This is a genomic window from Pseudundibacterium arcticum (genome assembly GCF_042646465.1).
Lineage (GTDB): Bacteria > Pseudomonadota > Gammaproteobacteria > Burkholderiales > Burkholderiaceae_D > Undibacterium_A > Undibacterium_A arcticum.
In genome coordinates, this window is record NZ_JBHRTP010000008.1 from 112,023 (window position 1) to 169,693 (window position 57,671).

49 protein-coding genes (2 of these 49 cut by a window edge) are annotated in these 57,671 nt (G+C 59.4%); 17 read left to right on the forward strand and 32 right to left on the reverse strand.

Features of this window, described 5'->3' with window-relative positions:
* Positions 1-164 carry the 5' end (the start) of a MotA/TolQ/ExbB proton channel family protein gene (locus ACFOFO_RS03510; RefSeq protein ID WP_390326284.1) on the reverse strand. Its footprint begins 445 nt before the window's first position, so the window shows 164 of its 609 coding nt (coding positions 1-164); the start codon lies at positions 162-164; its stop codon lies off the left edge, out of view.
* Positions 165-1,239: 1,075 nt separating this feature from the next.
* Here ACFOFO_RS03510 and xseA point away from each other — a divergent pair.
* Both xseA and ACFOFO_RS03520 read left to right on the forward strand, forming a co-directional pair.
* Positions 1,240-2,601 (forward strand): exodeoxyribonuclease VII large subunit, encoded by a 1,362-nt coding sequence (gene xseA / locus ACFOFO_RS03515; protein ID WP_390330955.1) that lies wholly within the window; start codon positions 1,240-1,242, stop codon positions 2,599-2,601.
* A gap of 622 nt (positions 2,602-3,223) precedes the next feature.
* On the forward strand, positions 3,224-4,669 hold the full coding sequence (locus ACFOFO_RS03520) for a sialidase family protein (RefSeq protein ID WP_390326286.1): 1,446 nt from the start codon (positions 3,224-3,226) through the stop codon (positions 4,667-4,669).
* 305 nt (positions 4,670-4,974) lie between these two features.
* On the opposite strand, the gene ACFOFO_RS03525 is transcribed toward ACFOFO_RS03520, so the two are convergent.
* Positions 4,975-5,631: a LysE/ArgO family amino acid transporter gene (locus ACFOFO_RS03525; protein WP_390326287.1), complete on the reverse strand. Its 657-nt coding sequence runs from the start codon at positions 5,629-5,631 to the stop codon at positions 4,975-4,977.
* Between the two features lie 85 nt (positions 5,632-5,716).
* On the opposite strand from ACFOFO_RS03525, the gene ACFOFO_RS03530 reads away from it, so the two are divergent.
* A complete protein-coding gene (locus ACFOFO_RS03530; RefSeq protein ID WP_390326290.1) occupies positions 5,717-6,604 on the forward strand; it encodes a LysR family transcriptional regulator ArgP in 888 nt (295 codons plus the stop codon).
* A gap of 111 nt (positions 6,605-6,715) precedes the next feature.
* Here the strand turns inward: ACFOFO_RS03530 and asd are convergent, their stop codons facing one another.
* Positions 6,716-7,570: an archaetidylserine decarboxylase gene (gene asd, locus ACFOFO_RS03535; protein ID WP_390326291.1), complete on the reverse strand. Its 855-nt coding sequence runs from the start codon at positions 7,568-7,570 to the stop codon at positions 6,716-6,718.
* Positions 7,571-7,824: 254 nt separating this feature from the next.
* On the opposite strand from asd, the gene sodB reads away from it, so the two are divergent.
* Entirely contained in the window at positions 7,825-8,403 is a 579-nt protein-coding gene (gene sodB, locus ACFOFO_RS03540; protein ID WP_390326292.1) for a superoxide dismutase [Fe], read from the forward strand.
* A gap of 354 nt (positions 8,404-8,757) precedes the next feature.
* Here the strand turns inward: sodB and ACFOFO_RS03545 are convergent, their stop codons facing one another.
* Entirely contained in the window at positions 8,758-9,675 is a 918-nt protein-coding gene (locus ACFOFO_RS03545; protein ID WP_390330859.1) for a DMT family transporter, read from the reverse strand.
* A 106-nt stretch (positions 9,676-9,781) separates the two neighbouring features.
* On the opposite strand from ACFOFO_RS03545, the gene ACFOFO_RS03550 reads away from it, so the two are divergent.
* On the forward strand, positions 9,782-10,693 hold the full coding sequence (locus ACFOFO_RS03550) for a LysR family transcriptional regulator (protein WP_390330861.1): 912 nt from the start codon (positions 9,782-9,784) through the stop codon (positions 10,691-10,693).
* A gap of 187 nt (positions 10,694-10,880) precedes the next feature.
* On the opposite strand, the gene ACFOFO_RS03555 is transcribed toward ACFOFO_RS03550, so the two are convergent.
* The 3 genes from ACFOFO_RS03555 to ACFOFO_RS03565 form a co-directional block, all read right to left on the reverse strand.
* A complete protein-coding gene (locus tag ACFOFO_RS03555) occupies positions 10,881-12,239 on the reverse strand; it encodes a sigma-54-dependent transcriptional regulator (RefSeq protein ID WP_390326299.1) in 1,359 nt (452 codons plus the stop codon).
* Positions 12,239-14,053 carry a sensor histidine kinase gene (locus tag ACFOFO_RS03560; protein ID WP_390326301.1) on the reverse strand — a complete coding sequence of 605 codons (1,815 nt, stop codon included), beginning with the start codon at positions 14,051-14,053 and terminating at the stop codon, positions 12,239-12,241. The genes ACFOFO_RS03555 and ACFOFO_RS03560 overlap by 1 nt, the downstream gene beginning before the upstream one ends.
* 162 nt (positions 14,054-14,215) lie before the next feature.
* The gene (locus ACFOFO_RS03565) at positions 14,216-15,511 is read right to left on the reverse strand and encodes an MFS family transporter (protein ID WP_390330862.1); all 1,296 of its coding nucleotides are present in this window, start codon (positions 15,509-15,511) and stop codon (positions 14,216-14,218) included.
* A gap of 871 nt (positions 15,512-16,382) precedes the next feature.
* On the opposite strand from ACFOFO_RS03565, the gene ACFOFO_RS03570 reads away from it, so the two are divergent.
* Positions 16,383-16,925, forward strand: a complete 543-nt coding sequence (locus ACFOFO_RS03570; RefSeq protein WP_390326303.1) for a hypothetical protein — start codon at positions 16,383-16,385, stop codon at positions 16,923-16,925.
* A gap of 86 nt (positions 16,926-17,011) precedes the next feature.
* Here ACFOFO_RS03570 and ACFOFO_RS03575 read toward each other — a convergent pair whose 3' ends face one another.
* Complete coding sequence (locus ACFOFO_RS03575) at positions 17,012-17,479, reverse strand: YbhB/YbcL family Raf kinase inhibitor-like protein (RefSeq protein WP_390326305.1); 468 nt, start codon at positions 17,477-17,479, stop codon at positions 17,012-17,014.
* Between the two features lie 352 nt (positions 17,480-17,831).
* Here ACFOFO_RS03575 and ACFOFO_RS03580 point away from each other — a divergent pair, with 352 nt between their 5' ends.
* Positions 17,832-18,209: a hypothetical protein gene (locus tag ACFOFO_RS03580; protein WP_390326307.1), complete on the forward strand. Its 378-nt coding sequence runs from the start codon at positions 17,832-17,834 to the stop codon at positions 18,207-18,209.
* Positions 18,210-18,357: 148 nt separating this feature from the next.
* On the opposite strand, the gene ACFOFO_RS03585 is transcribed toward ACFOFO_RS03580, so the two are convergent.
* The 4 genes from ACFOFO_RS03585 to ACFOFO_RS03600 all read right to left on the reverse strand — a co-directional run bounded on the left by ACFOFO_RS03585 (position 18,358) and on the right by ACFOFO_RS03600 (position 25,212).
* Positions 18,358-18,564 carry a hypothetical protein gene (locus tag ACFOFO_RS03585; RefSeq protein ID WP_390326309.1) on the reverse strand — a complete coding sequence of 69 codons (207 nt, stop codon included), beginning with the start codon at positions 18,562-18,564 and terminating at the stop codon, positions 18,358-18,360.
* A gap of 9 nt (positions 18,565-18,573) precedes the next feature.
* On the reverse strand, positions 18,574-20,385 hold the full coding sequence (locus ACFOFO_RS03590) for an L-lactate permease (RefSeq protein WP_390330863.1): 1,812 nt from the start codon (positions 20,383-20,385) through the stop codon (positions 18,574-18,576).
* Between the two features lie 859 nt (positions 20,386-21,244).
* The gene (locus ACFOFO_RS03595; protein WP_390330864.1) at positions 21,245-24,859 is read right to left on the reverse strand and encodes an amino acid permease; all 3,615 of its coding nucleotides are present in this window, start codon (positions 24,857-24,859) and stop codon (positions 21,245-21,247) included.
* Positions 24,860-24,990: 131 nt separating this feature from the next.
* Positions 24,991-25,212 carry a hypothetical protein gene (locus ACFOFO_RS03600; RefSeq protein WP_390326314.1) on the reverse strand — a complete coding sequence of 74 codons (222 nt, stop codon included), beginning with the start codon at positions 25,210-25,212 and terminating at the stop codon, positions 24,991-24,993.
* A gap of 426 nt (positions 25,213-25,638) precedes the next feature.
* Between ACFOFO_RS03600 and ACFOFO_RS03605 the strand changes: the two genes are divergently transcribed.
* The 5 genes from ACFOFO_RS03605 (at position 25,639) to ACFOFO_RS03625 (ending at position 29,865) form a co-directional block, all read left to right on the forward strand.
* Positions 25,639-26,862, forward strand: a complete 1,224-nt coding sequence (locus tag ACFOFO_RS03605; protein WP_390326317.1) for an MFS transporter — start codon at positions 25,639-25,641, stop codon at positions 26,860-26,862.
* Between the two features lie 304 nt (positions 26,863-27,166).
* On the forward strand, positions 27,167-27,970 hold the full coding sequence (locus ACFOFO_RS03610) for an MlaE family ABC transporter permease (RefSeq protein ID WP_390330866.1): 804 nt from the start codon (positions 27,167-27,169) through the stop codon (positions 27,968-27,970).
* A 19-nt stretch (positions 27,971-27,989) separates the two neighbouring features.
* Entirely contained in the window at positions 27,990-28,922 is a 933-nt protein-coding gene (locus ACFOFO_RS03615; RefSeq protein ID WP_390326322.1) for an MlaD family protein, read from the forward strand.
* On the forward strand, positions 28,919-29,587 hold the full coding sequence (locus ACFOFO_RS03620) for a hypothetical protein (protein ID WP_390326325.1): 669 nt from the start codon (positions 28,919-28,921) through the stop codon (positions 29,585-29,587). The genes ACFOFO_RS03615 and ACFOFO_RS03620 overlap by 4 nt, the downstream gene beginning before the upstream one ends.
* A gap of 125 nt (positions 29,588-29,712) precedes the next feature.
* Positions 29,713-29,865, forward strand: coding sequence for an arylamine N-acetyltransferase (locus tag ACFOFO_RS03625; protein ID WP_390328217.1), 153 nt, complete (start codon positions 29,713-29,715; stop codon positions 29,863-29,865).
* 321 nt (positions 29,866-30,186) lie between these two features.
* Here the strand turns inward: ACFOFO_RS03625 and ACFOFO_RS03630 are convergent, their stop codons facing one another.
* The 6 genes from ACFOFO_RS03630 to ACFOFO_RS03655 form a co-directional block, all read right to left on the reverse strand.
* On the reverse strand, positions 30,187-31,605 hold the full coding sequence (locus ACFOFO_RS03630; RefSeq protein WP_390326327.1) for an efflux transporter outer membrane subunit: 1,419 nt from the start codon (positions 31,603-31,605) through the stop codon (positions 30,187-30,189).
* Positions 31,606-31,607: 2 nt separating this feature from the next.
* Positions 31,608-34,835 carry an efflux RND transporter permease subunit gene (locus tag ACFOFO_RS03635; protein WP_390330868.1) on the reverse strand — a complete coding sequence of 1,076 codons (3,228 nt, stop codon included), beginning with the start codon at positions 34,833-34,835 and terminating at the stop codon, positions 31,608-31,610.
* Positions 34,836-34,885: 50 nt separating this feature from the next.
* Positions 34,886-36,079 carry an efflux RND transporter periplasmic adaptor subunit gene (locus ACFOFO_RS03640; protein ID WP_390330870.1) on the reverse strand — a complete coding sequence of 398 codons (1,194 nt, stop codon included), beginning with the start codon at positions 36,077-36,079 and terminating at the stop codon, positions 34,886-34,888.
* A 50-nt stretch (positions 36,080-36,129) separates the two neighbouring features.
* Positions 36,130-36,942 (reverse strand): alpha/beta hydrolase, encoded by an 813-nt coding sequence (locus ACFOFO_RS03645; RefSeq protein WP_390326333.1) that lies wholly within the window; start codon positions 36,940-36,942, stop codon positions 36,130-36,132.
* A gap of 17 nt (positions 36,943-36,959) precedes the next feature.
* Positions 36,960-37,448: a hypothetical protein gene (locus ACFOFO_RS03650; RefSeq protein WP_390326336.1), complete on the reverse strand. Its 489-nt coding sequence runs from the start codon at positions 37,446-37,448 to the stop codon at positions 36,960-36,962.
* A gap of 229 nt (positions 37,449-37,677) precedes the next feature.
* Complete coding sequence (locus ACFOFO_RS03655; protein ID WP_390330872.1) at positions 37,678-38,322, reverse strand: MlaC/ttg2D family ABC transporter substrate-binding protein; 645 nt, start codon at positions 38,320-38,322, stop codon at positions 37,678-37,680.
* Positions 38,323-38,507: 185 nt separating this feature from the next.
* Here ACFOFO_RS03655 and ACFOFO_RS03660 point away from each other — a divergent pair, with 185 nt between their 5' ends.
* A complete protein-coding gene (locus tag ACFOFO_RS03660; RefSeq protein ID WP_390330873.1) occupies positions 38,508-39,434 on the forward strand; it encodes a LysR family transcriptional regulator in 927 nt (308 codons plus the stop codon).
* A gap of 124 nt (positions 39,435-39,558) precedes the next feature.
* Here the strand turns inward: ACFOFO_RS03660 and ACFOFO_RS03665 are convergent, their stop codons facing one another.
* Positions 39,559-39,852 carry an alpha/beta fold hydrolase gene (locus ACFOFO_RS03665; protein ID WP_390326341.1) on the reverse strand — a complete coding sequence of 98 codons (294 nt, stop codon included), beginning with the start codon at positions 39,850-39,852 and terminating at the stop codon, positions 39,559-39,561.
* 93 nt (positions 39,853-39,945) lie between these two features.
* On the opposite strand from ACFOFO_RS03665, the gene kdpE reads away from it, so the two are divergent.
* The 3 genes from kdpE to ACFOFO_RS03680 all read left to right on the forward strand — a co-directional run bounded on the left by kdpE (position 39,946) and on the right by ACFOFO_RS03680 (position 42,364).
* Positions 39,946-40,644 (forward strand): two-component system response regulator KdpE, encoded by a 699-nt coding sequence (gene kdpE / locus ACFOFO_RS03670; protein ID WP_390326344.1) that lies wholly within the window; start codon positions 39,946-39,948, stop codon positions 40,642-40,644.
* A gap of 47 nt (positions 40,645-40,691) precedes the next feature.
* Positions 40,692-41,234 (forward strand): hypothetical protein, encoded by a 543-nt coding sequence (locus ACFOFO_RS03675; RefSeq protein WP_390326346.1) that lies wholly within the window; start codon positions 40,692-40,694, stop codon positions 41,232-41,234.
* 338 nt (positions 41,235-41,572) lie between these two features.
* Complete coding sequence (locus ACFOFO_RS03680) at positions 41,573-42,364, forward strand: hypothetical protein (RefSeq protein WP_390330875.1); 792 nt, start codon at positions 41,573-41,575, stop codon at positions 42,362-42,364.
* A 309-nt stretch (positions 42,365-42,673) separates the two neighbouring features.
* Here the strand turns inward: ACFOFO_RS03680 and ACFOFO_RS03685 are convergent, their stop codons facing one another.
* The 6 genes from ACFOFO_RS03685 to ACFOFO_RS03710 form a co-directional block, all read right to left on the reverse strand.
* Positions 42,674-43,780, reverse strand: coding sequence for a dihydrolipoamide acetyltransferase family protein (locus tag ACFOFO_RS03685; protein ID WP_390326351.1), 1,107 nt, complete (start codon positions 43,778-43,780; stop codon positions 42,674-42,676).
* A gap of 43 nt (positions 43,781-43,823) precedes the next feature.
* Positions 43,824-44,804 (reverse strand): alpha-ketoacid dehydrogenase subunit beta, encoded by a 981-nt coding sequence (locus ACFOFO_RS03690; RefSeq protein WP_390326354.1) that lies wholly within the window; start codon positions 44,802-44,804, stop codon positions 43,824-43,826.
* A complete protein-coding gene (pdhA, locus tag ACFOFO_RS03695; RefSeq protein ID WP_390326357.1) occupies positions 44,797-45,885 on the reverse strand; it encodes a pyruvate dehydrogenase (acetyl-transferring) E1 component subunit alpha in 1,089 nt (362 codons plus the stop codon). Before pdhA ends, ACFOFO_RS03690 begins: the two co-directional genes overlap by 8 nt.
* 183 nt (positions 45,886-46,068) lie before the next feature.
* The gene (locus tag ACFOFO_RS03700) at positions 46,069-46,962 is read right to left on the reverse strand and encodes a pirin family protein (protein WP_390326360.1); all 894 of its coding nucleotides are present in this window, start codon (positions 46,960-46,962) and stop codon (positions 46,069-46,071) included.
* Between the two features lie 193 nt (positions 46,963-47,155).
* Entirely contained in the window at positions 47,156-48,013 is an 858-nt protein-coding gene (locus tag ACFOFO_RS03705; RefSeq protein WP_390326363.1) for a pirin family protein, read from the reverse strand.
* A gap of 168 nt (positions 48,014-48,181) precedes the next feature.
* Positions 48,182-48,784 carry an FMN-dependent NADH-azoreductase gene (locus ACFOFO_RS03710; RefSeq protein ID WP_390326366.1) on the reverse strand — a complete coding sequence of 201 codons (603 nt, stop codon included), beginning with the start codon at positions 48,782-48,784 and terminating at the stop codon, positions 48,182-48,184.
* Positions 48,785-48,892: 108 nt separating this feature from the next.
* On the opposite strand from ACFOFO_RS03710, the gene ACFOFO_RS03715 reads away from it, so the two are divergent.
* Positions 48,893-49,876 carry a LysR family transcriptional regulator gene (locus ACFOFO_RS03715; RefSeq protein ID WP_390330876.1) on the forward strand — a complete coding sequence of 328 codons (984 nt, stop codon included), beginning with the start codon at positions 48,893-48,895 and terminating at the stop codon, positions 49,874-49,876.
* A gap of 43 nt (positions 49,877-49,919) precedes the next feature.
* Here the strand turns inward: ACFOFO_RS03715 and ACFOFO_RS03720 are convergent, their stop codons facing one another.
* From ACFOFO_RS03720 to ACFOFO_RS03750, 7 genes are all read right to left on the reverse strand, one after another.
* On the reverse strand, positions 49,920-50,117 hold the full coding sequence (locus ACFOFO_RS03720) for a hypothetical protein (RefSeq protein WP_390330878.1): 198 nt from the start codon (positions 50,115-50,117) through the stop codon (positions 49,920-49,922).
* 497 nt (positions 50,118-50,614) lie between these two features.
* Complete coding sequence (locus ACFOFO_RS03725) at positions 50,615-51,220, reverse strand: 3'-5' exonuclease (RefSeq protein WP_390330880.1); 606 nt, start codon at positions 51,218-51,220, stop codon at positions 50,615-50,617.
* Positions 51,217-54,096: a bifunctional diguanylate cyclase/phosphodiesterase gene (locus ACFOFO_RS03730; RefSeq protein ID WP_390326370.1), complete on the reverse strand. Its 2,880-nt coding sequence runs from the start codon at positions 54,094-54,096 to the stop codon at positions 51,217-51,219. The genes ACFOFO_RS03725 and ACFOFO_RS03730 overlap by 4 nt, the downstream gene beginning before the upstream one ends.
* 149 nt (positions 54,097-54,245) lie before the next feature.
* The gene (locus tag ACFOFO_RS03735) at positions 54,246-55,988 is read right to left on the reverse strand and encodes a methyl-accepting chemotaxis protein (RefSeq protein ID WP_390326373.1); all 1,743 of its coding nucleotides are present in this window, start codon (positions 55,986-55,988) and stop codon (positions 54,246-54,248) included.
* 471 nt (positions 55,989-56,459) lie between these two features.
* Positions 56,460-56,909 carry a CBS domain-containing protein gene (locus ACFOFO_RS03740; RefSeq protein ID WP_390326375.1) on the reverse strand — a complete coding sequence of 150 codons (450 nt, stop codon included), beginning with the start codon at positions 56,907-56,909 and terminating at the stop codon, positions 56,460-56,462.
* Positions 56,910-57,068: 159 nt separating this feature from the next.
* Positions 57,069-57,413 (reverse strand): DUF3579 domain-containing protein, encoded by a 345-nt coding sequence (locus ACFOFO_RS03745; RefSeq protein WP_390326376.1) that lies wholly within the window; start codon positions 57,411-57,413, stop codon positions 57,069-57,071.
* A gap of 247 nt (positions 57,414-57,660) precedes the next feature.
* Positions 57,661-57,671 carry the 3' end of a CobD/CbiB family protein gene (locus ACFOFO_RS03750; RefSeq protein ID WP_390330882.1) on the reverse strand. Its footprint extends 958 nt past the window's final position, so 11 of the gene's 969 nt are visible here — the last part of the coding sequence; the start codon falls outside the window, past its right edge; its stop codon occupies positions 57,661-57,663.

Below are 57,671 nucleotides of genomic sequence, written 5' to 3' on the forward strand. Positions count from 1 at the left end.
TTGCCGTTGTGATAGACCCGGACCACTTCGGTCAGCAGATTACGTGGCAGCACCTTCGCGCTGCGCAGATACATGATGCGTTCGATAATGAGCGCCAGCGCGATGATGGAGGCGATCAGCAATAACCAGATCGGCCAGCCGGCTGCTTGGATGATGGAGAGCAAAACAAGCTCCTAGATAAAATTGAAAGACGGTTTGAACAACGAGATGCCGCAATGTAACTTGTTGGGCCGCTGGCGGCAAGTATTGCTGTGTCTGTGCTGTGGTCTGCGCGGTGAGCGGGCGCCGCTTTTCCGTTCCAGGCCGCGGTGGATAGTTCTCCACAGTTCTGCACATTTTCTGTGGACAACTTTGTGGGCAAACCCGGGCCAGTTGGGCAAAGTACTTGATTCATAAGGATTTTTCTTGCATGCACACAATTGTTGCAGCGCCAAACCCAATTAAAATCAAATAGTTGCACTGTCTTGTTGCAACGGTAATTGGGCTGTCACAAGTGTTGCCTGGCAACCCAGGTAGTGTGCGGTCTGCCCTGTGCGCGGACGCCGCTTTTCCGTTCGACACGCGGTGGATAGTTCTCCACAGTTCTGCACATTTTCTGTGGACAACTTTGTGGGCAAACCCGGGCCAGCTGGGCAAAGTACTTGATTCATAAGGATTTTTCTTGCATGCACACAATTGTTGCAGCGACAAATTCATTTAAAATCAAACGCTTGCATTATCTTGCTGCAAAGCTACATTGGGCTGCCGCAAGTGTTGCTCGGCGATCCATACGGTGGATAAGTCCAGATACCACGCGCAACTAATGTCACCGTTGAATGCCAACAGCGCAGCTTATGCACAGCTTTTGTGGATAAGTTTGTGCGCAAGATTTGTGACTCTGCATCAAGCCGTTGATTTATAAAGATATTTCCTTCCTGCATGCAAATACGGCAGGCCCGTCTGGAAAACGCCATCGCTCTTGGATGGCAACGTTTCGGCTACACTGGCGGGTTCTGGCGTCTGTCATCTGTTTGTCATAGTTTTTCACAACTTCTGTGGATAACTTTGTGAGTAACTGATGAAGGCCGCGGCAAAGTGCTTGATACGTAAGGGTTTTCTATAACGTGCCTGAAAATGCATCACCATATTTTGTGTTTGAAATCAAATACTTACATAAAGATAATTGATTTTTGACAATTCCCCTCATTCGCAACATGGCAGATTGTCATGCCTGTGGACAGATTTCCCTTGAAAGACCGCATGAACATTGATGCGCCCAACCAAAACACCGAATCGACGCCGCCAGTACTGACTGTTTCCGCGCTGAACCAAGCGGTGGCGCGGATGCTGGAGCGCAACTTTCCGCTGCTGTGGATTTCCGGCGAAATTTCCAATTTCACCCGCGCCGCGTCCGGCCACTGGTATTTCACGCTCAAGGATGACGCAGCCCAGGTGCGCGCGGTGATGTTTCGCGGCCGCGCCCAATTCGCCGGCTTCAGCCCGCGCGAAGGCGACAAGGTCGAGGTGCGGGCACTGGTGTCGCTGTATGCACCGCGCGGCGATTACCAGATCAATGTCGAGGCGATCCGGCGCGCCGGGGTCGGCAATCTGTACGAGGCCTTCCTGCGGCTGAAAGACAAGCTGGCGGCCGAAGGCCTGTTCGATCCGGCGCGCAAGCGGCCACTGCCGCGCTTTGCCCGAACCATCGGCATCGTCACCAGCCTGCAGGCCGCCGCGCTGCGCGACGTGCTGACCACGCTGCGGCGGCGCGCGCCGCACGTGCGCATCGTGCTCTACCCGACGCCGGTACAGGGTGAAGGCGCGGCCGAGCGGATCGCACTGGCGATCGCCACCGCGGCGCGGCGCGCCGAATGCGAACTGTTGCTGCTGTGCCGCGGCGGTGGCAGCATCGAAGATCTGTGGTCGTTCAATGAGGAAGTGGTGGCGCGCGCGATCGTGGCCTGCGCGATCCCGGTGATCGCCGGGATCGGGCATGAGACCGATGTCACGATCGCCGATTTCGCCGCCGACCTGCGCGCACCAACCCCGACCGCCGCCGCCGAACTGGCCGCGACCCCGCGCACCGACTGGCTGGCCGAACTGGCCCAACACGGCAACCACCTGCAGCGCGCGATGCGGCGGCTGCTGTCCAACCAGAGCCAAACCCTGGACTGGTATAGCCGCCGCCTGCAAAGCCCGAGCGCGGCGATCGCCGCCCGGCGGCTGCAAATCCAGAGCCGGCAACAAAGACTGAACTACGCCGCCAAAATTCCGCTGCAAACCTCGCGCGCCCTGTTCAACCACCTCAGCATCCGCCTGCGCAGCCAACTGCCCGACAGCCGTCGCGCCCGCCTGCAACTGGACGAACAACGGCGCCGCCTGAAGGCCAGTTTCCTTAACCAGAACCAGCAGCAACGCCAGCAACTGGCAGCACTCGCGAGCCAACTCGAGATGCTCAATCCGCAACGCACTTTGGAACGCGGCTACGCGATCCTGAGCGACGCAAAAGGCCAGCTGATCCGCAGCAGCCACCAGCTGAAGGCGCACAGCAATTTGCATGTGCGGCTGGCGAAAGACAGCGCGACGATCGGCATCAGTAGTGTGCAGGAGAGTTTTGAATAGCAGAGGCGCAGCAATATACTCCCCTGCTTTTATTGAAAAATGTGGCCATCCCGCACATATTCATTGCGGGACTAGATAATACTAGACCGAGTATATTTAGCCCTCTAGATTCATAAACAAAGCGCTTTTTCATAACCGGCAAATCCAAGAAATAATTAGTCCGCCATCACGTCGATTGCGGCGCACTGCACTTCACTTATTGCACGCATTAAGCGCACGACGAGGGCACCTTACCGCGGTGTCGATCCGTTGTAAAACAGTCACCGGGAAGAAATCCGCGCCGGCTCGATGCCATGCGCATCGATATTTGGACATAGGTTATTTGAGTCGCATGCGGCGCAATACGCTGCGCTATTGACGCCCTACCGAGTGCGCCTTACCGCGTTGACCTGCTCCCGTTCAACTATCCCAACGCCGATCGGAATTCAAGCCACTCATGTCGTGCGGGTGGGCTTAAGTTCGCATTTACCGTGGCCCAAGATTGACGAAAATCAAAAGTGCCGGCCGAGAAGAATCATAATCTGGCCGTCTGCATCCCCCTTTGGATCATGGCCCGCGCGCACAGGTGATCCCTGCCGCAGCAGGCTTGAGCCTTCAATCTCACAAAATGAGGAGATTCTCCATGCACGAGCGCAAACCGCTTCCCCTTCTGATCGGCATCACACTGTCCGTGTTGGCCGCGTCCAGCACATACGGCCAGTCCGGACCAGTCCTGGTCTCCGGCCCCAGCCCTTTCGCAAGCTGCACCATCGGCGGCCCCGGCACGAATTTTCCGAATAGCGAAGTCGAACCCTGGGTGGCGGTCAATCCGGCGAACCTGTCGAACCTGATCGGCGTCTGGCAGCAGGATCGCTGGAGCAATGGCGGCGCGCATGGCCTGGTGGCCGGTTCCTCGTTCGATGGCGGCAAGACCTGGGGCCGCACCGCGTTGCCGTTCAGCGCCTGCGCCGGCGGCCTGGCGTATGAGCGAGCATCCGACCCCTGGGTGTCGATCGGGCCTGACGGCACTGCGTACGCGATATCGATTTCATTCAACCAGTCCAGCAATAGCAACGCAGTCGGCGCCGCGACCTCCATAGACGGCGGCCAGACTTGGCAAAATCTGACCACGATCATTGCCAACAACGAGCCTTCCACCCAATTCTTCAACGACAAGGAATCGGTGACCGCACATCCGACCATGCCCGGCGTAGCTTACGCAGTGTGGGACCGTCTCGAGTTGCCAAACAGCAATCCGTACGCGAACCTGCATACGGCGGCATATCGCGGCCCGGCGTATTTCTCCAAGACGGTCAACGGCGGCCAGACTTGGAGCGCCCCGCAAGTCATCGTGAATACGCCTTCCCGGCAGCAGACAATTGGCAACCAGATCGTTGTCAACCCGCAGACCGGGACGCTGTACGACTTCTTCGACCTCATCACGCCGCCGTTCAAAGTGACGGCCTCCAAGCTGGCGTTTATCAAATCGACGGATGACGGCAACAGCTGGACCAAGCCCCAAATCATTGCCGACATGCGCACGGTCGGGGTGACCGATCCCGAAACCGGCGAAGCGGTGCGCACCGGAGACATTATCCCGGAACCCGCGATTGACCCCGCCACCGGGCAACTGTATGTGGTGTGGCAGGATGCGCGCTTCAACGGCGGCCATTTCGACGAAGTCGCACTGTCGAGCTCGAGCGACGGCGGCGCCACCTGGAGCGCGCCGATCCGGGTCAATACCCCGACCGGGCGGGCCGCATTCAATCCCTCCATCCGGGTCAATTCCACTGGCGCGGTCGGGGTCTCGTATTACGACTTCCGCAACTTGGCGGCAGGCAATACGGCGACGCTGCCGACCGATTACTGGTTCACGTCTTCTACCAACGGTGGCGCCAGCTTCGGCAGCGAACAGCATCTGGCCGGTCCCTTCGATATGAAGACCGCGCCGAATGCGGGCGGCTTCTTCATCGGGGACTACGCCGGGCTGGAAACGATACAAACCAAATTCGTGCCGTTCTTCGTCAGGACCAATTCAGGAAATACCTCGAACCGCACGGACGTGTTCGCGACGACGGTTGCGCCGTAAACAAGACCTCGGTAGGGCGGCACTTTTCCGCCCTGCCGAGCTGAATAGCAAGGGTGCAGAAATATACTCCCCTGTTTTTATTACGAAATATGGCCATCCAGCCCATATTCATTGCGGGATTAAATAATACCAGGATGAGTATATTTTCAGGCCACCTGGATTCGCGTGCTGTGTTACGACTGGACCAATCCAAAACATGATCAGTCAGCCATCATTGCGGGGTAATACGCTGCGCGATTGACGCCCTACCGAGTGCGTCTTACCGCATTGGGTTAATTCGATTCTGCCTGCGGCCATCCTGGCCATTAGTGCGCAATCGCTGCGCCGGTCATGAGCGAAGCCGCAAGGCCGAACATCACCAAGCCGATCACGCCATCCAGCATGCGCCACGCAGCGGGCCGCGCAAACCACGGCGTCAACAGGCGCGCGCCGAAGCCGAGCGCGATGAACCACAACGTCGACGCACTCATTGCGCCCAGTGCAAACCACAGTTTGCCAGGTCCCGCTTGCTGGCCGCCGATCGCGCCCAGCAGCACGACCGTATCGAGATACACGTGCGGATTGAGCAAAGACAATGCGAGTATTGCCGACAGCGCCTGAGCTGCACTGAGCGTCGTGGTAGCCGACGCTGCGTTCAACGTGTGCTGGTTCAGCACCGCTCGCCATGCGCGCACACCGTACCAAACCAGAAAAGCCGCGCCGCCCCAGCGCGCAATATTGAGCAGCGCGCTGTTGCCCTCGATCGCCGCGCCCATACCGGCGACACCGGCGGCGATCAGGATCATGTCGCACAAGACGCACACCAGCACCGTCAGCCCGACGTGCTGGCGCCGCAAACCCATGCGCAACAAGTGCGCATTTTGCGAGCCGATCGCCATGATCAACCCGCCACCGAGACCTAGGCCTTTAAAGTAGAACGGCAGCAGCATGATGCACCCTGGTGTGATGTTGTGATGTCTCATTCTGTCGCGTGTGGCGCAAATAATGAAGCAGGATTAATATATTTAAATGAAACTTAAAATTTCTTAATATTGATGATTGGATGCGATGAAACTCGATTCAAAACAATGCGAAGCGGTGCTGGCGGTGCTCGATGGCGGCAGTTTCGAACAGGCGGCGGCGCGTTTGCATTTGACGTCGTCGGCGGTGTCGCAGCGCGTGCGCGCATTGGAACAGGTGCTGGGCAGCGTGCTGGTCGTGCGCGGCCGGCCCTGTCGTGCCACGCATGCCGGGCAACGCCTGCTGCAATATCTGCGCCGCGCGCAATTGCTCGAGCAAGACTTGCAGGCCGAGTTTGCCGGTGAACACGCGCAACCGCTGTCGATCGCTTTGGCGGTAAATGCGGATAGCCTGGCAAGCTGGTTCCTGCCGGCACTGGCGCAGTTTCTTCTGCGCGAGCAGGTGTTGCTGGACCTGACCGTGGACGATCAGGATCACACCTACATGCTGCTGGAAGCCGGCCTTGCGCTCGGTTGCATTTCTACCGAAGCGCATCCGATGCGCGGTTGCGTCGCTGAACCGCTCGGCGTGATGCGCTATCGCTGCATGGCGTCGCCGGAATTTCGCAAGCGCTGGTTTGCGCGCGGCATGACGCGCACGGCAGCGCGCCGAGCGCCGGTCGTGGTGTTCAACCGCAAGGATAAATTGCAGGCGGACTTTTTACTGCAGCACCTTGGATTGCCGGCGGACGCTTACCCTTGTCATTACATCCCCGCTTCGGAACCCTATATGCAGGCAATTTGCCTGGGGCTGGGCTGGGGCATGCTGCCGGAAGTGCAAATGCGCGAGCTGCAGGCGAGCGGCGCGCTGGCCGATCTCATGCCGGATCGACCGACCGATGTAGGACTCTACTGGCATCGCTGGAAGGTGCAGTCACCGCGCCTGGAGCGGATGTCGGCCACGCTGATTCAGGCGGCGCGACAGGTGCTGGCTTAAACTGATCTTTCACACGGGAAGGCGCACCCGGTAGCGCCGCATGCTTACTCTTGATAGTTCGGGTTGCCCGCATCGCCACCGGCCCGATCTGGCATGGTGCAAAGCACTACACTAACCGACGCGGGGTTTGTCACCCATCATCTCGCCCAAGCGCACCGGGCGCTCCGCGGTCCATGCGGGATTAAATCGCAGCGCGTCTTTCGGGAATAGCAAGACCACCGTCGAGCCGAGCAGGAAGCGCCCCATTTCTTCGCCTTTTTTCAGGACGATATCCTGGTTGGCATAAGTCCACTCGCGTACCGCGCGGGTACGCGGCGGGTTGACTACGCCGTGCCAGACCGTGGCCATACTGCCGACGATGGTGGCGCCGACCAGCGTCAGGATCAACGGGCCGTGCGCCGATTCAAACACGCAGACCACCCGTTCATTACGCGCAAACAGATTCGGCACGCCGCGCGCGGTGACCGGATTGACCGAAAACAAATCCCCGGGCACATAAATCATGCGCGTCAGGCGGCCATCGCAAGGCATGTGAATGCGGTGATAGTCGCGCGGGCTGAGATAGATGGTGGCAAAACCGCCGTCCTCGAATTTTTCTGCCAGCTGGCGGTCGCCGCCGACCAGTGCGGCAGTGGAAAAATGGTGGCCCTTGGCCTGAAAGATCTGATCGCGCCGGATCGCGCCAAACTGGCTGATCGCACCATCCACCGGGCAAATGAAATCAGCAGCCGCCAGCGGCCGCGCATCGTTGCGCAGCCGGCGGGTAAAAAATTCATTGAAGCTGGCATAACTCGCGATATCCGGATTAGCCGCCTCTGCCATGTTCACGCCATAACGCCCGACAAACCAGCGGATCAGCCGGGTCGTCAGCTTGCCTGCCTTGGCATTGGCGATGTTGGCGCCAAAGGCGGTCAGGGCCTGCTTGGGCAGTAAATATTGCAGTAGTACGGCGAAACGTTCGGACACGATAGATACCCGTAATGAAAAACAGGGAGTGATTGTAACGATGAATCGGCGGAAAATCGACGCACACAGCATCGGCCTGGCAGATACTCAGCCGGATTCCGGTCCGGCGCGACCGCATTTGGCCGCATAACGGCAGGGTTGATGCAATTACTGCAAGCCTTCGGCTTAGCCATTACAATTGAGGTTTTCCCCGCACCACCCATGTAGCACCAAGCAGCAACCCCAACAGACTACCCAACGAAAAAGGATGCACTATGGAACATACCCTACCGGCACTGCCGTATGCAATGGACGCACTGGCCCCGCACATTTCCAAAGAAACCCTGGAATACCACTACGGCAAGCATCATCAGGCCTATGTCACCAACCTGAACAACCTGATCAAGGGCACCGAATTTGACAACGCGTCGCTCGAGGACATCATCAAGAAATCGTCCGGCGGCGTATTCAATAACGCGGCCCAGGTCTGGAACCACACCTTCTACTGGAACGGCCTGAAGCCAAACGGCGGCGGCGCACCGACCGGCGCACTGGCCGACGCGATCAATGCCAAATGGGGTTCGTTCGACGCATTCAAGGATGCGTTTTCCAAATCCTGCGTCGGCAACTTCGGCTCCGGCTGGACCTGGCTGGTGAAAAAGGCCGACGGCGCGCTCGACATCGTCAACACCTCGAACGCCGCCACCCCGCTGACCGGCGCCGACAAGCCGCTGGTGACCTGCGACGTATGGGAACACGCGTACTACATCGACTACCGCAACGCGCGTCCGAAGTATGTCGAGGCGTTCTGGAATCTGGTCAACTGGGATTTCGCGGCGAAGAATTTCGCGTAACGACGAGTTTTGTTTCGCGAGAATAATGATTTGAACAAAACTATAAAGTTTTGATCTTTGCCACAGTTTCTAGACTGTTCGACTAGGCCCTTGCTTTTTTCCAAGCAAGGGCTTTTTTCTTGGTCGTCTGCTAGAGTGAAAGCCCCTTAGCGGGACCGGTCGGGAATTCGTTGAACAACTGGCCATCCCCCCAAAAAAATCACTGAACGAATAGCGGCCCATGGCCGAACTGCGTCATTCGTTACAGACCGAGGTCGACCCAAGCGGGGTGCAGGGAGACGTTGTATCACCGCGGAAAATGCCTGGGAAATTTGGATAACACGCTCGGCCTGTAACGAGCCTAATTTGCTTTTCTTATTCTATTCGCCAGGCGTAAATACGGCGCCAGTGCCAGTTGAGATTAACGCCTGCGCCAGCCAGCACTATCAGGATCAAACCAGCGACTTGCAATAAATTAAGCGTATGTCCATAAACGAGGAAGTCGAATCCGACTGCAGCGGCCGGATAGATAAATGTCAGTACCGCAATCGACGCATTCTTAAGTTTCGGCAAAGCGCCATACACCAGTACATACACCAGCGCGGTATGTATCACGCCCAACCCGATCAGCCACGACCATTGCACTCGGCTGACGGCTAGCGTTGGCCATGCAATCCAGAACGACAACAGCAGCACTCCGACCGCGCAATGAATCAGCGCAATCAAAGGCGCGGGCATTCCTGTTATGGCCTTGGTGATCAGGGTAACGCCCGCATAGACCAACGCAGCGACGAGCGTACACGCAATTCCCGTTGTATAGCCCGCATCCAGCGGCACACCACTTAAATGCAATCCCGTCGCCAGTAATAATCCAGCGAAGCCTATGCCGATCCAACCGAATTTATCGAGCGTAATCCTTTCGTTAAATATGACTGCGCCAATCAGCAATACCAAGAACGGCTGCACATGAAATACAACGGTCGCAACTGAAATGCCGACACGCTGAATCGCTTCAAAAAAAGCCACCCAGTTGACTACCATCAGTACACCGCTGACGACAGCCAGCCACACGTTCCTCACCTGAAAATTGGCGCGGCGGAACATGCGTTTCCAGAGACAATAAACGGATAGTGCAACGGCACCGAATACGCAGCGGAAAAATACAATCGTCACACTACCGAGCCGCGCCTCATTCACAAAAATGCCCAAGGTGCCCAGCATCAGCATGGCAGCGATAAAGGCCATCATGGCGAAGCGTTCTTGTGAATTACGGGAGGTTGATCGAGCGGTCATATCGGCTCCGGGGCAAGAAAATGGGGGAAATGGCTTTCATCATCGGTCTTGGCAAGAATTCGAACAATCGAATAAAATTGATGTAATTCATTCGATTAACGAAACCATGAATTTGCCCCAGCTCAATCTTGCTCAACTGCGCACCTTTGTCGCCGCTGCCGAACATGCCAGCTTCATCGCCGCTGCCGATGCGGTGCATCGTTCGCAAGCTGCGGTCAGCATGCAAATCATGAAACTGGAAGAGTGCATCGGCCAACCGCTATTTATCCGGCATACACGACGGATTGCGCTGACGCTGGCCGGCGAAACGCTGCTGCCTTATGCGCGGCGAATGCTGCAGACAGAGAGCGAGGCAGTAGCGGCACTCCTGACCCAGGAAATCAAGGGGCGCGTCGTGCTGGGCGCGCCGGACGACTATATGTCATCCCTGCTGCCCCCCGTGTTGGAACGCTTCTCGAAGATGTTCTTGCAGGTTGAGATTGAACTGGTTTGCGTGCAAAGCACACTGCTGGCGCCGATGCTACGCAAAGGCAGCGTCGATCTGGCATTCGTTACCCGCAGTGAGGAACTGGATGGCACCTTCATTCGGCGCGAACCGATGATATGGGTTGGCTCTGAAAAGCACAGAGCCTGGGAAAAGTCACCGTTGCCGGTCGCACTCTATGAGCCCGGTTGCGTCGCCCGTACCAATACGCTGGCAGCGCTTGCAAAAAGTACCAAGCCTTATCGGGCCACTTACAGTAGCCCGAGTTTGTTGGGTATTCTGGCGATGGTGGAAGCAGGACTTGCGGTGGCAGCGCTGGCCGAATGCAGCGCCCCGCGCCATCTGACCCGACTCGGTCAAGCGGAAGGATTGCCGCCGATTGCGCCACTCGATATCGTATTGGTTAAAGGTGGCAAGAGTAACTCGGCACCGGTCGAGCATCTGGCCAGAGAAATCATCGAAAATTTGGGTGGCCAAGCGAAACTTCGCCAGGAGTCAGTCGGACTTACGGAATCGAAGCGAAAAATGGGCTGAACGACGACAGATTTCGCCGGATTTGCAATCTGGAAGGAACCCGGCCTTCACCAATTGCTTGCAGGCGAGTCGAGCCACTGCTTGTAACCCATTTTTATTTTCGATGTTCTTGCAAGCGCCATGTCTTGGATGCCCACTGGCTTGGCGATGTATCGAACTGCTGGCTCGATGAGCCAGCAGTCCTCGCTCAATCGATCGACCGCCCGGTTGCCAAATGATATTTCTTGAGCTTGTCGTATAGAGTTTTTTTGGGAACCCCGAGGCGCTCCGCAGCAAGCGCGACATTGCCGTCGCTGGCCGTCAATGCGTCGGCGATCAATACGCGCTCGTAGGCATCGACCTGCTGCGGCAACGACGCTGCATCCGTTGCCGCGTTGATCGCCGGATCGGCGACGCCGGTCCATCCCTCGGCCACGCCCAGCGCCAGCCGATCGGCGAAATTGCGCAACTCGCGCACGTTACCCGGCCAGTCGCGCGCTTGCCACTGCGCCATTTGCGCCGGCGACCATTGCGGCAGCGGGCGCTGATAGCGCACGGCGGCGCCTTGCACGAAATACGCCAGCAACAGCGGAATATCATCGCGCCGCTCCGCCAGGCACGGCAGATCGATGCTGACCACGCCGATCCGGTAGTACAAGTCTTCACGAAACTTGCCAACCGCGCTCAACTGCAACAGGTCGGTCTTGCTGGCGGCGATGATGCGGCAATCGATCTCGATGCTCTCGTTGCCGCCCAGCCGTTCCAGCCGCCGCTCCTGCAGCACGCGCAACAGCTTGACCTGCAACGCCAGCGGCATGCTTTCGATCTCATCGAGGAAGATGGTTCCGCCCTTGGCATATTCGAGTTTGCCGATGCGCCGTTTCTGCGCACTGGTGAAAGCCCCTGCTTCATGGCCGAAAATTTCGCTTTCGAATACCGCTTCCGGCAGTGCGCCGCAATTGATCGCGACAAACGGCCCCTTGCGCCCGCTGGCCAGATGCAACTGACGCGCCACCACTTCCTTGCCGGTACCGGTCTGGCCATTGATCAGGATATCAACCACGGTCGGGCCGACGCTGCGAATCATGGTCCGCACCCGTTCGGTCGCAGCCGATTGGCCAATCAGGGCCGGCATGTCGGAATGCGCTGCCCATGCCGCCTTCAGGCGGCGATTTTCAAGGACCAGGCTGCGCTTTTCTTGTGCCCGCCTGGCTGTTTCCAGCAGCCGTTCCGCGGCGAACGGTTTTTCAATAAAGTCGTAAGCGCCGCTGCGCATCGCGTCCACCGCCATGCTGACGTCGCCATGGCCGGTGACCACGATCACTGGCAGGTCAGGGTCGAGCGCGACGACCTGGGCCAGCACTTCAAGGCCGGAGCGGCCCGGCAGGCGCACATCGGTCACGATCACGCCGGCGAAGCCGGCATGCAGCCACGGCTGTGCCTGTTCCGCGCTGGCGCAGGCGTGCACCGTGAAAGCGCCCAGTTCCAGCGTCTGCGCAGTCGCCTTGCGCACCGCATCTTCATCTTCGATCAATACCGCTTCAAGCGCCGGCACGCTGGTTTCCATCAAGACTCCATAGTTTGCAATAACCCTGAAAGCGGCAGTCGCACCACGAATTCCGCGCCGCCGCCGGCGTGATTATGCGCCGTAAGCTGTCCATTCATGGCCTGCACGATGGACGATGAAATTGCCAGTCCGAGGCCGAGCCCTTTGCCGCACGGCTTAGTGGTGAAAAACGGTTCGAACAGGTGTTGCGCAACCTGCTCCGGAATGCCCGGTCCCGAGTCGTGGATGCGGATCACGGCGTGATCCGCCTCGCGCTCCAGCAGCACCGACACCGATTTATTGTGCACCGTCGCGACCGCATCGATCGCATTGTGCAGCAAGTTGATCAGCACCTGTTCGGTGCGCACCGTATCGCCCACCACCTGCAGCGCCTCGCGGATCTCGATGTCGAGACCGACTGCGTGGCGTTGAAACTCGTTTTGCAACAATGAGGTCGAGGCCTTGATCGCATGCGGCAAGTCGACCGTGGATACCGTCTCGTGACTTTTTCGGGCGAACCCTTTGAGTTGCCCGATAATCGCCCCCATGCGGGCGCTGGCAGCGCTGATATGCGCCAGATTTTCACCGGCCTGTTCGCTCTGGCCGCGCGCCAGGAAGGTGACCGCGTTATCGGCGAAAGCACGGATCGCAGCCAGCGGCTGATTCAACTCATGCGTGACGCCGGCAGCCATCTGGCCCAGCATTGCCAGCTTGCCGGCCTGGACCAGCTCGTTTTGCGTGGAACGCAGCAAATGCTCGGTTTCCTTCAACTTGACGTATTTGATTTCCAGATGCTGGTTGGCCAGCAGCAGTTGTTGCGTGCGCTGCGCGATTTTCTGGTCCAACTCCGCCGCCGCACGTTGCAGCGCATTGCGCGATACCAGTCGTTCTTCCAGCCGGCGCCGCCGCTGGTAAACGGCCCACGATGAAATGCCCGCAATTGCCAGCAGCAGCGCTGCAGCCAATGTCCACAGCAGCGCCACCCGCTGGATGCGTGCCTGTGACGGAAACAACATGAGCTGCCAGCCCAGACGGCCAATCGGGCGCGTGATATGGTCGCCGAATCCGGCCTGCATTGCCTTCGGCAGCGAGCTGACCGGCGTAATGGCTCGGTTGGCGTATTGGAGCGTGCCGGCAATATCGTGCTGCGCGGCGCTATTCAGCGGCTGCAGGCTGTGATATTTCCAGCCGGCCCGGTTGCTTAAAAAAACCACGCCGCTGTGATCGGCCAGGGTGATCGGATCTTCGCTGCTGCGCCATGTATGTTCAAATTCGGCGAGGTCGATCTTGACGGCCATCACGCCGATAGGCGCGACCGAACCGTGGGTAGCACCTATCGGATAGATCGGCTGGGCGATGAAATAACCGGGTTCGTTGGTGGCGTTGCCAATCCCGTAGAAGCGCCCGGCATTGCCTTTGACGGCTTCCAGGAAATACGGGCGAAAACGGAAATCCCTGCCGACGAAGCTGAACGGCTGGTCCCAATTGCTGGAGGCCAGGGTCTTGCCGTTGCGATCCAACATGTAGATCGCGACCACTTTCGATTGGCGCTGGATCGACTGCAGGGTCAGATTCAGGCGCTTGATGACGGCAACATCGTCGGGATGGGCCAGCGCCTGTCCGACATCGGCCTGGAAGCCGAGCGCGAATGGCAAGGTTTCGAATTTTTCCAGCACCGATTCAAGGTCGAGTGCAATGATTTGCAATTGACGTTCGCCGGCTTCCCGGATGTCGTTGGCGGCCTTCTTGCCGCCGAGCACATACGTTGCCAACACCACCGCAATGACAAAGCCGATGGTCAGCACCAGCAAGCCCGTACTTTTTTTGGAACTCATTTGATCGTCAACAGACTCGCCAATACATGCATCAAGCGGGCGCGCCAGCCGAATACTGCGATCCGGCGCGCTCGAGATCGTGGCGCTGGATTACGCCACGGTCGTCATATTAACGCTTGCGCGGCTTGCCTTCAGCGCCGCAGGCGAGATACCCTCGAACCCTCAGGCCTCGTTTCTGAGATAGCCCTCTTTACTCGGGTCGCGCATCCGGAACGACACTATCAGCCCGATCGCACACATCGCGGTCACGTACCAGTAAAAAGTCGATTCCATGCCGATCGACTTCAGCGACAGCGCGACAAATTCTGCCGAACCCCCGAACACTGCGTTACCTACCGCATACGACAATCCGACGCCTAATGCACGCACTTCCGGCGGGAACATTTCGGCTTTGATCAAGCCGCTGATCGAGGTATACAAACTGATGATCGCCAATGCCAGAATCACCAGGCCGAAGGCAGCATACGGATTCGATACATCTTTGAGCGCGTGCAATACCGGCACCGTGCAAAGTGTCGCCAGCCCACCGAACCAGAGCATGGAACTACGACGGCCAATCCTGTCGGACAGCGCACCGAACAGCGGTTGCATCAACATGTAGACCAGCAGCGCGCCAGTCATGACGCTGCTCGCGGTCTTCGCAGGCATGCCGGCGGTATTGACCAGGTACTTTTGCATATACGTGGTGAAGGTATAAAAAATCAGCGAACCGCCCGCGGTAAAACCGACCACCGTCATGAACGCGCCTTTATGCTTCAGCAGACCGGCCAGGGTGCCCGCGTCTTTGCTCTTGCGGGTTTCCGCGGTGGATGTCTCGCTCAGGGATTTACGCAGATACAACGCAACGACGGCGGCAACCGCGCCCAGCATAAACGGCACGCGCCAGCCCCAGTCCTTCAATTGTTCCGTGCTCAGCAATTGTTGCAGCACGACCAATACCAGCACCGCCAACAATTGTCCGCCAATCAGCGTTACATATTGAAACGATGCATAGAAACCACGTCGGCCCTTGAGCGCAACCTCGCTCATGTAGGTCGCGCTGGTACCGTATTCGCCACCGACCGACAGCCCCTGAAACAGGCGTGCGACCAGCAGCAATCCCGGCGCAGCGGCACCGATGGCGGCATAGGTCGGCAAGAACGCGATCATCAGCGAACCGCCGCACATCATCAGCACCGAAATCATCATCGAGGTGCGACGGCCATGCTTGTCGGCGATCCGTCCGAACAGCCAGCCGCCGATCGGGCGCATCAGGAAACCGGCCGCAAAGACACCGGCAGTATTCAAAAGTTGCGTGGTCGGGTTGCCGCTGGGGAAAAATGCCGGAGCGAAATAAATCGCGCAAAATGAGTAGACGTAAAAATCGAACCATTCGACCAGATTGCCGGACGAAGCACCGACAATAGCGAGAATTCGGCTCCGGTTATCTACCGCGGTGGTAGGGGGTGTTTTGGACATGGGTGTCTCCTGTTGTAATTGCTTTGATATGGACTGCAAAACCTGGGTGTAACAATTCATTGGCGTGACGAGCAAGTCATTCGCTACGTTCAAAGTTGCGCGTTTTAACGATAGGAACTACGAACCGGAGCTTTTGACGTTACCGGGACGCATGCTTTTTGGCGCATGCTGGTCTCCTTTTGTTTGAATTTTTCTTCAAGTCATTGCAAACTTCGCGCCAACCAACGCGCCAAAGCTAAGTGACTGATTTATTGCGGTTTATTGATGCGATTGGCCGACGCCGCCCACGTTTCCGTGCGAAAATTCAGAATCGGGTGCCTGCCTATTCTGGATACTCGCCAAACCAGGCGGAATCCTTCTCCGGCTATTGTTGCGATCCCGGAACAATTTGGGATCAACAGCCAGTGTTCCTCATTGTTTTCCGAGCAAACAGTTTCTGCTTTCACGAAAAAAGCCCTTGATCTGCAAGGGCCTCTTTTTCATGCAGGTTCACACGACGTCATGTAAAAACGGCCGAAAACCCTTGCTGGGTGCGGCCGTAGGCGAATCAATCAACCGCTTAAGCAGTCCCTTACTGTCGCCAGCAAGGGCTTGGTCGTCTGCAAGAGCGAACGCCGCTTGACGTGACTATCCGGGAATTGGCTGCCTGGCCCCATCAAGTACGACGTGAACGTGACACAGCATGAGTAGTGCTTGCCAGCGTCTCGACTGGCTCTGGTGTAGCCGCTTCGTCATTCCCTGCCGATTAGCCGGAACAACTGGAGTTTTACGTGATCGAAGCGGATTCCCTCTAGTTAGGGGATAATGCGCGCCCGGTTTCACTTTGAAGCGCAACTAGAGTTGCCAGGTCCCGGACATGTCGAGAACGTTTTTGAAAGTAAGCATTTTGAAATCAACTAGAAGCAAACGCTGGAATGGCAACTTTGACACCCTGCCAGTAGATTACCTAAAAGGCGTCATGGCAAAAATGCTTGACTATGGCGATCGCATGCAATTTTCGCTAGCCAGCGCTGGACCGCAACCGAGCTATCAGGTCATGAACACGCTTGGCAAACAGATGGCATTCGACAGAAATCACCACTTGCTGCACCCGCAGGCTGATGAGTTTGTTGGCGCCAATGCCAGCGCGGTCCTTACGCTGGATCAGATCAAGGCCGCCATCGCTGGTGTTCGCGTCAGTTCCGCAACCGGATCGCGCACTGCTCGTGTAGTGAGCGCAGGCAGCGGCACCAGTCGCACCACTGCGGCCAAGCTAACTGATCAGTGCGCTGCCCAGCGCTATGAATACTTCAGGAACAATCGGCAGTCACTACCACCCGCCATTTCCGAACACTCAAATGAGATCGCCGAACTGATGAAGAAAGGAAAGTCCGTCGAAGAAGCATTTGGCGAGGTTGTTCAAAAGTATTTTTAATTGGTGGTCAGGCGCGCCGTCGACTTGAACCGGCCGAACGCGATGCGGACCAATTGCGCTGGCATCGTGCACGCCGGCGCGGTTCCTCATTTGCGCTGATACATTCCGACCAGCTCCGTGTGCGCCAGCACGTGCCCTTGCATCGCATGCTCCAGTTGCGCCTTGGTCGGCTTGCCGAGATCGGGCAGCATCACGTCCAGCGCGTAGAGCTTGTGAAAATAACGATGGCGTCCGATTGGTGGGCAAGGGCCGCCGTAGCCGGTGCGCTTCCAGTCGTTCGTGCCTTCGCGCGTGCCAGCGGGCAAAACCTGCGCGCTTTGCGGCAGGCCGTCGGCGCCGAGTGGAATGTTGTAAAGCACCCAATGCACCCAGGTCCGCTGCGGCGCGGCCGGATCTGGCGCGTCGGGGTCATCGACGATCAGCGCCAGGCTTCGGGCGTTTGGCGGAACGCCGGACCAGGATAGCGGCGGCGACACATCGTTGCCGTCGCAGGTATGGATCGCCGGAATGTCGCTGCCGGCGTGAAACGAGCTTGATGTCAGTATCAGAGTCATCGCATCCCTGTTGCCTTTCGTTTGCGCGAACGCTCCCGCTGCGAGTCCCAACAGAATGCATGCCAACCGCACCCGCATTGTTTGCATCCGAATCTTCTCCATTCGCCTTTCATCATTAGCACCGCAGCGCTATTATGAAATGGCATTTTGTCATCGGTGTGTTCAACGCATGAGGTCGTCGATCGCAATCCACAGGCAGGCCAGAATCGACGTGCCTGTCCGCCCTGACCTTCCGTGCTGGTAGGATCAGGCGAACGTCCGTTCGCGAGCGTGTGCAGCCATTGCATATTTGCGGATTGTTTTGGTGATTCTGCTGTCTCAGGAAGACTGACGCCCGATCATAGGCTCGAACATGCAACAAAGCCCCGCCCCCCAGCATGGACAAGAAGGCGTTGTCCCCGCAGCTGACGCTGAAATTCGGTTCGCGACGCTGCTTTACCGCTTTCTATTTTTCGACTGGCTGTTTGCTGATATGACCAAGGCGACGAACCTGTTCGAGCGCCGCGCCGCGTGGCAACACAATAGGAGCATGCGCAGACATCTGCCACTCTATTTGCGACGTTGGTCGGTGCTTACCGCCCTTGATTTTGGACTTGGCACCGTGTTCGAGCATTCGTTGGAAATCAGGTTGGTGGCTGCTTGGTTTTTCACTTGGTCCTGCGTTACGCTCACCGGGATGGTGCTCGCAGCAGTGCTGTGGGTTTTACTATCCAACCCGGAAATGCCGTAAATATTGGCACTTGCCGGCGCCTCAAATGAGGGCAACCCTGGTTCAGGTGTTAATCAGTTGCCAATTATTTCCATCTGTCAGCGTTGTGGGTCAACGCGCTATCAACGCCCTGCCACAGTAAAACTGATTTGGCTCGTTGGTGATATGTCTAGGCTGCAGGTCGGGTGCGAATTTTGCGTTTGGCGGGCACAAGCTTTGGCACTTTCACAGCATCCGGCGGTGTTTCCAGAGACCCGGTTAACTTGCGCGCCAGGCCAATGACCCGCTGTGGATCAACACCCAGCGTGTCGATCAGGAACTCGATGATTTCCGAGCGCAGATTGTGGCATTGGATCGGGCTCGCACGGACAGCCATGCGGAGGCCTCACTTGGGCAGTGGTGGTATGGGGATCGAACCCGGGAAGACATAGGCTTGCAGCATAGCGATCACACCGATCACTGCGGCGCCGGCGATCGAGTACCAGAATACCTTGCGGAAAATTGGTCCAAGCGCGTGCGCGCGTTCGTGCGGATCGTCGTAACATGCGGCGCAGGCCACCATGATGGACTGCGCGTCGATCATCTTGCCCATGACGCCGCCCGTTGAGTTGGTCGCCACAATCAGAATCTCGTTCAGATGCAGCTGTTGCGCCGTGATTCGCTGCAGGCTGCCGAACAAGGCGTTGGACGCCGTGTCCGACCCGGTGAGGAAGACGCCCAGCCAGCCCAGATACGCGGCAAAGAATGGATACAGCACGCCCGCGCCGGTGAATGCCAGACCCAAGACCGCGTCCGTGCCCGAGTAGCGGGTAAGAAACCCGAGTCCCAGCACCAGGGCGATGACCACAACGGGCGTCGCCATGCGGCGTCCGGTGCGAACCACGGCGTCTTTCCACTGCGTCGCGCTCAACTTGAGAACCAGACCGGACAGTATCGCGGCAACGAACACGCCGGTCCCCGCGGCCGACAGCCAGTTGATGACGAAGCGCGCCGCCTCGGGCTTAGCGCTGGCCGAGACCACCGGTGGGGTACGCTGTACCAGGTTGTGCAGCGCCGGCATATCCCATGCCGGCAGGGACAGCGTACCCGTAAACGGCGAGCCCAGCAGCGTGGTCTTGAATGTGACGCCGGCGAACAGCGTATTCAGATAGCTCTTCCATGCGGGCATGCCCCATACCGCGCAGCAGATGATCAGGATGGTCCACGGCAACCAGGCGTAGATTGTTTCCCCAACGCTATACGAGTACTTCCAGGTGCTGCGGTCAGTCGTAACGGCCGCAGCCTTGCCGGCTTTCGCGAGCGCCTCGCGCTCCGTTTTCAGTAGAAAACGGGTCTTCGGATGCCAGACAAAACGCAGGAACAAAGCCGTGCAGATGACGGAGAAAACGCCCGACACGACGTCCGTCATCAGGTGGAATTGATTGGTGCTCGAGGCGAAATACTGCATCAGCGCGAACGACCCGCCCGCGCACAGCGTAGCTGGCCACACCTCGAACACCTCCTTCCAGGTGCCCTCCTCCATCTTCACGAAGACAGCGACCAGCCAGAATGGCACCAGCAGGGATACCCAGGGTAACTGATGACCTGCCATGGCGGAGAGCGTGACCTGGTCCAGGCCGCTCACGGAAGCCAGCACGACAATGGGTGTGCCGATCGCCCCCCAGGCGACCGGAGCGGTGTTGGCGAGGAGATTGAGCACGGCGGACTGGAAGGGTTTGAATCCCAGGCCCACCATCACGGCGCCGGCGATGGCCACCGGCGTGCCGAAGCCCGAGGTTCCCTCGATGATCGCGCCGAAAGAAAAAGCGATTAGCACACACTGGAGTCGCCGGTCGAACGAGATCTGAATAATCGATTCCTTCACGATCTCGAATTTCCCGCTGATCACGGTCATCGTGTAGAGGAACATCGCGCCCAGAATGATCCATATGATCCCCAGGAATCCTGAGAGTGTGCCCAGCGCGAAAGCCGACGCGGCCGAAACAAGCGGCATCTTGAAGGCGACGCAGGAGACCAGGAAGGCGGCGAACACACCGCACAATGCCGCGTAAGGAGCGGAGATGCCCAGACGCATCGTTCCCTGGACATCGCGATGTGGATGCAGGGCAATGAAGTACAACAGAACGACAATGGGAACCGCTGCTATCAAAGTGGAAAGGAACACGTTCCCCATCGGATCGTAACTTTGATAGTACATAAGTCCTCCTGCTGACGGAACTACGGGGCGGTTCTTTCCTGGCAAACGCGGTCTGTGTTCTTGTCTCCTGACGGCGCTCTGGTCCAGAACGCCTGGTGCTTATTTGCGTATATGCGCGCAGTAAGCCTTCACTGCGCCCAACGCGTATGAATGCGATTCACGGTCGTTGTGTTAGGCATCCAAACCGGATTTCCCGACCATTTGACTATCATATTTGACTATCATTCTTGTTCATTACTTTGTACCTGTCAATCGCTGTCGCGTTTCTTGGAAAATCCTTGGAGGACCGCTTTTGGCCCAACCTCGGCATTGGCGCATGTCGCAATTCGACCGTTCCATTAAGGGCGACCTCTCCTTACATGAATACGCCGGAATTAGTTTCCGCCTAGAATGAAGCTCTCGCTCCGCCGCAAGTCGTGTGAATCGAATGAATCGCACGAACCGCGTGAACCGTGCCATGCCGCGGGGCCGTAGCATCATTCATCATCACGATCCATGAAGCATCCAGAAATAGCGCGACTCGAAGCCCTCCGGCGTGCGGGCGAACACATAGGTCTTCGCCTGGCCATCCGCGTTCATGCTGAATCTCGACATCAGCGCAGGGTCTGGCCGGCAGGCAGGCATGCACGTATTCGACGCGAGTTAGAGGGATCATCGGTTGAAACCCCTCGAAAAGGTCAAAACAGTCCAAGTGCAACTCATTTACTATCTGTAACACCCCATGCGCCTGCTAAGTAATGGCATTTTTGCGTATGAACTGGGACGGTTTCGGTCATGCGTCCCCGTTTGTGTATGAAAGTAAGCTAAATGGATTTCTAATGCTGGCCATCATTCGTACTCTGTTTTCGAACAGGATGGGCTACACCTCTATTTCGGCTAACTTTACCTTTTCGAGGGGTTGGGCCAGATTAGCCAGTTTTGTGCCGCGCCGAAGCAGCGTGGTCATTTCATCCGCAGGCAATGGGCGGCTGAAATAGTATCCCTGTATCGCGTCGCACCCGTTCGCATGCAGAAAATCAAGTTGTTCCGCCGTCTCCACGCCTTCGGCGACAGTTTTAAGACCAAGCGCTTTTGCCAGTGCGATGATGGCGAGGGTAATCGATGCCGCCTCCGGCTTTTTGGCAAGACCAGAAATGAAAGACTGATCGATCTTGATGATATCGATCGCAAATCGCGTCAGGTAACTCAGGCTCGAAAAGCCGGTGCCAAAATCGTCTATCGACAGCCCGACCCCGATCGCTTTCAGGTGACCCAGGATCTGAATCGTGGCTTCGGAGTCGTTCATCAACATGCTTTCAGTCAGCTCCAGTTCGAGATAAGCGGCGTCCAGGCCTGTGCCGTCGAGAACCGACTGCACCAACTGCGGCATGTTTTTCTGCTGGAACTGCCGCCCCGAGACGTTGACTGCCACGGTCAGCCGATACCCCGCCCGATGCCAGGCGCTAGTCTGCGCACACGCCGTTTTCAGCACCCATTCTCCGATCGGGATGATCAGCCCGGTTTCCTCCGCCAACTGAATGAAGCGTAAGGGCGCTACGGAACCGAGTTCCGGATGATGCCAGCGGATCAGCGCTTCGACGCTTTTAACACGCCCGCTTTTCAGGTCGATCTGGGGTTGGTAGTGCAGCTCGAATTCATTGTTTTCCAGTGCGTGATGCAGCGCATGTTCAAGTTCCATTCTTTCCACTGCTTTGGACCCCATCTCCAGCGTATAGCACTGGAAACAGTTACGACCCTGGTCCTTGGCGCGGTACATCGCGACGTCGGCATGCTTGAGCAGCGCGTCAGCTTCATCGTCGTCTTCAGGATAGACGCTCACGCCGATGCTAGTGGTCACGTGCAGTTCGCGTCCATCCACCGACAATGGCTGCAAAAATGCGTTCAGTATTTTCAGGGCCACACGGGCAGCGTTTTCATACTCACTAATGCCCGCTAAAATGATGACGAACTCGTCGCCACCGAGTCGCGCGACGGTATCTCTCTCGCGCAGGACTGATTTGAGCCTGGCGGCGAACTCCTTGAGCAAGCTGTCTCCGAACGCGTGGCCGAAGCTGTCATTGATATGTTTAAAGCGGTCTATATCCAGAAACAGCAGTCCCAGCTTGCCTTGCGCACGGCGTTCCTGGATCAATGATTGTTCCAGGCGGTTCATGAACAGGTTGCGGTTCGGCAGCCCGGTCAGCGAATCGAAATTCGCCAGGTATTCGATGCGCTCGTCGCGCAGCCTGCGCTCGGAAATATCGGTCGCCACCCCATCCAGCCGGAGCGGGTTTCCATGCTCATCGCGAACCATCCTTGCGTGGTCTTCGAGCCAGCGCACCTCGCCATCCGGACGGACAATGCGATATTGTAGCGCCAATGATTCTGCGGCTAATACTTGCGCCAGCCATTGCATTACCCGCGTGCGGTCGTCCGGATGCACGATGCTGGTCCACAAAGTCCGGTCCGCAGTAAACTCAGCCACCGACCGGCCATAAATGATGTGCGCGGCCGGGTTCATGTACAGCAGCTCATGCGCGGCGGAGATGGACCATACCACCATCGGGATGGAGTCAAGGATGCCCGACAATTTTTCTTCGACCTGCCGCAGCTGGCCTACGCGTTGCTTGAGGTTCCAGTTGGCATTGGTCAGTTCGTGCCGCGCCTGGCGCAGACCTTCGCGGGCGCCATCCAGGCCAGTAGCCGCATTTGCAACTTCACATTGCAGCAAATTGAAACTGGCGGCCATGGCGCCGACTTCGTCCCGCGAGCGGGCGCGCACCGGCGTGATCGAAACGCTGGCATGGGCGGCGTCGAGATCACCGCGCCCAAGCGCCCGCATCGCACGCGAAAACTCCGCCAGGGTGCCGCTGGCAAGCTGTTTTGCGGCATCGGAAATCTCGACCGCTGAATGGGCGATCATGCCGGGCAGTACGAGTCCGACGCTGATGGTCAGCATCGCCACCGCGACGAAAATATCCGACAGTGCCGTCATCAGGGCGCCTTGCTGATGCGGAATGTTGCTGACCGCCAGAAGATAGCCGGCCCCGTCCAAGACCATCACCAGTATCATCGCGCCGGTCAACTTCAGGTGCAGCGTCTGCGCGATGCCCGGCAGCCCGCAAAGGCGCCGATCCGCATACCTGCGCCACGCGTACAGCAGCGAGCCGGAATAGGCGAACGCCAAACCGATCAGCACGGTAGGCAATCCGAACTGCTCAAATCCCAGCAACGCAGAAACCGCCCACATGATGGCCGCAGCGAATCCGAGAGAAATAGTGCCGCGCGGCGCGCGATAGGGGCGCGGCATCTCGGGTGCATTACGTCGCAGCAGCCAGACGGCGACGCTGGGCAGCGCAATACCGATCAGGTAAGTGAAATTGGCGGCTGCAATCAGCCAGATGGGATCGCCTATCAGCAGGAACAGGATCGCCATTGCCGCCGTCAGCAGCGTGGCGATCCAGGGTGTGTCAGTGCGCGAGCGCCGGGCGAGGATGCGCGGCAACAATCCGTCTTCCGACAATTGGGACAGGGTGCGCGAGGCACCGGCGAGCGGCTGCAAGGTGCCGGAAAACATGCTGAACATCATGAACCAGATCGCGATTGCCTTGCCGGCAGTGCCGAACAGAGGTGCAAAAGTCGGTCCAAGCACCAGCGCCAGATCCTTGCCCATCGCATCCTCACCGAGCGTTCCGAGCCAGACGAGCGGCACCACAATGAAAAAAACACCTGCCAATAAAGCGCTGGCGAGCATAGCGCGCGGCAAGGTCTTATTAGGATCGACCATCTCGCCGACATGACAGGCCGCCGCCTCGAACGCGGGTGCGGCGAATCCGATCAGATAGAGTCCTGCCATGAGACTGGTCAATTCGCCGAACCAGCCCGGAAACGGTGTGGTCAGATGAAAGCTGGTGGCCTGTTGCCAGTCGATCTGTCCGGCCAGGATCGGCGCCAGTCCTGAGATGAATGCCAGCAGCGCGGACAAGCTGGCAATCGGAATCGCAAGCCGGCTCACCCACTTGATGCCGCACAGGCTGACGGAGGCAAAAAATACCACCAGCGACACCGCCATCGCATTGACCGGGACGTCAGGCAGATACCATTCGTGGATTGCCGATGCCGACAAAATGGCGGTCAGCCCGCAGGTGGGGACCCATCCCCACCAATAGCAGACGCCGGTCAGGTTGGCGAGTACCGGGCTGTACGGACGAAAAGCCTCGGCGCAACTTGCAGAAATGCCGCCTACCCGGTTCGGATACATCAATACCAGTTCAATCCAGCCGGGCGCAGCCGCCCAGGCGAGCAACAGGCCGGCGATCAGCAGCGGTACTGTCGCGCTGCCTTGTCCGGGGATGGCGCCTTGTCCGATGAAGAGCGCGGACAGCAGGAACAGGCTCTGGTTGCTGCCGCCCATCGCGAGTGCCGTTGCGCCGAGCCAGCCGATTGTTCGAGGGTGCGATTGAGGTTGGGGACGCTGATAATCAGGACTCTGCATGGCGGGGTTTTTTTAATAAGGCGTTTGCGCGCCTGTTCCCCGATTTTGTTATTGCCAATGGCGGCGCGGAGTGAATAAACATCCAGCGGAAACAGGTGCGTCCCGTGGGGAACTGCAGGACGTCAGCCAAATTACAAGCTAGCACGCAAGTCTTCAATAGGCAATGAAATACGGCGCTTGTTGTTTTCGCTGACGGTTGCGGACGACGCACCAAAAATGGCCGTCCAGCTTGGAAATACCAGCAGTTCAAGCAGGTAGATGCCAATACAGAGTGCCGCCCACACCGGGGCGCGCCGCCTTGCACTGCGCGGCTTTCGCTCGATCCCCATCGTCTCGTTACGGATGCTTTCCATCCTCTCCATTTTCTTGTTGTGGCCGACGCTTAGCTGCGCTTATTGCTGCCATAAAAGTAACATAGCCGCGAACGACGAACCTTGATTCCGTATGCAATGCCTTGTGCTGCCAGCAACTTCGGCAGCGGCATACTTGTCAAACTTTTCTGTTTCAGAGTCCCGAACCCGGTGATTTCATCTGTGGGGTTCAGAGGACGTTGCGCCCCTCTTGACTGACCGTTTCTGGCCGAACCTCGACATTGGCGCATGTCGCAATTCGACCGTTCCATTCAGCGCGACCTTTCCTTACATGAATACGCCGGGATTAGTTTCCGCCTAGAATGAAGCTCTCGCTCCGCCGCAAGTCGTGTGAATCGGAATGAATCGCACGAACCGCGTGAACCGTGCCATGCCGCGGGGCCGTAGCATCATTTCTCATCACGATCCATGAAGCATCCAGACGAATCCGCGACCACTCTGAACCCGCCGATACCTGTGATCGCAGTCCCTTTGCTATCGCTGGCGGCATTTGGCAGCGGCATATCGCTGCGTGTCACGGACCCGTTGCTGCCGCAGTTGTCGCAGGAATTCGGGGTAACGCTCGGCGATGCGTCGCTTGTCGTTACGGCGTTCTCGGTGGCATACGGCCTTTCGCAACTGTTCTTCGGGCCACTCGGCGACCGCTATGGAAAATATTTCATCGTCGCCTGCGCGGCGTTCGCCTGCGCGGTCACGGCGACGTTCTGTGCGCTGGCGACCGGCTTTTCCTCACTGCTCGCCGCACGCCTGCTGGCAGGCGCCACCGCGGCCGCGATCATCCCGCTGTCGATGGCATGGATCGGCGACGTGATTCCTTATAAGCAGCGGCAGCCGGTGCTGGCGCGCTTTTTGATCGGGCAAATTCTCGGCTTGTCGACTGGCGTGCTGATCGGTGGGCTGGCGGCCGATGCGCAGCAATGGCGGCTGCCGTTCTTCATGGTGGCAGTGATTTTTGCCGTGGTCGGGGCCGGGCTGCTTTCATTGAATCGGCGGCTGCCGGACCACGCAAAGCGCGTACGCAAGGTGGAGGGGGCGGCGATCCGTCACATGCTGGCGGAATTCCGGCAAATCGCGGTATTGCCTTGGGCGCGCCTGGTACTCGCGACGGTGTTTCTCGAAGGCGCATTCCTGTATGGCCCCTTCGCTTTTATCGCGACCCATCTGCACCGCGTCCACCGCATGTCGCTCACTTCCGCGGGTGCGCTCATCATGCTGTTCGGGTTCGGCGGATTTGCGTTTGCAATCGCATCGTCGACGCTGGTGCGCCGGCTTGGCGAGACCGGGTTGTCGCAATGGGGAGGAATTTTTCTTGCTTTATCGCTGGTGGCGATCGGCGTGGCGCCCGCGTGGTGGTGGGCAATTCCGGGCTGCTTCATGGCCGGTCTCGGCTTTTACATGTTGCACAACACCTTACAGATCAACGCCACGCAGATGGCACCGGAACGCCGGGGCGCGGCGGTATCGGCGTTCGCGTCCTGTTTTTTTCTTGGACAATCGGTCGGCGTCGGCATCGCCGGCAGACTGGTGGAGCGCGTTGGCACCGCCAACATCATGCTGATCGGCGCGATCGGCGTGCTGGCGGTCGCGATCCGTTTCAGCCGGCGCTTGCGCGTGAAGCCGGAAGTCCTGTAGGCCTTCCTCATGCCCTCCTCACCATATCAATCAACGGCGTCAATACATTGGCGGCGCCGGAATTGATCCAGGCACTGCGCACCAGCGCCGTGCCCATGAATGCAGACGCTCAGACATGCGGACACTCAGGCGACAGCAGGAAAAAGCCGCATGCGACGTCTTGGCGCCCAGCCCCCAATTAGCCGTCCGTTGTCACCCTCGAACTGCGTCAATCGCGAATCACGGAAGCCGACCCAAACCTGCCGCTCGTGAGTTGGAACTGCGTAAGGGTTTAAATTTAGAAATGGTGCGTTATCATTCCCCCATGCGCCCAACTTCCTACCTGTACTTAAAACCCAGCGACTGGAGCGGGGCATTCATGCGCACGGTAGCCAGCTGGTGGTATATGGTTCATTTCGGTGCCATCGCGCTGGTGATGGCATTCTCGCCTTCCACCTATAACCGGGCCAACCGGGGTGCGACGTCCAGATATATTTACACCAGCACCTGGCAGGTTTTGCCCTGGTTCACGCTGCTCTCCGCGCTGGTCAGTCTGGTGTTGATTCGCATTGTAGTGGTCACCGCCTTAAGCTACGGCCTGTCGCAATACGCGCTGGAGATGGTGGTGCGCGTGCTGGTATTGGAACTGATTCCGCTCTCGGCCGCGCTGTTCGTGGCGCTGCGCTCCGGGCTGGCTTTCAATGCAGGAGCCGCGCCGCCTTTAACACCTGTCGCCTCGCAAAGTTTGCGATCTGTGGACGCCGACCAACTGCGCCGCGATCTCGTGCCGCAGGTGATTGCGAGCGCCTTCGCGGTACTGAGCCTGGCCATGGTGAGCAGTGTGCTGGTGCTGGTGCTGGCCTATGTCAGCGTCTATGGGATGTCGCCCTGGGGCCTGGTCGATTACACGCGCACCGTGGGCCGTGTGTTCGACCCCGCCGTCACCATAGGTTTTGCCCTTAAGACAATACTCTTTGGCCTGGCGGTGGCCGTCATCCCGATGGCCGCAATCCTTGAAACCGCCCGGCGAGTGATCAACATGTCATCCACCGTCCAACCCGGTGCCATTCGTCTGCTTTCCGTGCTGGTATTGATTGAGGCCGGATCGCTGGCAGTGAAGTACATCTAAATCAGGCAACTCACAATCCATGGAACCCCAGTCCGATACCCCGCCCATCGCTCACGTTGAATTCAAGGCTATCGTACTGCTGGTCTTGATTACCACCTTGGTGTGTGGCTTCCTGCTGTATGTGATGTACGCGCGTGGCGTGTTCGAGAGCACCCAGCGGCTGGTGCTGGTGGCGGACGACTCCGAAGGCGTTCTGGTTGGCATGGACCTGACATTCTCGGGATTTCCGATTGGCCGGGTGCAACGCATCGAACTTGCCCCAGACGGCAAGGCCCGCATTTTGATTGACGTACCGCGCAAAGATGCGCACTGGCTGCGCACCTCCAGCGTCTTCACGATGGAGCGCGGCATGGTGGGCGAGACCCATATCCGTGCGTTTACCGGACTGTTCACCGACCCGCCTTTGCCCGAGGATTCGGTGCGAACGGTGCTACGCGGTGACACCAGCGCAGAAATTCCACACCTGGTAGCCGCCGCCCGCACACTGCTGGACAACCTCGGAACCATGACGGGGACCGATTCAAGCCTCAACACCAGTCTGGGGAATATGCAAACAGCGACCGCTCGTCTCAGCGGCCGCTATGGGCTGCTGGGCGGGGCGCTGGGCAGCGACGACAACGCCAGGAAGCTCATCACCACATTGGACAGCGCCAACGCGTTGCTGGCCAAGGCCGACCAACGCGTCTTTGGCCAGCGCGGCGTGATGGACGATGCGCAAGCCACCATTATTCAGCTCAACGCCGTGCTGGGAGATGCCCGCGCAAGCCTCAAGAAAGTGGATGCTGTGCTGGCCGAGGCACAAGCGGTGGGTGCCAACGCCCGCATGGCCACCAACGACCTGGGCGTGCTGCGCGCCGAGGTGGACGCCAGTTTGCGTAAAGTGACCAACCTGGTGGAGGAGATCAACCGTAAGTGGCCCTTCGCCCGCGATACGGAGCTCAAACTACCATGAAAGCGCCTTCAACTCGTCTGCTGGCCTTGCTCGCCGTGCTGCTGGCCGGCTGTCGCAGCACCCCGCTGCCGCCCGACTGGCAGACCAATGCGCACAGCGCCCTCAAGAGCTTTTCATCGGCCTACCTGAGTGGCAACACACGCGCAGCCGAGCTCGAGTTTGCCCGCGCCCGCAGCGAAATCGCCAGCACCGGTCGTGGCGATCTGGTTGCCCGCGCCGAGCTGGTGCGATGCGCCACACGCGTGGCCAGCCTGGAGTTTGACAACTGCGCCGGCTTTCAGGCATTGGCTCAGGACGCCAGCGCCAGCGAACGCAGCTATGCGGCTTATCTCACAGGGCACTGGCAGGGCCTGAACCCGGCCCTGCTACCCGCGCAGCATCGCGCGCTGCTCACAGCGGCCGGGACCACCCGTGACAAGAGCCTGGTCAACAGCATCGAAGACCCGCTGTCGCGCCTCGTGGCGGCAGGCGTGCTGCTGCAAAACGGCCGGCTAACGCCAGCCGATATCGTGGCCGCCACTGAAACCGCCTCGGCCCAAGGGTGGCGCCGGCCACTGCTGGCCTGGCTTGGGGTGCAGGCACAACGCGCGCAAGAGGCAGGCGATCGCGACGCCTCGGCGCGTGTTCAGCGCCGCATCGAGCTGGTGTCGAAATCGCTCGAATAGCTTAGCTGGCCACCATATTGGGGCGTTCGGTTGGTGCCCGATGGCAGGGCACATTCCTGACGCCTCTTGCGCAGCAATTCCTTACCTAACGGAATCCTGCAGCTTGTTTACTCGGTTATCGCCGCCTGACCCATAGTTCGACACCGTCGCCCCAGCCTCAGTCACATTTCACCAGAGCGCGCATCTGCTCGCGAGCGACCGAAGAGGGGCGCATAACACTGAGAGAGATGCGCTTTATCACAACCACTCAGAACGGCGGGCGTCAAGAACGAACGTAACAAGTCAAGAAGAGTTCGCGACGATATTGCGCGAGCAGTTTGGAATTGTGATGGCGAGCTGATGCCAAGAAGCTCTTTCCATACACGCCGAGTGTTGGCCCACCAAGAAGTCCGTATTACAAATGGGACTTACGCAAAATGTGCAATTTCGTAGGATGGGTGCAACCCATCATTGAGCTCCAAAGGAGAAAGATGGGTTTTACCCATCCTACTTTCTTGCTCGTTTGCGTAAGTCCTGACAAAAAACAAACGGAAATGAAAAACGGCTCACATCGATGTGAGCCGTTTCTGCTTGGTGGACCCGGATAATTCCGGCGTGAGCTACTGGGCGAGAGCAACCGGCTCCGCACTGTCCCAGCCGCCGCCCAGCGCCCGTATCAGGCCGACCGATGCCAGCGCACGCTGACCGATGCTTTGGCTTTTAGCGCGCTCGGCAGAAAGGCTTGAGCGTTGCGCATCCATCACTTCGAAGTAGCTGGTGGAACCATTCCGATAGCGCGAATCTGCCAGACGGGCGGCCAGTTGCGCCGAACTCGCCGCGGCTTCCTGGAAGCGAATCTGGTTGTCGAGCGTGCGCAGCGCGCTCAGATTGTCTTCTACGTCCCGGAAGCCAAGCAATACCTGTTGGCGGTAATTGGCGACCAGGGATTCGTAGTTGGCATCGGCTTTCGCCAGATTCTGCTTATTGCGGCCGCCATCCAGCAAGGGCAGGTTAAGCATGGTACCGACCAGCGGTCCCAGCAGCCAGCTGCGGCTCGACCATTGGAACAGGTTGTGCAAGGCGTCTGACTCGTAACCGGCCGACCCCGTCAACACCAGACTAGGGAAGAAGGCCGCTTTGGCGGCCCCGATGCGTGCGCTTGCGGCGGCCAGCTGACGCTGCGCCTGCGCGATATCCGGGCGCCGCTCCAGCAGGTCCGAAGGCAAACCGGGCGGTACGCTCACAGTCACCGCTTGCAACGGTGCCGTTGCAAGGGTGAACTGGGCTGGCGCTTTACCCAGCAAAATGGCCAAAGCGTGATCGCGCTGCGAGCGGTTGCGTTGGACACCCTCTTCTTCCGCTTGGGTCACCGCCAGTTCCGTCCTGGCCTGTGCCACGTCCAGCTCGCTGGTGTCGCCGGCGTCAAAGCGACGCTGAGTCAGACGCAATGCATCCTGCCGCAGCTTGATGGTCTGTTGCAACACATCGAGTTCTGAATCGAGCGAACGGATCGCGAAATACTGTTGCGCCACGTCGGCCTGCAATGCCAGCAGCACCGAGCGATAAGCCGCCTCTTGTCCCTGCGCGTCCAGCGCCGCAGCGCGGCTGTTGTCGGACAGGCGGCCAAACAGGTCGACTTCATACGACGCGTTGACTTGGGCGCGCCACTGGGTCGAGCTTGATGTCGCGTTACCCTGGCGGGTTGGCCCAGCGCCTGCGCTCAGCTGAAAGGCGCGGTCGGCATCGGCCAGGCCGGCAGTGGCGCGCGCTTCCTTGACACGCGCCATCGCCATGACCAAGGTGGGACTCGACTGCGTTGCCGCAGTAATCAGATTGTTTAGTTCAGCATCGCCGAAGACCGACCACCAGACACCGCGATCGGCGTCATCGGCCGGATGAGCGAGCTTCCATGCGCCCTCCGATTCGCGATACTGGGCCGGCAGATCGAGCTTCACCTGCTCCGGCGGCTTGGTGGTGGAGCAGCCCGCAAGTATCAAGGCTGCAACCAGTGTGGTTAGCGATAAATTGAAAGTTTTCATGCTCAAACTCCATCTGTGCGCGCAATGCTTGCTGCGGCTGGCAATGCTGTCGGACCAGCCGCGGCGTGGCCGGCAGGTTCTACAGGACGCTTCTTGTTACTCCACCTGGTGGCGAGTGTGCGCAACAGCACATAGAAAATCGGGGTCAGGAACAGGCCGAAAGCGGTCACTCCGATCATCCCCGAGAACACGGCCACACCCATCGCATGACGCATCTCGGCGCCGGCACCACTGGAAATAATCAGCGGCACCACCCCTGCGATGAAGGCGATCGAGGTCATCAGGATCGGACGCAGCCGCAGCCGGGCAGCTTCGATTGCGGCTTCGACGATGCCACGTCCCTGATGTTCCAGTTCCCGTGCAAACTCGACAATCAGGATCGCGTTCTTGCACGCCAGGCCGACCAATACCACCAGACTGATTTGGGTAAAGATATTGTTATCGCCACCGGTCAGCCAGACGCCGGTAATCGCCGACAAGATGCCCATCGGTACGATCAGCAGTACCGCCAGCGGCAGTGCCAGACTTTCGTATTGCGCCGCCAGCACGAAGAACACCAACAGCATGGATAGCGGCAAGATGAAGAACAGGGTGTCGCCGGCGATCTTGTCCTGATAGGTAATTTCAGTCCATTCGTAGCCGATGCCACGCGGCAGGGTTGCAGCAGCAATCCGTTCTACCGCTGCTTGCGCTTGGCCTGAGCTGTAGCCCGGCGCCGGCCCGCCGTTGACGTCGGCCGAACGGTAGGCGTTGTAGCGCATGGCCTGATCCGGACCGTAACTCTGCGAAATCTTAAGCAGTGTGGACAGCGGGACCATTTCACCTTTATCGTTGCGCGCCTTGAGCAAACCGATATCTTCGGCATGGGCACGGAACGGCGCATCGGCCTGGACCCGGACCTGGAAGGTACGACCGAACTTGTTGAAGTCGTTGACGTACAGCGAGCCCAGATAGATTTGCAAGGTGTCGAACACGGCAGGGATCGAGACGCCCAGTTGTTGTGCGCGGATACGGTCGACGTCTGCATACAATTGCGGCACGTTGATCTGGAAGCTGGAAAACATGCCGGCCAGTTCCGGTGCTTGCCGGGCCTTGGCCATGAAGGCCTGCAGTGCGTCATTGAGTGCCTCGTTGCCTAATGCGCCACGGTCCTGGAGCTGCAGCTTGAAGCCGCCGATGGTGCCCAGCCCTTGGACCGGCGGCGGTGGGAACATCGCAATGAAGGCACCCTGAATGCCGGAAAATTTTTGATTCAGTTGCTGCGCAATGGCGGCACCGCTGAGGTCCTTGCCCTTGCGTTCGTCGAAGGGTTTCAGCGTGGTGAACACGATGCCGGAGTTCGGGCTGTTGACGAAGCCGTTGATCGACAGGCCGGGGAAGGCGACGGCCGACTCGACACCTGGCTGTTTCAACGCGATCTCGGACATCTGACGGATCACGTCTTCCGTGCGATCCAGCGATGCCGCATCCGGCAGTTGCGCGAAGCCGACCAGGTATTGCTTGTCTTGCCCTGGAATGAAGCCGGTCGGCACGGTATGAAACAGCAGCATGGTGGCGCCGATCAGTACCCCATACACAGCGAGCGCAGCGGTCTTACGTTTGAGCACCGATGTCACCCCAGTGCCGTAGGATTCCGAACTGCGATGGAAGACGCGGTTGAAGCGCACAAAGAACCAGCCGAACAAACGGTCGATCAAGCGCTGAAAGCCGTCCTTCTCGGCGCCGTGGCTCTTCAACAGCAACGCCGCCAGCGCCGGCGATAAAGTCAACGAGTTGAAGGCGGAAATGACGGTTGAAATCGCGATCGTCAGGGCAAACTGTTTAAAGAATTGCCCGGTCAGGCCGCTGACGAAGGCCAGTGGCACGAATACCGCACACAGTGTCAGCGCAATCGCAACGATCGGACCCGAGACTTCGCGCATGGCCTTATAGGTAGCGTCTTTGGCGGAGAGACCGTGTTCGATGTTGCGTTCGACATTTTCCACCACCACGATCGCATCATCGACCACGATTCCGATCGCCAGTACCAGACCGAACAGGCTGAGCGCATTGATCGAAAAGCCCAGCCCCATCATGACGGCAAAGGTGCCGATGACGGAAACCGGTACCGCCAGCAGCGGGATGATCGAGGCGCGCCAGGTTTGCAGGAAAATGATGACGACGATGACGACCAGCAGAATGGCTTCCAGCAGGGTGTGGATCACCGCCTCGATCGAGGCGCGCACGAACTGCGTCGGGTCGTAGACGATCTTGTAGTCGACGCCTTCCGGCATGTCCTTTTTCAGCTCGGCCATGGTGCGATGCACGTTGTCGGAGATTTCCAGTGCATTCGAACCGGGGGCCTGGAAAATCGGAATCGCGACCGCCTGCTTGTTGTCAAGCAACGAGCGCAGCGAATATTCGCTGGCGCCGAGTTCGATCCGCGCGACATCCTTCAGATAGGTCACGACACCGTCGGACGAGGTGCGAATGACAATGTTGCCGAACTCTTCTTCGGATACCAGGCGCCCGCGTGCATTGACCGATATTTGATACTCCACGCCAGGCACCGATGGCGATGCGCCGATCACGCCGGCGGCGACGTTGACGTTTTGCTGACGGATCGCGGTCACGATGTCGCTGGCGGCGAGCCCGCGTTCGGCGACCTTGCGCGGGTCGAGCCAGATCCGCATCGAATAGTCGCCGGAACCAAACAATTGCACCGAACCGACGCCGGGCAGCCGCGCCAGGCTGTCCTTCACATTCAATACCGCATAGTTACGCAGATAGGCCATGTCGTAACGGTCGTTGGGCGACATCAAGTGCACCACCATGGTCAGATTGGGGGAACTCTTGACCGTGGTCACCCCCAGGCGCTGGACCACATCCGGCAATCTTGGCAGGGCCTGGTTGACGCGGTTCTGCACCAGTTGCTGGGCCTGATCGGGCGAAGTGCCGAGCTTGAACGTGACGGTCAGTGTCATCAGGCCATCCGAAGTTGCCTGCGACGACATATACAGCATGCCTTCGACACCGTTAATTTGTTCCTCGATCGGGGTGGCGACCGTCTCCGCGATGGTTTGCGGATTGGCGCCGGGGAAGTTGGCTTTGACGACCACTGAAGGGGGAATCACTTCCGGGTATTCGGAAATGGGCAAGTTCAGCATGGCGATCAATCCGCCGATCAAAATGATCGCAGATAGCACGCCCGCAAAAATCGGGCGGTCGATAAAAAATTTGGAAATGTTCATGGTGTTGAGGCCTGCTGGATGTTTGACATCGAATATGAATGACGCGACGGCTATTTAGCGCTGGCCACGACCAGTGGTTTGGCCGCATCCATGGCAACCGTCACCGGCGTCACGACATCGTTGGGGCGAATCCGCTGCAGGCCATTGACGACGATGCGCTCGTCCTTCTTCAGACCGGAACGGACGATCCGCATGCCGTCGACGACGGGACCGAGCACGACCGCGCGGTAGGTCACTTTGTTGTCGCTGCCGAGCACCATGACGTACTTTTTACTTTGATCGGTACCAACCGCCTTATCGTCGATCAGTAGCGCCAATTCCGGGGCCGAGCCGCCGGTGCGGACCCGCGCATACATGCCGGGAGTGAGGATGCCCTTGGCATTATCGAACACAGCGCGCACGCGCATCGTGCCGGAAGTGGTGTCGAGCCGGTTGTCGAATGACTTGATGTGACCTTGATGCGGATATCCTTCTTCGCTGGCCAGTCCTATTGAAACCGGCAGCAGGCTGATGCCGGAGTTGCCGGCAGCGCCGTTCGCGGCGTAGCGGATATAGGTTTGTTCGTCGACTTCGAAATTCACGTAGACCGGCGATACTGAGACCACGGTAGTCAGGGCCGGCGCGGCCACGCCGGCGCCAACCAGATTGCCGACAGTGATTTCGGCGCGCGAAACACGACCGCTGACCGGCGCCGTGATCGCGGTGTATTGCAGGTTCAGGCGGGCCGTCAGCACGGCGGCTTCAGCGGCCTTGAGGCTGGCGTCGGCTTCTTGCAAGGCGTTATTGCGTTGATCCAGTTCGCGTTGCGCGACGGCGTGTTCCTCGATCAGGCGGCGGCTGCGGTCAAGTTCGGTTTTGGACAACAGCAGGCGCGCCTGGGCCCCGGCTTGGGTGGCATTGGCGCGGGCCAGTTCAGCTTGATACGGGCGAGGGTCGATGGTGAACAGCAGATCGCCTTTTTTCACCAATTGGCCTTCCTGAAAATGCACGGCGTCGATGGTGCCGGCTACGCGCGGACGTATCTCAACGCGTTCGATCGCTTCCACCCGTCCGGAAAAATCATCCCATTCGGTGACCGATTTCTCCACTACCGCGGCTACTGATACCGAGGCCGGCGCGGGTGCCGCGGCAGCCGGTTTGGCGGCCCGGCTAGTCAGCGTGAAGGTGCCGGCGACACCGATGCCGAGAATTGCAACGGCGATGACGATTGCCTTGCGGGTAAATACTGATGTGGTGGTTTTCATGGGAGATCCTTGTCTGTTGATCGCGGCGACCGAAGCCGAACGATGGGTTTTTATAGGGAATCGGCGGCAAACTGGGCGATGGTGTCGGCGACCACGGCAAAGCGCGGACAGCGCTGATCAAGCAGGACGCCGCCGGCCGCCTCAAGGCGACGTACCTGGACCGGAACGCCGGCGGCGATCAGTTTTGCGGCGTATTGTTCGGCTTCGTCGCGTAGCGGGTCGAGCTCCGCCGTGATGATCAGCGTTGGCGCCAGTCCGGCCAGGCGTCTGGAGTGCAGCGGCGCCGCATACGGATGCATCGCATCACTGACAGCCGGCAGGTAGTCGGCCCAAGCTTGCCGACATGGGCAATCAGCCGCAGCGCGCATCGAGAGCGTGCTCTGGTTGGGGTCTAGCATCGGGGTGATCAGAATCTGGCCTTTGAGCTTGCCGCTGGTGCCGGTAGGCAGGCCGCGATCGCGCGCCATCATGGCGAGCGCTGCTGCAAGATTGCCGCCGGCCTGATCGCCCGCGACCAGAATGCGGGCGGCGTCCGCACCGAGTTCTGCGGCATGAGCCCATGCCCATTGCAGCGCCTCGAAGGCAACTTCCACAGTCACCGGGAAATGGGTTTTTGGCGCCAGCGGATAGTCGACGCAGACCACCACAGCGCCATCTGCCAGGGCTTGCGCGATGTTTTCCGCATCTTCCACTGTGCCGCTATTAAACAGGCCGCCATGAAAATACACGACGAGCGGCGCGGATGCTGCTGCGACCTTAGCGGCTCTTTTGCCAAACACGCGCAGCGCGATCTCAGCGGCGCCCGAGGATGGGCGAAAAGCTGCATGCGATGCTGCGGTGGAACCGGCTGGTAACTGATGCATGATTTAATCCTGCGTGTTTAGTGGTTGCCTGCAATGACGATCTGGCCCAAGTTGCCCAATGCCGCCGTGGCGCCGGCCGATATCGCGCCGCCGGTTAACGCGCCCTGGTAAATCAGTTCAGGCAGCGGCGTGATTTGTAATGCGGCGATCAAACCGCCAGCAGCAGTCGCGATGGCTGCGTTTGCGGCAAGGCGGTGGAAATTGGTTTTCATTCGGATCTCCTTCATACAACAATGGAACGTCGAGATCAGTATATGTATCCAATGGATAAAGATAAATTGGGTAAATCTGAAATCACTGTATTGATTTATTGGATAATAGAATTCAGGAACTGGCGACGGCACCGGCGTTTTCGCGCCACGCCGAGCAGTGCTGGCAAGTTGGCGGTAGGCGGCCAGTCGCGACTTACCTGATCCTGCAAATGAAGATCTACCCGCGCTCAACCGCCGCTGGAATCGGGTAGATGCGCGTAAATGTTGTAAAAAGACTGGAAGAACGTTGATCAATTCAACGAAGTTGCACGGAATTCAGGGGGCGTGCGGCTTGCTGTTTATGGACGTCGCCGATGCTGTGGCGCATCCAGTCGACCATCAATGTCCCCGTCGCAATTTAGCCGCAAATACGAACCAGCACTGCTTGTTTGGCACGCCGCCGGAGCGCCATGCGCTCGCGCGGTGGGCACCTTGGAGATGGTTAAGTTGTCAATTTTCCAGACTGCACTGATGGTGCGACGCCCTAACTCAAGTTCGAGGATTTTGCGGCATTGGCTGCCAGCCGTTTGTTCTTTTCCGCCAGAGTACTAATCAAACCATCGATTCCAGCCTTGTTGATTTCGCTCGTAAAAGTGCCTTTGTAAGTCTCGATCAGCCATACACCCATGATATTGACGTCATAAATTTTCCAGCCGGAGGGCTGTTTCTGGAGACGGTAGGAAAGCTGAATCGGTTCGCCGCGCGGTTGAACGACCGTGGAACGAACTTCCACGGCAGTATCCTGCGCATCGGCGCGCATCGATTTGAACTCGAGCCGCTGGCCCTTGATCTGCGACATGGCGCCCGAATAGGTGTGCACCAGCAAGGCGCGGAATTCATTGGTCAGTTGTTTCTGCTGCTCGGCGCTCGAATCACGCCAATGCGGGCCGGCCGCAAGAGCGGTCATGCGCTGAAAATCGACATAAGGAGCTATCTGGGCTTCCACCACGGCCAACATGCGCTTTTGGTTGCCTTTTTGAACTTCCTTGTCGGTCCTGGCAATCTCCAATACCTCTTGACTGATGCGCTTGACCAGCGCATCAGGCGCTTCTTGCGCCGAGACATAATTGGTAAATCCAAAAGTGCCTAACGTGACAATCACTAGAAGTAATTTATCCAAGATTTTCATATTTTTCCTGATGTTGCGATGAGCACGCTCCGCGCCGCTCGCGTCGAATACACAGGCCAACAGACCTTAAGTAAACGAACACGTTTTCCTGCGAACGTGCAGTAGTAGCGCAAGTATAAGAGTCAAGCAAACAAAGATAAATACGCTAAAATTAGAAGCACTGTCTTCGTTTATTGGATAATGCGATGGATCGCTTTGACACCATGCTGGCGTTCACCCGAGTGGTCGAGCTGGCTAGCTTTACAAAATCCGCCGTGTCACTGAATCTGCCAAAGGCCACCGTGTCGGCCCAGGTACTGGCTCTGGAAAAACGCTTGCGCGTGAAATTATTGAACCGGACCACGCGTCATGTCAGCGTGACGCCGGACGGCGCGGCCTACTACGAACGTGCGGTACGCCTGCTCAGCGAGCTGGAAGAAACCGAAGACGCCGTCAGACAAGCAACGACAGCGCCCAAAGGCAGACTGCGGGTGGATGTCCCAGGTTCCATTGGAAGACGCTTCATCGTGCCCGCGTTACCTGATTTTTTTGCACGTTATCCGGAAATCGATCTGGAGGTGGGCTGCACCGACCGCCCGGTCGATCTGTTGCAGGAGGGCGTCGATTGTGTCATCCGCGGCGGCGAGATCCTGGATGACTCTTTGGTCGCGCGACGGCTTGGCAATTATCAATTGTTGACATGCGCCACCCCGGCATACCTGGAAAAATACGGCACGCCCGCGACACTGGCCGACCTGGAGCGGCACGCACTGGTGAATTTCTTTTCTTCAAAGACCGGGAAGATTTTCCACTTTGAATATATGACCGATGGGATCCAAACAACGGTGCGAGGCTTGCGGCGCATCTCTTTGAACGATGCAGATGCGTGTATCGAGGCCGGTCTTGCCGGTCTTGGGATTGTCCAGATGCCGACATTCTTGATGCAGGATTACGTCGCATCAGGGCGCCTCAGGCAGGTGCTGGACCAGTACCCATCCCCGGCCCGGCCATTTTTCGTCTTATACCCACAAAACCGTCATTTGTCGTCCAAGGTAAGGGCCTTTGTCGAATGGGCTGCCGCGCTGTTTGCCAGCTGTGAGTTCCATCAAGCAGAGTCGACGTTGACGCGCTAAAGCGAGCGACAGGGATGTATTTTCTTGCGATCGCGTCGAGGGAATAATTTGCGACAAGCTTGATTGACAAACCTTGGCGTCAGCCCGGCGCCATGTCAAGCTTGCCGGGCCCACCTGCAGGGGCTTACTGAAGGAACTCAATCATCGTCTTGCTCACGAATTGAGGCTGTTCTTCCTGCACGAAGTGGCCGCTGTTCTCGACTTTCACGGCCTTGAAGTTGCTTGCCTTGGCCGACATGATCGCCTTCAGCCACTCGTAACCGGGGCAGCCGATGCCGAGGATAGGCATGTCCAGCTTTTTGTAACCCTTGTCGTCGATCACGTCCTGGGTAAACGCTTGATACCAGGCGTTACCGGCACGGATCGCGTCCGCGGTATTGTAGCCTGGCGATTTGCCGCGCGATCGTCGAGGCCCCATCGCCCCAAGGCGGTGCCGGCTTCGTGTTTTCGCTGCCTCTGGGCAACCCGCCCGTCATGCCCGATCTTGACGCAGACCTTGCAGGACAAACAGATGAATGAATCGGCACCCACCGCGCTGCTTGTCGAAGACGAACCACAAATCCGCCGCTTCGTGCGAACTGCGTTGGAGGATGAGGGTTGGCAAATTTTCGAGGCCGCGACCCTGCAACGGGGTCTGATCGACGCCGGCACGCGCAAGCCCGACCTGATAGTGCTCGACCTCGGTCTGCCCGATGGCGACGGCATCGATTTCATCGGCGACATTCGGAAATGGTCGACCGTACCGGTGATCGTGCTGTCGGCCCGCGTCAACGAAGCCGACAAGATCCGCGCGCTCGACGCCGGCGCGGACGATTACCTGACCAAGCCGTTTGGCGTGGGCGAACTGCTCGCCCGCGTGCGCGCCACATTGCGTCGCCAGCGGCAGCCTGCAACCGACGCAGCCGGTCTCATACAATTCGGGGACGTGACGGTCGACCTGAAGAACCGGCGCGTCACCAAGGCGGGCCAGAACGTACATTTGACACCGACCGAATACCGGCTGCTGTCTGTCATGGTAACCAATGCCGGACGTGTGGTCACCAATCCGCAACTGCTGAGTGCGGTCTGGGGACCCGCGAACGCCGAGAATGGCCACTACCTGCGGATCTACATGGGCCATCTGCGCCACAAACTGGAAGACGATCCCACCCAACCGCGCTATCTGCTGACCGAAACTGCGGTCGGATACCGGCTGTTGCTGCCGGTGTAAGCCAATAGCCATGTGCCACCTGTCGAGGTGCAACGGCCGCTGGAGCCGTGGCTCCCAGTAGGCATTTCGTCGCCATCGAAGCAAAGACGTTCGGGCGGCACCTATTTTTTCACCGTAATCTGCTCGAACGCTCCGGCAACGATTTGCTGGTGCGGGATATCGATCATCTGCGCGATGCGGTACGCCAGGTTCGGATCAATCATCCTTTTACCATCCGCGCCTGGATCGTACTACCCGATCATCTGCATTGCGTGATCGATCTTCCGTCTGGCGATACTGATTTTGCGACACGTTGTCGCTTGATCATTGTTGTTTTTTCCAAATCCATTCCCAAAACTGACGCTTTCTGCAGTGCGCTTGCGACGCGGCGATTGCGCGATTTGGCAACGTCGTTATTGGGAGCATTTGATACGCGACGAACGGGATTTCGCTGCGCACATGGACTACGTGCATATCAATCCACTCAAGCATGGTTTGGGCAAACACGTGGCGGACCGGCCATTTTTAACGTTGCGCCGTCCGGTGGATTTAGGTGTTTTCCTACCGATTGGGCGAGCGGTGTTGAAGACGGCACGCAATATGTTGAGTAGACATACGGCGCAATGCGCTGCGCTTATTGACGCCCTACAAGTTAATAGTTACGCTGACGCGTATTGCGCCTTACAGCTTTCAACATCGTCAACCGTCGATCGCCGCCACCCCGCTGACCGGCTCCGCCGGGCTTGTTGACCAATTCATGGACCTCAGCGCCATTGACCGGCGTTAGCCGCTCGCGAATGGAACCTCCCGGCCAGATGCGGACATTCGAATTCCTATATACGATATTGCGGCAGCCAATTTTCCGTGGCAGCATACTCCGCATACTGTCAACGGTACGATGTTAATAAGAAACGCTCCAGCAAGCTTTGCTTGCTTCCAACCGCAGTTTATGTCAATCGGTAAGTTCGATATGCGCCCAGACCAACTTTACGATCAAGCCCTCGCACACATGGAACGTACGGTCAACATCCTTGCGCAGCGAGTACCACAACCGCAGCAGGTACCTTACGACGACAGCTTTGTCTTTCGCCATGTCGAGAAAACCGTTCATCAAGCTTTGGTGCAAAAACTTGCTCGCCTCGTGAGCAGTCTGCACGCCGCTCGTCTCCTGACGATGTACGGCTTTGTTCAAGAGCAGGCCGCGCTTCAACGCATTCTTGACGAGCTTCAGGAGGACATCACTTTTCTTGCCTATGGCGTCATTTTCGGTAAGTGGACATCGCTGCACCAGGATTATCTTGACGCTTTTTTTGAGGAAGAGTTCGATGCAAAATCTGCTATTGAATCTACCCAAAAGCGGCCAATGTTGCCACGCAAAAAGATTCGTGCCTGGATAGCTGCCGTGGACGGACCGGACATGGATCCCAGTAGAGGTATCGAACTCATGCGGACCATTAGCAAGGCATATTCTGGGTATGTGCATGCCGCGTCGCCGCATATCATGGACATGTACGGCGGTAACCCTCCGCGGTTCCATATGCGCGGGATGTTAGGTACGCCTCGGCACGATGAGCACAGTGCGGATCTCTGGAACTACTTTTATCGCGGAATTATCGCGTTCGGCTTTGCTGCGAAGGCGTTCGGCGACGATGACCTGTTCAACACTATTCGGGACTTTGTCGACGAATTTGCTCGCGTCACAGGAAATAACTACCAATCAAATGAGTGGGACGAGATTTAACTGGTCGGCAAGCATCTAGGAAAATGGAAAAACATGGGCGGCTTGCGCCGTCATAGATTCGTTTGCTCACTTGACAGAGTCCGGCTAATGGGCGTCTGCTTCCGGGAATGATGACTGACTGCCATGGGACCTGAACGGCCGTGCGCCTTGCCGTAGGTGGCAACGCCAGCGAATTGATCAACGGCGTCAAACACATAAGGGCAATCATGACCGGCACTGTGGTCAAGTCACGCCAGCGTTATTGTTTTTCGCTTGATCAAAGCAAACTCAGCATCGCATCGCGGCGCCAATTGCCGCCGCTGAAAATCCTCACTCCCGCAACATTAAATCCCCGATCGCCGCCGCCAGAAACCGCGCCGCCTCGCCGCCCGTCACGACCCGATGATCGAACGTCAGGCTCAGTGGCAGCACCCGATGCACCACCGGCTGGCCATCGACCGCCAGCACCTGTTGATGGATGCGTCCGGCGCCAAGAATCGCGACCGTTGGCGGCACCACGATCGGCGCCGCGTACTTGCCGCCGATCATGCCGAAATTCGACAGCGTGATGCTGTTGCCGCGCATTTCTTCCGGCGGGATGCTGCGGGCCGCGACATCGGTCCGCATCCGGTCCAGCCCGCGCCGCAAATCGGCTGCATCGCGGTTGGCGCAATCGCGCAGGACCGGCACGAACAAGCCGTCCGTCAGGTCGACCGCGATGCCGACATCGATATGGCTGACTACATTCAAGGTCATCGTGCGGCCGTCATACCAGGCATTGAGTCCCGGTTCGGCGCGGCAGCCGGCGACCAGCGCGCGCACCAGCCGTATCGTGATGTCGGCGTGCGCGGGCCAGGCCTCGATATCGGCATCGTCGATCACGGTCGCGGCCGCCACTTCGCTTTGCGCACGTGCCATGTTCTGCGCCATGGCGCGCCGCACGCCGCGCAGGCCTTCCTGGGGACCGGCCTGCTTGACCGGCATCGTTGCGGCGTTCTGCACATCGGCCACGGTGATCACGCCGTCCGGGCCGGATGGCGTGACCTGGGCCAGTTCCAGGTTGAGCTGTCGCGCCAGTGCGCGCGCCGCCGGCAGCGCCTTGACCGCAGCGGCGCCGTTGCCGGCTTTGGCGGGTGCCGCGGGCGGCGCTGCCAGCACCTGCTGCCCTACCGGTACCGCGCCGACCACCGTGCCGGCATCTTCCTCGCCTTCAAACCCGACCAGCGGCGCGCCGAGATGCACCAGCTCGCCCTTCTGCCCAAATAACTTGGCGATCTTGCCTGAATACGGCGACGGGATTTCGACGATCGCCTTCGCCGTTTCGACCGACAGCAGCGGCTGATCGGTCACCGTTTCGTCGCCGGCCTGCACATGCCATTCGACGATTTCGGCTTCCTGCAGTCCTTCGCCCAGATCGGGCAGCTTGAAAATTTTCATCGCGACTCCGATGGTGGTTCGATGCGGACTACCGGCGCGACGTTCACGCCGCTTCCAGCGTCTTGCGCGCGGCGCCGACGATGCGCTCTACGCTGGGCAAATATTGGTATTCGAGTTTGGCCAGCGGCACCACCACGTCGTAGCCGGTGACGCGCTGCACCGGCGCCAGCAGATGATACAAGGCATGCTCGGCCAGGTTGGCGGCGATCTCGGCGCCGACGCCGCAGCTGCGCGCGGCCTCATGCACGATCACGCAGCGACCGGTCTTGATCACCGATGCGAGGATGCTGTCCATATCGAGCGGTTTCAAGGTCGCGACATCGATCACCTCGGCCGCGATGCCTTGCTGCGCGAGTGAATCGGCCGCGGCCAGCGTCTCGTGCAGCATCGCGCCCCAGCTGACCAGGGTCACGTCGCTGCCTTCGCGCAGCGTAAAGCAGACGTCGAGCGGCAGCGCCTCGCCGTTGTCGTCGACCTCCTGCTTGAACAGACGGTACATCCGGGTCGGCTCCAGAAACATCACCGGATCAGGATCACGGATCGCCGCCAGCAACAGGCCGTAGGCGTGCGCCGGCGACGATGGCATCACCACCCGCAGGCCGGGGATGTGGGCGAACAATGCTTCCGGGCTCTCGGAGTGATGTTCCGGCGCGTGGATGCCAGCGCCGCACGGCGAGCGCAGCACCAGCGGGCAGGACAGCCGGCCACGGGTGCGATGGCGCAGCCGCGCGGCATGATTCAGGATGTGGTCGATGGTCGGATAGATGAAACCGCTGAACTGGATCTCCGCGACCGGCTTCAAGCCCATCGCGGCCATGCCGATCGCAGCGCCGGCAATCGCGGATTCGGCCAGCGGCGTGTCGAGCACGCGCGCGCTGCCGAAGCGCTGCTGCAAGCCGACGGTCGCACGAAACACGCCGCCGTTGACGCCGATATCCTCGCCCAGCAACACCACGCTCGGGTCATGTTCCAGCGCATGAGCCATGGCCAGATTCAGCGCCTGCACCAGGTTGATTTCAGCCATGTTGCGCTCCGTTGGCGGGGGCCAGTTGCAGCGCCATCGCGCGCTGCTGCTGCAATGCTGCCGGCAGTGTCGCGTACAGGTAGTCGAACATCGCCGTGGTCGGCGGCGCCGGCGTCGCCAGATAGGCGTCAACCGCCGCGTTGACCGCGTCGCTGCCTTGGCGGATCAACTGTTCCTCCTGCTCCTTGCTCCAGGCGCCGCGCTGCAGCAGGTATTGGCGCAACCGCACGATCGGCTCGAATTGCCATTGCTGCTTCACCACGTCAGCATCGCGATAACGGGTCGCGTCGTCGGCGGTGGTGTGGTCGCCCAGCCGGTAGCTGAGCGCCTCGATCAGGGTCGGACCGCCGCCGCCGCGAGCCTTGTCGAGCGCCTGCTGCGCGACCTGACGCATCGCGACGATGTCGTTGCCGTCCACCTGCAGCCCGTCGATACCGGCCGCAATCGCCTTTTGCGCCAGGGTCTGCGCTGCTGTCTGTGTGGTACGTGGCACGGAGATGGCCCACTGGTTATTGTTGATCACCACCACCAGCGGCGCTCGCCAGCTGCCCGCCATATTCAGTGCCTCATAAAAGTCGCCCTTGGAGCTGCCGCCATCGCCGAGGATGCAGACCGCGACGCGTTGCTCGTGGCGCAACTGAAACGCATAGGCCGCGCCGGCCGCGTGGCAGACCTGGTTGCCGATCGGGACGCAATTGGGAAAGTCATTGCGCGGCACCGCAAAATTACTGCCGGCCTCGTCACCGCTCCAGTACAGCAGGCTTTCGGTCATCGTGACGCCGCGCATGAATTGCGCTGCATGGTCGCGGTAGGACGGAAACAGCGCGTCCTCGGGCCGCATCGCGCCGGCCAGTCCGACTCCGATCGCCTCCTGCCCGAGCGACGACGCGAAGGTGCCGAGTTTGCCGGTGCGCTGCAGCGCGATCGCCTTGGTGTCGAATAACCGCGTTTGCACCATCGCCCGGTACATCGCGATCAAATTGGCCGGATCTTGCGCAAATTCGGGCCAGGGCCGCGTCGCTTGGCCCTGAGGATCAAGAAATTGGGTGTACTCGATTTCGAAACGGGCGACGGTAGACATGGCAGCTCCCTGTTTGCCGCCCAGTGTAGCGCTGCTCCGGCCCGGCGCCTACAGCAAGACCGCGCCAGATATTGATGAAAAGCATGCCTTTGCGCGATTTTTCATCTGCGGTGCTGCCGTGAGCAGGCCCGACGCCACGCCGCCCACGCGGATTGGGTGGCGCCGGGTCGGCCGCCGGTACCGTCAGGCGCCGATATTGCCAAACCGGCCGCTGTTGAAATCCTGCATCGCCTGCCGGATTTCCTGCTGCGTGTTCATCACGAACGGGCCGTAGCCGACCACCGGTTCGTCGATCGGCTCACCGCTCAACATCAGTATCGTCGCGTCGGTGTCGGCCTCGACCCGCACTAGGTCGCCGGCGCGATCGAGCAGCACCAGCTGGGCGGCGCCGGCGCTGTGCGCGCCATCCGGTCCGATCACCCGCACGCTGCCATGCATTACGATCAGCGCCGCGGTATGGCCTTCCGGCACACGAAAGTCGGCGCCATGTGCGCCCTGCAGCCGGACGTCCCAGACATTGATCGGCGTGAAGGTGTGTGCCGGTCCGCGCTGGTCGTCGAAGTCGCCGGCGATCACGCGCACCCGGCCGGCGTCCTGTCCCTGGTCATCGTACAGCGTGACCGCGGGAATCTGCGCATCGAGTATCGACTGGTAAGCGGGCGCCGCCATCTTGTCCTTGGCCGGCAGGTTGACCCACAGCTGCATCATCTCGAGCTCGCCGCCGTCGCGCGTCAGCGCCTGCGAATGAAATTCCTCATGCAGGATGCCGGACGCCGCGGTCATCCATTGCACGTCGCCGGGGCCGATGCGGCCGCCGCTGCCGGTCGAATCGCGATGTTCGACCTCGCCCTTGTAGACGATGGTGACGGTCTCGAAACCGCGGTGCGGATGCTGGCCGACGCCGCGCGGAGGGGCCGCCGAGCCGGGTTCGAATGTGGTCGGACCGGCAAAGTCGAGCATCAGGAACGGGCTGATCTGCGCCCCCAGCGTGTCATAGGAAAACATGGTCCGCACCGGAAAGCCGTCGCCGACCCAGTGCTGGCTTGGTGCCCGATGAACGCCCAGAATCTTTTTCATACATCCTCCTGCCAAAGTTGACTATGTCGCTTACGTTGACGATGTTGATTGCGCCGATTACGCGGATCTGGTCGACCCGCGACGCATCGATGGCCGGCGCCCCGGTCAGCATCCGTCCAGCCTACAGATGCGGTCAAGCGGGCAGCCGACAAGACCGCCGGCGTGGGAAACAGTGTTGCGTATGGCGGCACAATTACGGCAGCGGTATCCATTCCGTCTCGCCCGGCACCTTGGGAAACCGCCCGTTCTGCCAGTCGTCGCGGGCCTGATGGATTCGCTCGAGGCTGGACGAGACGAAATTCCAGTTCAGATGGCGCGGCCCCGCCATCGGCTCCCCACCTAACAGCAGAGCACGCGCCGGCTGCGCACCGGTTTCCAGCAGGTGGCTGGCACCGTGCTGCAGCACGGCCAAATGATTGGCAGCCACCTCCATGCCATTGATACGCAGGCTGCCGCCGGCGACATACAAGCCCAGCTCCTGCGCGCTGGCTGGCAGTTCGTAGCGCGTACCGGCGTCGAACTGCAGGTCGGCATAGGTGGTCGGCGAGCGCGTGCTGACCGGTGACGTCAATCCGAACGCGCTGCCGATCAGCACCCTGGCGGACAGGCCGTGCTGCGACCAGTTCGGCAATTCGGTGGCGGCGTAATGCGCAAACTGCGGCGCCGACGATTCATCCGGCTCCGGCAGCGCCAGCCAGGTCTGGATGCCCTGCACCAGCACGGCCTCGGTGCGGATATCGGCCGGCATCCGTTCCGAGTGAACGATTCCCTTGCCAGCGGTCATCAGGTTGATCGCGCCGGGTTCGATCCGCTGTACCGTGCCGATGCTGTCACGATGCACCATGGCACCGGAAAAAAGATAGGTCACGGTCGCCAGCCCGATATGCGGATGGGGCCGCACGTCGCCTTCGGTCGTGCCGGCTTGGAACGTGGCCGGGCCCATGTGATCGAGGAAAACGAAAGGCCCGAGGTGGCGCTGCTGCGCCGACGGCAGCAGGCGCTTGACGGGAAAACCGATGTCTTTTTCGTGCGGGGCGACTATCGTGATCATCTTGTATCTCCGGTTCCATGAATATCGATCAGAATTATCATGTTACTCGCCACGATCAAAACAGGGAGGACGGCCTGCCCGCCTGAGCGGCAGCAAAGAACGGCAGCGTCGAACATGGGGAAGATCGATAGCGGGCGATGCGATCAGCCGCTCCGCCCGCTGCCATGATTACAGCACCAGCGCTGCTTCGATATGGGTGGTGGCCGACGCCATCGCCTGTTGCGCGGCATCCGGCCCCATCGCCAGCCCTTCGGCATAGATGAACTGCACGTCGGTCATGCCGAGAAAGCCGAGGATCGTCTTCAGGTAAGGCACCTGGCTGTCGGCCGGGGTATCGCGATACAGGCCGCCGCGAGTCAGCGCGACATAGACCTTCTTGCCCTTGAGCAGGCCTTCCGGTCCTTTTTCGGTGTACCTGAACGTGACCTGGGCGCGCGCAATGGCGTCGATCCAGTTTTTCAGCTGGGCCGAGACGCCGAAGTTGTACATCGGCACCCCCAGCACCACTGCATCGGCGGCCTGGATTTCCGCGATCAGCGCATCGTCCAGCGCGACCCGCGCGGCCTGCTCGGTGCTGCGATTCTCGGCCGGCGTGAACAAGGCCTGCAATGCGTTCTCATCCAGTACCGGATGTGGCGTCAGTGCCAAGTCCCGCACAACCACTGCGCTGGCGGCAGCGCTGGTGCGCAGGCGTTCGACGATTTGTTGCGCCAGACGGGTCGAATTCGATGCTTCACTGCGGGCGCTGGAATTGATTTGTAGAATCTTCACGGTGCGGTCCTTTCGAGGTGTGATTGCGATGGAGTCATTGTAGTTGTACCGAAATCGCACCGGAAGTCCATAAAACGGATAACATTGTTCCATTCACGAGACAATAGGATGACTATGGCACTGGAAGCCAACGACCTGCTGCTATTCGCCCGGGTGGCCGACGAAGGCAGTTTCAGCCGCGCCGCCGAGCGGCTCGGCTTGCCGAAATCGACGGTATCGCGCCGCGTTGCGGCGCTTGAATCGCAACTGGGTGAACGCCTGTTGCTGCGCACCACGCGCAAGCTGACCGTGACCGATTTCGGCACCGGCATACTGGCGCACGCGCATCAGGTCGCGGCCGAAGTCGATGCCGCGCTGGCACTGGCACAACACCGGCAGAGTGAACCGAGCGGACGCTTGCGGGTATCGATGCCGCACGATCTGGCCAATACCGTCCTGGGGCCGGCACTGGCCACGTTCGTGCTGAAGTATCCGGCGCTCACGCTGGAGCTGGATTTGTCGTCGCGCCGTGTCGATCTGATCGGCGAGAACTTCGACGTCGCATTGCGCATGGGCGCGTTGCCCGACGATGCATCGCTGGCGGCGCGCCAGCTGACGGTTTTTTCACATGGCATGTATGCGTCACCCGACTATCTGCGCCAACGCGGCATGCCAGACACACCGGAACAGCTGATGCAGCACGATGCACTGCATCTGCTCGGGCGCAGCGGCGAAACCCTGCCGTGGGTAATGCATCGAGATGGTGTGGCATGGCACGGCGAGCCGCCGGTGCGCGCCGCGATCAATGCGCCGGATCAGCTGTTGCGGCTGGCGCTGGCGGGCGCCGGCATTGCGCGCCTGATCGACCGCTTTGCGGAGCCGTATGTCGGCCGTGGCGAACTGCTGCCGGTGCTGCCGGACTGGGACCTGCCGACCAGCACCGCGTGGGCAGTGTTCGCCGGCAGACGCCTGATGCCGAGCCGGACCCGGGTGTTCATCGATATGGTGGTGGCCGAATTTTCACGACCGGAGTGTGTCGAAAACGAAACCGACACTGCGCAGATCACGCGCGCCCGGCGCCTCGCCGCAATCAGTCGCCGCGAAAAAAAATAGACGCATCGTCAAGGTCATTTCATCAACAGCCTGGCCGAGCCGCCTATTTCGTGAATGTATTGTCGGTGCCGATGGTCTTGACCTCTTTCGCATCCTCCACCATCCGGCGCAACTTGATGCGTTTGCGCATCACAGTGGCATGCTGTTCTGCGGTCATCGGCGGCACTGTCATCAATTCCTTCAACAATGCGGTCTGGCTGTAGTTGTTTTTAATCAGGTGGCCCAAAGGTCTTGACTCCATGTTGGATTGCTAACCTAACTCCGGACGCCCCCCGGGACTCGTTGCCCGGTCGCGCGATAACGGGCTTTTGTCATACACACCGATACAGCTATTTTGCACTAGTAAGATGGCGATTTCATGACCGCATCAAGAAAAAATCCACATCTGCACATGATCCTGCCATCGTCGCCATCCCACATTGACATCCAACCCTATACGCACATTAATACAATTAATGTCCGCTCATTTCTATTGGATACTTTCAATATACTCGCAATAGGTACAAAGTGACGTGCATGCCGCGCCGCGCCGCAAACAAACCCGCACCCCCAATCGTCATCATTCACAAATGATATGGCTCATATCAGATATGTGAATTGGCGACATACCGGCGACTGCCGCATAATGCACCTGTCTCCTCTGTATCTCCTCAAGGATATGGATTTAGCCCGCCACTGAGCGGGCTTTTTTTTGTCTGTGCGATGCACTGGTCGGATGCATTCCGCCCGGGCCGATCCTTACGGCGCGCGGTGCGGGCGCAGCACCTTGGCCAGCGCCGCGGTAAAGGTTTCCGGTGCAATTTCTGACTGAATTATTTGCCAAAACTGCCAGAGCAGGTCGGCATCTGCCAGCGCCCGGTGGCGCGCCTGCGGCTGCAATTCGTGGCGGATGATCAGGCTGTCGAGACTATGCTTCGCGTGTTGCGGATACAGTTTGCGCGATAGTTTGACGGTGCACAGGATGTCATTGTGCAGCCGCAGCCCGGCGCCCGCCAACCCGCTGTTGAGGAAACCGCTGTCGAAGCGGGCGTTGTGCGCAATGAACAATCCGCCTTCGAGCCGCGCCGCCAACGCCGGGGCCAGTGTCGCCAATAGCGGCGCATCACGCACCATGTCGTTGCTGATGCCGGTCAGCTGCTCGATGAACGGTGGAATCGGCATTTCCGGATTGACCAATGTCGACCAGCGCTCGACTATGCCCTGCTCGACACAGACGATGCCGATTTCCGTGATGCGGTCGGTGAGCTGATTGGCGCCGGTGGTTTCGAGATCGACAAAAATCAGCTTGCGCTGATGCAGCATCAGCCCGTCGGGCGTTGATCCAATCTGCACCTGATTTTTCATGGGCTGCGCCTCACCGGCTGGTCGCTGTCCTGCGCTGATTGCGGTGGCAGGCATTTGCCCTGCCGCAGCATCTGTTCGCACGCTTGCGCCGGCACCGCCCGGCTGAATAGATAACCCTGGATTTCATCGCAATCGTGTTGCCGCAAAAACGCCAGCTGTTCGTCGGTCTCGACGCCCTCGGCGATCACTTCCAGTTTCAGACTGTGCGCCAGCGAGATGATCAACATCGCGATCGCCGCATCGTCGGCGTCGAGCGTGATGTCGCGCACGAAGGACTGGTCAATCTTGAGTACGTCGATCGGAAAGCGCTTCAGATAGGACAGGCTGGAATAGCCGGTGCCGAAATCGTCGATCGACAACAGGACGCCGAGCGCCTTTAGTTCGCGCAGCACGCCGATCGCATGGTCGACGTCCGTCATCACCAGGCTCTCGGTCAATTCGATTTCCAGCAAATGCGGCGCCATTCCCGTTTCCTGCAGTACCGCGGCAATCGACTGCACCAGGTCCTGCTGGCTGAACTGGCGCGCCGACAGGTTCACCGACATGCGTAGCGTTCCCAATCCGGCCCGCTGCCACGCCTGGTTCTGGGCGCAGGCGGTGCGAATCACCCAGGCCCCGATCGGGAGAATCATCCCGGTCTCTTCGGCCAGACCGATGAAGCGTTGCGGCGGTACCATGCCCAACTGCGGATGCTGCCAGCGCAACAGGGCTTCCATGCCGACGATCTGGCCGGTGCGCAAATTGACCTGCGGCTGGTACACCAGCATGAACTCGTCACGTTCCAGCGCATTGCGCAAATCGCCTTCGATCCGCAGCCGCTCCAGCGCATGTTCGTTCATCGTCGGCGTGTAGAACTGGAAATTGTTACGCCCGGTTTCCTTGGCCCGATACATCGCGATATCGGCATGCTTAATCAGGGTGTCGGTGTCGTCGCCGTCGGCCGGATAGATTGCAACGCCTAGGCTGCAGGTGAGAAAGAATTCATGGTCCTCAATCGTCAGCGGCCGCGCCACCGCATCCATGATGCGCTGCAGACTTGCAGTGACCACATTGGCGTCGCTGCGTTCGGGCAGGATCAATACGAATTCATCGCCACCCAGCCGCGCTACGGTATCGGTATCGCGCACCGCCAGCAACAGCCGTTCGGCGATCAGTTTCAGCAGCAGGTCGCCGGCCCGGTGGCCCAGTGTGTCGTTGACAAATTTGAAGCGGTCCAGATCGACAAACACCACCGCCACCGATTGGCCATAACGCGCCGCGTAGGAGATCGCCTGGTTCAGGCAGTCATTCAGCATGTTGCGATTTGCCAGCCCGGTCAGCGTATCGCGGCTGGCCTGGAACTGCAGCTTGGCTTCATAGTGTTTCATCGATGTGATGTCGTGCAGCGCGGCGACGAAATGGCTGACGACGCCGCTCGGGTCGCGCACCGGGCCGAGATGCAGATCGCACCACAGCGCTGCACCGTCCTTGTGATGGTCCATCACCACTGCCTTGCCTTCGCGCTGGTCTTCAATCGCGGCGCGGATTTCTGCCAGGCTCAGCGGGTCGCTGTCGCGACCTTCCAGCATCCGCAGGCTGCGCCCGATCACTTCACTCGCCGCGAATCCGGTAATCCGCTCAAATGCCGGGTTCACATATTCGATCGGATAATCCGGCGCCGTCGCATGCGCGATCACGATTGCGCTGCTGCTGGCCTCGATCGCGCGCTCGCGCAACTTCAGCGCCAGTTCGACCTGCTGGCGCGCCGCGATATCGTCAGTTAGCAGGTTGTTGGCATGACGCAGCTCGACCGTCTGTTCTTCCACCAGCCGCTGGATCCGGCGTGAGCGCCGCGCCAGCGTCTGCAAATAGGCCGCGGCCAGCAAGCTGAACAGGATGCCGCCAATCAGGGTCAACAGGGAACCAAAATGATTCGCGGCAAACGGCGCCGACGAACCCGACACCACGATATGCCAGGACTGCCCGGCCGCTTCGAAGGTCTGCTCGACGATATGGTCCGAATATGGACGCAACCACACCGGCAGCATCGAGCCGGTGTGGTTGCGTACCGGCGCGTCGCCGTGCCGATAAGCCAGGGTGCTGGGCTCCGCGCGGTCGCTGGCGTACACCGCGATCGCAATGCCCGGCGCGCTCAACAAATCGCCGCCGTTCAGTATTTTTTCGACCAGTGCGCCAGCACGAAATACCGCAGCCGTATCACCGATAGTGAGGTTGCTGCGGGTCGCGAAGTCGGTCGGCGCACTGCCTCGTCGATACACCGGCATCACCACCAGAAAACCGCGCTGCCCGTCCCTGCCCTGCGCCAGACGCAACAAGTCGGTGCTGGCCGGCTGGCCGGTTTCCAGTGCGCGCCGGGTTGCCGCCACATAGTGCGAATTGAGCGATGCATCGAGCCCGAATGCCGGTTCATTGCCGGCCATCGGCTCCAGATAATCGACCACGCTGTAACTGGGCCTGATTCTGGCGGGCTGCAATTGGACGCCCAATTCCGTCACCACAAAGCCGGGAGTGTGCTGCCGCATCTCCGCCTCATAGGCCGGGCGCTCGGCCAGGCTCACCAGACGGTGGAAATTAAAGGCCTGGATATACGGATAGCGCTGCAGCAAGGGCTGCGTGAAGCTATGAAACTGCGCACGGCTGACCGGTTCGACTGTCGCAAACAACTGGTTCAGTACGGTCAGCACCTGGACTGCTTCCTCCAGCCCTTGCCGGACCGCGGCGATGCGCAGGTCGGCCTGTTGCCGGAAATTGAGTGCCGCCTTGTCGTGCTCCAGCCGGCTGACACTGACAAACAGCGACTGGGTGATGATCAGCCCCAATATCAGCGCCAGCAGTGCTGCGAGCGAATTCGAAAAAGGCAGGCGGCGGCGCAGCACGGTCAATGCTCAGAGGAGGCGCAGCACAGCACCGACGCTACTCGGCCGGTCACCGTGAATGGTTCGGAGGTCGCATTAGACGCAACGTGATTTGAATCCATATCGTTATCGGTCAGGTCAGCTTGCGTCGGGACGGCAAGATAGCGGATTTAGAATACTTCCCACTCGTCGTCGCCGGCAGCGGTTGCCGCCGTTGCGGAGCGCGAGGGCCTTGATGCGGCCAGCACGGTGCGCGCCGGCGCAGCTTTTGCAGTCCTGCGAACGGGTGCTGCCATGCTCGATGCCGGCGCGGGCCGCACCGCCGCAATGGCCGGTGTCGCCGCGGTTACCGCTGCGGTCCCGGGCATGCCGTCGAGCCGGAACAAGCCCACCACCTGTGCCAGGTTGCCAGCCTGATCCTGCAAACTATGGGCGGCGGCCGCCGCTTGCTCGACCAGCGCGGCGTTTTGCTGGGTCACTTCATCCATTTGTGCAATCGCCTGATTGACCTGCTCGATGCCGGCGCTCTGTTCTTGGCTGGCGGCGGTGATCTCGCCCATGATGTCGGTCACGCGGCGCACGCTGGCGACCACTTCGTCCATCGTGCTGCCGGCATCAACGACCAGTTTGCTGCCGGCCGTGACTTTGTCGACTGAATCGCCGATCAGGGTCTTGATCTCCTTGGCTGCTGCGGCGCTGCGCTGCGCCAGGTTGCGTACTTCGGTGGCCACCACGGCAAAGCCGCGGCCCTGTTCGCCGGCACGCGCCGCTTCGACTGCGGCGTTGAGCGCGAGAATATTGGTCTGGAACGCGATGCCGTCGATCACGCTGATGATGTCGACGATTTTTTTCGATGAGGCATTGATCGAGGCCATCGTGTCGACCACTTGCGACACCACTGCGCCGCCCTTGAGTGCGACTTCGGAAGCCGAGGCTGCCAGCTGATTGGCCTGGCGCGCGTTGTCGGCATTCTGTTTGACGGTCGTGGTCAGTTCGTCCATCGAGGCGGCGGTTTCTTCCAGCGCGCCGGCGTGCTGCTCGGTGCGCGACGACAGATCCATATTGCCAGCCGCGATCTGGCTCGATGCGGTGGCAATGGTATCGGTGCCGCTGCGGACCTGGCCGACGATGCGGATCAGACTAAGATTCATCTCGTACAGCGCCTGCATCAACTGGCCGGCCTCGTCCGTGCTCCTGACGTCGATCCGGCTGGTCAGGTCACCGGCGGCGACTGTTTGTGCGATCTTGACTGCCTTGTTCAGCGGCCGGGTGATTGAGCGCGTCACCACCCAGGCGAAGCTGACGCCGAGCACGGTCGCGATCGCGCCGAGCAGCAGCATCAGGTTACGGCTGAAGACGAAGGTACGGTCGCTGGCGTCGCCCTCTTCCTCCACCCGTTTCTGCTGAAGATTATTGAGGTCGCGTAGATCGGCCGCGAATGCATGCAGCGCAGGATAGGTTTCGCCGAACGCCAGTTTGGTGGCCTCCTCCCGATTGCCTTGCTTCACCAGCGCCAGCGTCTTGTCGATCGCGGCCGCGTATTTGCCGCCGCTGTCCTTGGCCTTGGCCAGCAGCGCCTTGCCCTCGGCGCTGCGGATCATCGGTTCCAGCTTGGCCATCGCCTCGTTATAGGTGGCGATATTGATGCGCAGCCGTTCGTTCGCGGTGGCGAACTCCGTGTCGTCGCTGATCGCGACGATCTGGAACACCCGGCCTATGCTGCCACGCACATTGTCCAGCGCCTGACCGGCCAATTTCGATTTGACCCATTCCACCTTGACCAGCCGATCGGTACCGTCGTGCAGCTGGCCCAGGCTGATCAGGCCCATGCTTGTGATCCCGAGTAGTAGCAGTAACACAGCGCCAAAGCCCATCCCGAGCCGCACGCCAATTTTCATATTCGATATCTTCATTTTTCCTTGTGCTTGTCCGTTGTAGATTGGGCCGGCTCGATGCGGTATTGCGATGCGAACGACGACGCGCGTGCCGATCCGTGCTTGCGCACGCAAAGTGACCGCTCACAACGATGGTGGGCAGCATCGATCCAAACGCATGCTAAATCAAACGGAAGTCGCGCCGTCACATGAATAAGGCCCCAACAGGGGCCTTATTCATGTGACGGCAAAAGTCAGCGCTCTCGGCCCGATCAATCCAGGCCGGCTCGGGGATGGGGCGCGGCAGATAGCAATGGCGACGTACTGCCAACTTGGGAAGCGCACCGCGCGCGATTGCTGCCGCGTCTATCGCATGCAAAAGTGCTGGAGTATATGCAGATATCGCCTGAATCCGCGCTATTTTATTGCGGCTTCTTTAATACTAGGAGGTGTATATTTCTTGCAAAATGCCCCCTGATCGCTGCGCGACCTCGACTACCTGGTAGCGCGCTAGCGCCTGATGTGCTTTTCCTGTGATTGCTGACGCGTACTGACGCGCGACAGCTCGGTCATTTCCTGTGCCAGGAACTCCACCAGATCGTCGACGGTGACGATGCCGACCAGGCCGCCGAGCTGGTTGACTACCGGCAGCCGGCGCACGCCCTTGAAACGCATGTTCTCGATGGTTTCGTAGACATCCTCGTCTTCGCTAACGGTCACCAATTCGGAGGTCATGATGTCACCGACCGTGATGCTGGTCGGATCGAGTCCCTCGGCGATGACGATCACCACAATGTCGCGGTCGGTCACGATGCCAACCGGAATCTGCTCACCGTTGGGTTGCTCGACCACCACCAGATCGCCGACATGATAGGCGCGCATCAGTTGCGCCGCCGCCTGTAGGGTTATGTCGCGCTTGCAGTGCGCGGTTTGCGCGGTGCAAATATCGCCAATCCGCATATCGCTCTCCTTAATGCCCGATGTGTCGCTATCTAAACACGCTACGCCTGAGACGAGCGGCATGCTTGATATCGATCAAAGGCGAGCCAGTGAGGCGCAGGCCGGCGCGCCGTGCGCTTGCCGCGCACGCAATTTGATGGAAAAGGGGCGCAGGAACGCTCAGATTTTCGGTTCGGCGGATTCCGGCAACAGGCAGGCGTCCACCACCTGCAGATCGTTATCCTTGGCGAAATTGACGACGAAGTGATAAGCCAGCGGCTCGATGCCGCGCAGACTCTCGTTGACGGCGACCGCACGCACGCCGTTCAGCAGGATCGGCCGCACGTAGGGCGAATATTGCAGGTGGGCATTGCGACTGGGTGGACCTGCCGGCCGGAAGCAGGACATCACGCCACACAGACGATCAGCCCAGTCACTGGGGCGAAACGGTTTGCCATCGCTGGTCAGGCCCAGGATAAAAAACTCGCGCGCGGGCTGTTCCAGTGTATGAGCGGGTTCGGCCATGGATTCGATTGGTCTCAGGACTAGTTGCCGGATTTGCAACTTACGGCGGTCTGTTGTTGATGACAAATGGCGCGCCGGCATTTGGCCGCCGACGGGATTTTTGAATTCCTAGGTATTATATCTTATAGAAGACTTGATTTGAAACAAGCTCCCATCATGTGAAATCGCCATAACACAGCGATGCCGGGACGCATTGCGATGACGCAGCGAGGCGTTGCGCGATGCGTCGCAATTTAGCGCCGCAGTGTCAGCCGAACC

Bases quoted from the DNA above. Each gene is read 5' to 3' on its own strand.
- ACFOFO_RS03575 (WP_390326305.1), bottom strand. From the start codon at position 17,479: ATGACTCTGATACTGACATCAAGCTCGTTTCACGCCGGCAGCGACATT.
- ACFOFO_RS03590 (WP_390330863.1), bottom strand. From the start codon at position 20,385: ATGTACTATCAAAGTTACGATCCGATGGGGAACGTGTTCCTTTCCACT.
- ACFOFO_RS03630 (WP_390326327.1), bottom strand. From the start codon at position 31,605: ATGAAAACTTTCAATTTATCGCTAACCACACTGGTTGCAGCCTTGATA.
- ACFOFO_RS03660 (WP_390330873.1), top strand. From the start codon at position 38,508: ATGGATCGCTTTGACACCATGCTGGCGTTCACCCGAGTGGTCGAGCTG.
- ACFOFO_RS03595 (WP_390330864.1), bottom strand. From the start codon at position 24,859: ATGCAGAGTCCTGATTATCAGCGTCCCCAACCTCAATCGCACCCTCGA.
- ACFOFO_RS03550 (WP_390330861.1), top strand. From the start codon at position 9,782: ATGAATTTGCCCCAGCTCAATCTTGCTCAACTGCGCACCTTTGTCGCC.
- sodB (WP_390326292.1), top strand. From the start codon at position 7,825: ATGGAACATACCCTACCGGCACTGCCGTATGCAATGGACGCACTGGCC.
- ACFOFO_RS03725 (WP_390330880.1), bottom strand. From the start codon at position 51,220: ATGAAAAATCAGGTGCAGATTGGATCAACGCCCGACGGGCTGATGCTG.
- ACFOFO_RS03600 (WP_390326314.1), bottom strand. From the start codon at position 25,212: ATGGAAAGCATCCGTAACGAGACGATGGGGATCGAGCGAAAGCCGCGC.
- ACFOFO_RS03745 (WP_390326376.1), bottom strand. From the start codon at position 57,413: ATGGCCGAACCCGCTCATACACTGGAACAGCCCGCGCGCGAGTTTTTT.
- ACFOFO_RS03700 (WP_390326360.1), bottom strand. From the start codon at position 46,962: ATGAAAAAGATTCTGGGCGTTCATCGGGCACCAAGCCAGCACTGGGTC.
- ACFOFO_RS03740 (WP_390326375.1), bottom strand. From the start codon at position 56,909: ATGCGGATTGGCGATATTTGCACCGCGCAAACCGCGCACTGCAAGCGC.
- kdpE (WP_390326344.1), top strand. From the start codon at position 39,946: ATGAATGAATCGGCACCCACCGCGCTGCTTGTCGAAGACGAACCACAA.
- ACFOFO_RS03555 (WP_390326299.1), bottom strand. From the start codon at position 12,239: ATGGAAACCAGCGTGCCGGCGCTTGAAGCGGTATTGATCGAAGATGAA.
- ACFOFO_RS03610 (WP_390330866.1), top strand. From the start codon at position 27,167: ATGCGCCCAACTTCCTACCTGTACTTAAAACCCAGCGACTGGAGCGGG.
- ACFOFO_RS03615 (WP_390326322.1), top strand. From the start codon at position 27,990: ATGGAACCCCAGTCCGATACCCCGCCCATCGCTCACGTTGAATTCAAG.
- ACFOFO_RS03545 (WP_390330859.1), bottom strand. From the start codon at position 9,675: ATGACCGCTCGATCAACCTCCCGTAATTCACAAGAACGCTTCGCCATG.
- ACFOFO_RS03690 (WP_390326354.1), bottom strand. From the start codon at position 44,804: ATGGCTGAAATCAACCTGGTGCAGGCGCTGAATCTGGCCATGGCTCAT.
- ACFOFO_RS03685 (WP_390326351.1), bottom strand. From the start codon at position 43,780: ATGAAAATTTTCAAGCTGCCCGATCTGGGCGAAGGACTGCAGGAAGCC.
- ACFOFO_RS03705 (WP_390326363.1), bottom strand. From the start codon at position 48,013: ATGATCACGATAGTCGCCCCGCACGAAAAAGACATCGGTTTTCCCGTC.
- ACFOFO_RS03715 (WP_390330876.1), top strand. From the start codon at position 48,893: ATGACTATGGCACTGGAAGCCAACGACCTGCTGCTATTCGCCCGGGTG.
- ACFOFO_RS03720 (WP_390330878.1), bottom strand. From the start codon at position 50,117: ATGGAGTCAAGACCTTTGGGCCACCTGATTAAAAACAACTACAGCCAG.
- ACFOFO_RS03525 (WP_390326287.1), bottom strand. From the start codon at position 5,631: ATGAGACATCACAACATCACACCAGGGTGCATCATGCTGCTGCCGTTC.
- ACFOFO_RS03565 (WP_390330862.1), bottom strand. From the start codon at position 15,511: ATGTCCAAAACACCCCCTACCACCGCGGTAGATAACCGGAGCCGAATT.
- ACFOFO_RS03520 (WP_390326286.1), top strand. From the start codon at position 3,224: ATGCACGAGCGCAAACCGCTTCCCCTTCTGATCGGCATCACACTGTCC.
- pdhA (WP_390326357.1), bottom strand. From the start codon at position 45,885: ATGTCTACCGTCGCCCGTTTCGAAATCGAGTACACCCAATTTCTTGAT.
- ACFOFO_RS03580 (WP_390326307.1), top strand. From the start codon at position 17,832: ATGCAACAAAGCCCCGCCCCCCAGCATGGACAAGAAGGCGTTGTCCCC.
- ACFOFO_RS03620 (WP_390326325.1), top strand. From the start codon at position 28,919: ATGAAAGCGCCTTCAACTCGTCTGCTGGCCTTGCTCGCCGTGCTGCTG.
- ACFOFO_RS03645 (WP_390326333.1), bottom strand. From the start codon at position 36,942: ATGCATCAGTTACCAGCCGGTTCCACCGCAGCATCGCATGCAGCTTTT.
- ACFOFO_RS03635 (WP_390330868.1), bottom strand. From the start codon at position 34,835: ATGAACATTTCCAAATTTTTTATCGACCGCCCGATTTTTGCGGGCGTG.
- ACFOFO_RS03530 (WP_390326290.1), top strand. From the start codon at position 5,717: ATGAAACTCGATTCAAAACAATGCGAAGCGGTGCTGGCGGTGCTCGAT.
- ACFOFO_RS03585 (WP_390326309.1), bottom strand. From the start codon at position 18,564: ATGGCTGTCCGTGCGAGCCCGATCCAATGCCACAATCTGCGCTCGGAA.
- ACFOFO_RS03655 (WP_390330872.1), bottom strand. From the start codon at position 38,322: ATGAAAATCTTGGATAAATTACTTCTAGTGATTGTCACGTTAGGCACT.
- ACFOFO_RS03560 (WP_390326301.1), bottom strand. From the start codon at position 14,053: ATGAGTTCCAAAAAAAGTACGGGCTTGCTGGTGCTGACCATCGGCTTT.
- ACFOFO_RS03640 (WP_390330870.1), bottom strand. From the start codon at position 36,079: ATGAAAACCACCACATCAGTATTTACCCGCAAGGCAATCGTCATCGCC.
- ACFOFO_RS03680 (WP_390330875.1), top strand. From the start codon at position 41,573: ATGTCAATCGGTAAGTTCGATATGCGCCCAGACCAACTTTACGATCAA.
- xseA (WP_390330955.1), top strand. From the start codon at position 1,240: ATGAACATTGATGCGCCCAACCAAAACACCGAATCGACGCCGCCAGTA.
- ACFOFO_RS03735 (WP_390326373.1), bottom strand. From the start codon at position 55,988: ATGAAGATATCGAATATGAAAATTGGCGTGCGGCTCGGGATGGGCTTT.
- ACFOFO_RS03665 (WP_390326341.1), bottom strand. From the start codon at position 39,852: ATGGGGCCTCGACGATCGCGCGGCAAATCGCCAGGCTACAATACCGCG.
- ACFOFO_RS03605 (WP_390326317.1), top strand. From the start codon at position 25,639: ATGAAGCATCCAGACGAATCCGCGACCACTCTGAACCCGCCGATACCT.